At 72.6% G+C, this 55,019-nt stretch carries 55 protein-coding genes and 1 tRNA gene (1 of these 56 only partly in view); 14 read left to right on the top strand and 42 right to left on the bottom strand.

Translation table 11 applies throughout. From position 1 onward, the window contains the following. Window positions 1-923, bottom strand: the beginning of a protein-coding gene (gene mfd, locus LIV55_RS13565; RefSeq protein ID WP_229300580.1) for a transcription-repair coupling factor. It extends 2,710 nt beyond the left edge of the window; only the first 923 of its 3,633 coding nucleotides appear in the window; it begins with the start codon at window positions 921-923; its stop codon lies off the left edge, out of view. Window positions 924-987: 64 nt separating this feature from the next. Between mfd and LIV55_RS17015 the strand changes: the two genes are divergently transcribed. Together LIV55_RS17015 and LIV55_RS13550 are read left to right on the top strand one after the other, a co-directional pair. Continuing rightward, on the top strand, window positions 988-3,030 hold the full coding sequence (locus LIV55_RS17015; RefSeq protein WP_267493010.1) for a TPM domain-containing protein: 2,043 nt from the start codon (window positions 988-990) through the stop codon (window positions 3,028-3,030). A gap of 130 nt (window positions 3,031-3,160) precedes the next feature. Further along, window positions 3,161-3,877: a PspA/IM30 family protein gene (locus tag LIV55_RS13550; RefSeq protein ID WP_229300578.1), complete on the top strand. Its 717-nt coding sequence runs from the start codon at window positions 3,161-3,163 to the stop codon at window positions 3,875-3,877. A 36-nt stretch (window positions 3,878-3,913) separates the two neighbouring features. Here the strand turns inward: LIV55_RS13550 and pth are convergent, their stop codons facing one another. From pth to LIV55_RS17265, 3 genes are all read right to left on the bottom strand, one after another. Continuing rightward, window positions 3,914-4,534, bottom strand: a complete 621-nt coding sequence (gene pth, locus LIV55_RS13545) for an aminoacyl-tRNA hydrolase (protein WP_191565153.1) — start codon at window positions 4,532-4,534, stop codon at window positions 3,914-3,916. A 64-nt stretch (window positions 4,535-4,598) separates the two neighbouring features. Beyond that, on the bottom strand, window positions 4,599-5,303 hold the full coding sequence (locus LIV55_RS13540) for a 50S ribosomal protein L25/general stress protein Ctc (RefSeq protein ID WP_123091240.1): 705 nt from the start codon (window positions 5,301-5,303) through the stop codon (window positions 4,599-4,601). Window positions 5,304-5,473: 170 nt separating this feature from the next. Then, on the bottom strand, window positions 5,474-6,496 hold the full coding sequence (locus LIV55_RS17265; protein ID WP_229300577.1) for an EamA family transporter: 1,023 nt from the start codon (window positions 6,494-6,496) through the stop codon (window positions 5,474-5,476). An 80-nt stretch (window positions 6,497-6,576) separates the two neighbouring features. On the opposite strand from LIV55_RS17265, the gene LIV55_RS13530 reads away from it, so the two are divergent. Then, window positions 6,577-7,134 carry a CGNR zinc finger domain-containing protein gene (locus LIV55_RS13530; protein WP_123091242.1) on the top strand — a complete coding sequence of 186 codons (558 nt, stop codon included), beginning with the start codon at window positions 6,577-6,579 and terminating at the stop codon, window positions 7,132-7,134. 89 nt (window positions 7,135-7,223) lie between these two features. Here LIV55_RS13530 and LIV55_RS13525 read toward each other — a convergent pair whose 3' ends face one another. The 3 genes from LIV55_RS13525 to LIV55_RS13515 form a co-directional block, all read right to left on the bottom strand. After that, a complete protein-coding gene (locus tag LIV55_RS13525) occupies window positions 7,224-8,204 on the bottom strand; it encodes a ribose-phosphate diphosphokinase (RefSeq protein ID WP_123091244.1) in 981 nt (326 codons plus the stop codon). Between the two features lie 46 nt (window positions 8,205-8,250). Beyond that, window positions 8,251-9,705: a bifunctional UDP-N-acetylglucosamine diphosphorylase/glucosamine-1-phosphate N-acetyltransferase GlmU gene (gene glmU / locus LIV55_RS13520; RefSeq protein WP_191564980.1), complete on the bottom strand. Its 1,455-nt coding sequence runs from the start codon at window positions 9,703-9,705 to the stop codon at window positions 8,251-8,253. Window positions 9,706-9,815: 110 nt separating this feature from the next. Further along, on the bottom strand, window positions 9,816-10,385 hold the full coding sequence (locus LIV55_RS13515) for a dienelactone hydrolase family protein (RefSeq protein ID WP_229300575.1): 570 nt from the start codon (window positions 10,383-10,385) through the stop codon (window positions 9,816-9,818). A gap of 65 nt (window positions 10,386-10,450) precedes the next feature. On the opposite strand from LIV55_RS13515, the gene LIV55_RS13510 reads away from it, so the two are divergent. Beyond that, entirely contained in the window at window positions 10,451-11,011 is a 561-nt protein-coding gene (locus tag LIV55_RS13510) for an ArsR/SmtB family transcription factor (RefSeq protein WP_123091247.1), read from the top strand. 54 nt (window positions 11,012-11,065) lie between these two features. Here LIV55_RS13510 and LIV55_RS13505 read toward each other — a convergent pair. The 3 genes from LIV55_RS13505 to LIV55_RS13495 form a co-directional block, all read right to left on the bottom strand. Further along, a tRNA-Gln gene (locus tag LIV55_RS13505) sits at window positions 11,066-11,144 on the bottom strand. Window positions 11,145-11,194: 50 nt separating this feature from the next. Continuing rightward, on the bottom strand, window positions 11,195-11,554 hold the full coding sequence (locus LIV55_RS13500; protein WP_068273171.1) for a VOC family protein: 360 nt from the start codon (window positions 11,552-11,554) through the stop codon (window positions 11,195-11,197). Continuing rightward, window positions 11,554-12,354: a methyltransferase domain-containing protein gene (locus tag LIV55_RS13495; RefSeq protein WP_229300574.1), complete on the bottom strand. Its 801-nt coding sequence runs from the start codon at window positions 12,352-12,354 to the stop codon at window positions 11,554-11,556. The genes LIV55_RS13500 and LIV55_RS13495 overlap by 1 nt, the downstream gene beginning before the upstream one ends. Before the next feature lie 84 nt (window positions 12,355-12,438). Between LIV55_RS13495 and LIV55_RS13490 the strand changes: the two genes are divergently transcribed. After that, window positions 12,439-12,945: a MarR family winged helix-turn-helix transcriptional regulator gene (locus LIV55_RS13490; RefSeq protein ID WP_275898487.1), complete on the top strand. Its 507-nt coding sequence runs from the start codon at window positions 12,439-12,441 to the stop codon at window positions 12,943-12,945. A 12-nt stretch (window positions 12,946-12,957) separates the two neighbouring features. Here LIV55_RS13490 and LIV55_RS13485 read toward each other — a convergent pair whose 3' ends face one another. The 6 genes from LIV55_RS13485 to metG all read right to left on the bottom strand — a co-directional run bounded on the left by LIV55_RS13485 (window position 12,958) and on the right by metG (window position 20,809). Beyond that, a complete protein-coding gene (locus LIV55_RS13485; RefSeq protein WP_229300573.1) occupies window positions 12,958-14,775 on the bottom strand; it encodes an ABC-F family ATP-binding cassette domain-containing protein in 1,818 nt (605 codons plus the stop codon). Next, window positions 14,775-15,710 carry a 4-(cytidine 5'-diphospho)-2-C-methyl-D-erythritol kinase gene (locus LIV55_RS13480; RefSeq protein ID WP_229300572.1) on the bottom strand — a complete coding sequence of 312 codons (936 nt, stop codon included), beginning with the start codon at window positions 15,708-15,710 and terminating at the stop codon, window positions 14,775-14,777. Before LIV55_RS13480 ends, LIV55_RS13485 begins: the two co-directional genes overlap by 1 nt. After that, entirely contained in the window at window positions 15,707-16,573 is an 867-nt protein-coding gene (gene rsmA, locus LIV55_RS13475; protein WP_123091252.1) for a 16S rRNA (adenine(1518)-N(6)/adenine(1519)-N(6))-dimethyltransferase RsmA, read from the bottom strand. Before rsmA ends, LIV55_RS13480 begins: the two co-directional genes overlap by 4 nt. A 141-nt stretch (window positions 16,574-16,714) precedes the next feature. After that, window positions 16,715-17,920 carry a resuscitation-promoting factor gene (locus LIV55_RS17260; RefSeq protein ID WP_275898486.1) on the bottom strand — a complete coding sequence of 402 codons (1,206 nt, stop codon included), beginning with the start codon at window positions 17,918-17,920 and terminating at the stop codon, window positions 16,715-16,717. A gap of 196 nt (window positions 17,921-18,116) precedes the next feature. Further along, window positions 18,117-18,989 (bottom strand): TatD family hydrolase, encoded by an 873-nt coding sequence (locus tag LIV55_RS13460; protein ID WP_201465597.1) that lies wholly within the window; start codon window positions 18,987-18,989, stop codon window positions 18,117-18,119. A 5-nt stretch (window positions 18,990-18,994) separates the two neighbouring features. Next, a complete protein-coding gene (metG, locus tag LIV55_RS13455) occupies window positions 18,995-20,809 on the bottom strand; it encodes a methionine--tRNA ligase (protein WP_201465595.1) in 1,815 nt (604 codons plus the stop codon). A gap of 109 nt (window positions 20,810-20,918) precedes the next feature. Here metG and LIV55_RS13450 point away from each other — a divergent pair, with 109 nt between their 5' ends. Continuing rightward, window positions 20,919-21,518, top strand: a complete 600-nt coding sequence (locus LIV55_RS13450) for a DUF4126 domain-containing protein (protein ID WP_068273149.1) — start codon at window positions 20,919-20,921, stop codon at window positions 21,516-21,518. Window positions 21,519-21,533: 15 nt separating this feature from the next. On the opposite strand, the gene LIV55_RS13445 is transcribed toward LIV55_RS13450, so the two are convergent. From LIV55_RS13445 to LIV55_RS13355, 19 genes are all read right to left on the bottom strand, one after another. Beyond that, window positions 21,534-22,160 carry a TetR/AcrR family transcriptional regulator gene (locus LIV55_RS13445; RefSeq protein WP_191563132.1) on the bottom strand — a complete coding sequence of 209 codons (627 nt, stop codon included), beginning with the start codon at window positions 22,158-22,160 and terminating at the stop codon, window positions 21,534-21,536. A gap of 104 nt (window positions 22,161-22,264) precedes the next feature. After that, window positions 22,265-23,107 carry a hypothetical protein gene (locus LIV55_RS13440; RefSeq protein ID WP_229300571.1) on the bottom strand — a complete coding sequence of 281 codons (843 nt, stop codon included), beginning with the start codon at window positions 23,105-23,107 and terminating at the stop codon, window positions 22,265-22,267. Window positions 23,108-23,112: 5 nt separating this feature from the next. Then, a complete protein-coding gene (locus LIV55_RS13435; protein WP_229300570.1) occupies window positions 23,113-23,856 on the bottom strand; it encodes a succinate dehydrogenase/fumarate reductase iron-sulfur subunit in 744 nt (247 codons plus the stop codon). Further along, window positions 23,856-25,862 (bottom strand): fumarate reductase/succinate dehydrogenase flavoprotein subunit, encoded by a 2,007-nt coding sequence (locus LIV55_RS13430; protein WP_191563135.1) that lies wholly within the window; start codon window positions 25,860-25,862, stop codon window positions 23,856-23,858. Before LIV55_RS13430 ends, LIV55_RS13435 begins: the two co-directional genes overlap by 1 nt. Before the next feature lie 22 nt (window positions 25,863-25,884). Beyond that, a complete protein-coding gene (locus LIV55_RS13425; RefSeq protein WP_308012916.1) occupies window positions 25,885-26,562 on the bottom strand; it encodes a succinate dehydrogenase cytochrome b subunit in 678 nt (225 codons plus the stop codon). A 157-nt stretch (window positions 26,563-26,719) separates the two neighbouring features. Then, the gene (gene hemL, locus LIV55_RS13420; protein ID WP_123091260.1) at window positions 26,720-28,048 is read right to left on the bottom strand and encodes a glutamate-1-semialdehyde 2,1-aminomutase; all 1,329 of its coding nucleotides are present in this window, start codon (window positions 28,046-28,048) and stop codon (window positions 26,720-26,722) included. A gap of 52 nt (window positions 28,049-28,100) precedes the next feature. Next, the gene (locus LIV55_RS13415; RefSeq protein WP_123091261.1) at window positions 28,101-28,583 is read right to left on the bottom strand and encodes a MarR family winged helix-turn-helix transcriptional regulator; all 483 of its coding nucleotides are present in this window, start codon (window positions 28,581-28,583) and stop codon (window positions 28,101-28,103) included. Window positions 28,584-28,590: 7 nt separating this feature from the next. After that, window positions 28,591-29,610, bottom strand: coding sequence for a porphobilinogen synthase (hemB, locus tag LIV55_RS13410; RefSeq protein WP_229300569.1), 1,020 nt, complete (start codon window positions 29,608-29,610; stop codon window positions 28,591-28,593). After that, window positions 29,607-31,256 (bottom strand): bifunctional uroporphyrinogen-III C-methyltransferase/uroporphyrinogen-III synthase, encoded by a 1,650-nt coding sequence (locus tag LIV55_RS13405; protein ID WP_229300568.1) that lies wholly within the window; start codon window positions 31,254-31,256, stop codon window positions 29,607-29,609. Before LIV55_RS13405 ends, hemB begins: the two co-directional genes overlap by 4 nt. After that, the gene (gene hemC, locus LIV55_RS13400) at window positions 31,253-32,218 is read right to left on the bottom strand and encodes a hydroxymethylbilane synthase (RefSeq protein WP_229300567.1); all 966 of its coding nucleotides are present in this window, start codon (window positions 32,216-32,218) and stop codon (window positions 31,253-31,255) included. Before hemC ends, LIV55_RS13405 begins: the two co-directional genes overlap by 4 nt. Continuing rightward, the gene (locus LIV55_RS13395) at window positions 32,215-33,486 is read right to left on the bottom strand and encodes a glutamyl-tRNA reductase (RefSeq protein ID WP_123091265.1); all 1,272 of its coding nucleotides are present in this window, start codon (window positions 33,484-33,486) and stop codon (window positions 32,215-32,217) included. The genes hemC and LIV55_RS13395 overlap by 4 nt, the downstream gene beginning before the upstream one ends. Continuing rightward, window positions 33,483-34,157 carry a redox-sensing transcriptional repressor Rex gene (locus tag LIV55_RS13390; RefSeq protein ID WP_123091266.1) on the bottom strand — a complete coding sequence of 225 codons (675 nt, stop codon included), beginning with the start codon at window positions 34,155-34,157 and terminating at the stop codon, window positions 33,483-33,485. The genes LIV55_RS13395 and LIV55_RS13390 overlap by 4 nt, the downstream gene beginning before the upstream one ends. A 152-nt stretch (window positions 34,158-34,309) precedes the next feature. Further along, window positions 34,310-34,564 carry a glutaredoxin family protein gene (locus LIV55_RS13385; protein WP_068273119.1) on the bottom strand — a complete coding sequence of 85 codons (255 nt, stop codon included), beginning with the start codon at window positions 34,562-34,564 and terminating at the stop codon, window positions 34,310-34,312. Continuing rightward, window positions 34,564-36,120, bottom strand: a complete 1,557-nt coding sequence (locus tag LIV55_RS13380) for a lysophospholipid acyltransferase family protein (protein ID WP_229300566.1) — start codon at window positions 36,118-36,120, stop codon at window positions 34,564-34,566. The genes LIV55_RS13385 and LIV55_RS13380 overlap by 1 nt, the downstream gene beginning before the upstream one ends. Continuing rightward, complete coding sequence (locus tag LIV55_RS13375) at window positions 36,120-37,169, bottom strand: NAD-dependent epimerase/dehydratase family protein (protein WP_123091269.1); 1,050 nt, start codon at window positions 37,167-37,169, stop codon at window positions 36,120-36,122. Before LIV55_RS13375 ends, LIV55_RS13380 begins: the two co-directional genes overlap by 1 nt. Window positions 37,170-37,314: 145 nt before the next feature. Then, window positions 37,315-37,413, bottom strand: a complete 99-nt coding sequence (locus LIV55_RS13370; protein WP_003792170.1) for a 30S ribosomal protein bS22 — start codon at window positions 37,411-37,413, stop codon at window positions 37,315-37,317. 186 nt (window positions 37,414-37,599) lie between these two features. Beyond that, window positions 37,600-37,797, bottom strand: a complete 198-nt coding sequence (locus LIV55_RS13365; RefSeq protein ID WP_068273117.1) for a helix-turn-helix domain-containing protein — start codon at window positions 37,795-37,797, stop codon at window positions 37,600-37,602. A gap of 183 nt (window positions 37,798-37,980) precedes the next feature. Continuing rightward, entirely contained in the window at window positions 37,981-38,514 is a 534-nt protein-coding gene (locus tag LIV55_RS13360; protein ID WP_343893323.1) for a sugar phosphate isomerase/epimerase family protein, read from the bottom strand. A 29-nt stretch (window positions 38,515-38,543) separates the two neighbouring features. Further along, window positions 38,544-39,473 (bottom strand): Ppx/GppA family phosphatase, encoded by a 930-nt coding sequence (locus LIV55_RS13355; protein ID WP_068273097.1) that lies wholly within the window; start codon window positions 39,471-39,473, stop codon window positions 38,544-38,546. A gap of 35 nt (window positions 39,474-39,508) precedes the next feature. Between LIV55_RS13355 and LIV55_RS13350 the strand changes: the two genes are divergently transcribed. The 4 genes from LIV55_RS13350 to LIV55_RS13335 are packed head-to-tail and all read left to right on the top strand — an operon-like array spanning window position 39,509 to window position 43,774. Continuing rightward, window positions 39,509-40,330, top strand: a complete 822-nt coding sequence (locus tag LIV55_RS13350; RefSeq protein ID WP_229300565.1) for a DUF3109 family protein — start codon at window positions 39,509-39,511, stop codon at window positions 40,328-40,330. 57 nt (window positions 40,331-40,387) lie between these two features. Beyond that, on the top strand, window positions 40,388-41,773 hold the full coding sequence (gene radA / locus LIV55_RS13345) for a DNA repair protein RadA (RefSeq protein WP_123091280.1): 1,386 nt from the start codon (window positions 40,388-40,390) through the stop codon (window positions 41,771-41,773). Between the two features lie 10 nt (window positions 41,774-41,783). Further along, complete coding sequence (gene disA / locus LIV55_RS13340) at window positions 41,784-42,860, top strand: DNA integrity scanning diadenylate cyclase DisA (RefSeq protein ID WP_068273090.1); 1,077 nt, start codon at window positions 41,784-41,786, stop codon at window positions 42,858-42,860. Window positions 42,861-42,883: 23 nt separating this feature from the next. Continuing rightward, window positions 42,884-43,774, top strand: a complete 891-nt coding sequence (locus LIV55_RS13335) for an iron-sulfur binding domain-containing protein (RefSeq protein WP_229300564.1) — start codon at window positions 42,884-42,886, stop codon at window positions 43,772-43,774. On the opposite strand, the gene LIV55_RS13330 is transcribed toward LIV55_RS13335, so the two are convergent. The 3 genes from LIV55_RS13330 to LIV55_RS13320 all read right to left on the bottom strand — a co-directional run bounded on the left by LIV55_RS13330 (window position 43,756) and on the right by LIV55_RS13320 (window position 46,367). After that, a complete protein-coding gene (locus LIV55_RS13330) occupies window positions 43,756-44,304 on the bottom strand; it encodes a gluconokinase (RefSeq protein WP_229300563.1) in 549 nt (182 codons plus the stop codon). The genes LIV55_RS13335 and LIV55_RS13330 overlap by 19 nt on opposite strands. 21 nt (window positions 44,305-44,325) lie before the next feature. Next, entirely contained in the window at window positions 44,326-44,829 is a 504-nt protein-coding gene (locus tag LIV55_RS13325; protein WP_068273082.1) for an amino-acid N-acetyltransferase, read from the bottom strand. Between the two features lie 119 nt (window positions 44,830-44,948). Beyond that, window positions 44,949-46,367 carry an LVIVD repeat-containing protein gene (locus LIV55_RS13320; protein ID WP_191563150.1) on the bottom strand — a complete coding sequence of 473 codons (1,419 nt, stop codon included), beginning with the start codon at window positions 46,365-46,367 and terminating at the stop codon, window positions 44,949-44,951. A gap of 206 nt (window positions 46,368-46,573) precedes the next feature. Here LIV55_RS13320 and LIV55_RS13315 point away from each other — a divergent pair, with 206 nt between their 5' ends. Beyond that, on the top strand, window positions 46,574-47,248 hold the full coding sequence (locus tag LIV55_RS13315; RefSeq protein WP_123091285.1) for a DUF305 domain-containing protein: 675 nt from the start codon (window positions 46,574-46,576) through the stop codon (window positions 47,246-47,248). A 27-nt stretch (window positions 47,249-47,275) separates the two neighbouring features. Then, entirely contained in the window at window positions 47,276-47,842 is a 567-nt protein-coding gene (locus tag LIV55_RS13310) for a maleylpyruvate isomerase family mycothiol-dependent enzyme (protein ID WP_229300562.1), read from the top strand. A gap of 166 nt (window positions 47,843-48,008) precedes the next feature. On the opposite strand, the gene LIV55_RS13305 is transcribed toward LIV55_RS13310, so the two are convergent. Then, window positions 48,009-50,537 (bottom strand): ATP-dependent Clp protease ATP-binding subunit, encoded by a 2,529-nt coding sequence (locus LIV55_RS13305; protein ID WP_229300561.1) that lies wholly within the window; start codon window positions 50,535-50,537, stop codon window positions 48,009-48,011. 161 nt (window positions 50,538-50,698) lie between these two features. Beyond that, window positions 50,699-51,385 (bottom strand): DUF4328 domain-containing protein, encoded by a 687-nt coding sequence (locus tag LIV55_RS13300; protein ID WP_191563152.1) that lies wholly within the window; start codon window positions 51,383-51,385, stop codon window positions 50,699-50,701. A 70-nt stretch (window positions 51,386-51,455) separates the two neighbouring features. Between LIV55_RS13300 and LIV55_RS13295 the strand changes: the two genes are divergently transcribed. Continuing rightward, entirely contained in the window at window positions 51,456-52,043 is a 588-nt protein-coding gene (locus LIV55_RS13295; protein WP_191563153.1) for a flavin reductase family protein, read from the top strand. A gap of 6 nt (window positions 52,044-52,049) precedes the next feature. On the opposite strand, the gene LIV55_RS13290 is transcribed toward LIV55_RS13295, so the two are convergent. Further along, entirely contained in the window at window positions 52,050-52,889 is an 840-nt protein-coding gene (locus LIV55_RS13290; RefSeq protein WP_191563154.1) for an Fpg/Nei family DNA glycosylase, read from the bottom strand. A gap of 1 nt (window position 52,890) precedes the next feature. Beyond that, window positions 52,891-53,880 carry a non-homologous end joining protein Ku gene (ku, locus tag LIV55_RS13285; protein ID WP_229300560.1) on the bottom strand — a complete coding sequence of 330 codons (990 nt, stop codon included), beginning with the start codon at window positions 53,878-53,880 and terminating at the stop codon, window positions 52,891-52,893. 141 nt (window positions 53,881-54,021) lie between these two features. Here ku and LIV55_RS13280 point away from each other — a divergent pair, with 141 nt between their 5' ends. Beyond that, window positions 54,022-54,912, top strand: a complete 891-nt coding sequence (locus LIV55_RS13280) for a hypothetical protein (RefSeq protein WP_229300559.1) — start codon at window positions 54,022-54,024, stop codon at window positions 54,910-54,912. Window positions 54,913-55,019 lie beyond the last annotated feature (107 nt).

Genomic DNA, 55,019 nt, shown 5'->3' with positions numbered 1-55,019 from the left:
TCGCTGACGACGACCCGTGCGCCCTCGGGCAGCACGTCGAGGACGGACTCCATGCCCTCGACGAGAGCGGGCGCGAGGGACTCCATGCCCTCGACGGCGATACCCTCGGCGACCTTGTGGAGCATGTCGGCGACGCCGGGCAGCTGCTCGGCGAGCTCGGCCGCCCGGGCCCGCACGGCCGGCGTGAGCAGCAGCTCACGGCACGGCGGGGCCCACACGGCTGGGGCCTCGCCGAGGCTGCGCTGGTCGGCGACCTTGAAGTGGCGGATGGACTCGACCGTGTCGCCGAAGAGCTCGACCCGGACGGGGTGCTCCTCCGTCGGGGGGAAGAGGTCGAGGATCCCGCCCCGCACCGCGAAGTCGCCGCGCCGCTGCACGAGATCGGTCCGGGTGTAGGCCGCGGCGGCCAGGGCGTCGACGAGCTGGGCGAGGGGGCGCTCGTCGCCGACGGCGATGCGCACGGGCTCGAGGTCGCCGAGCCCCTTCGCGATCGGCTGCAGGACGGCTCGCACGGACGCGACGACGACCTGCACCGGGCCGTGCTCGGCGTCGTCCGGCGAGGGGTGGGCCAGCCGGCGCAGCACGGCGAGGCGGCGCCCCACCGTGTCGCTGCGGGGGCTGAGCCGCTCGTGCGGCAGCGTCTCCCAGCTGGGGAAGGTGAGGACGGAGGGCTCGTCGAGCAGGCAGCGCAGGGCGCTCGCGAGGTCGTCGGCCTCGCGCGCTGTGGCCGTGACGACGAGGAGGGGGGCCACCCCCGTCGCCCCGGGGTCGACCGGACGGCTCAGGAGGGACACGACCGGCGCCCGCAGGCCCGGGGGCACGGAGAGGTCGACCTCGTCGGTGCGGTGTGCGTGGGACAGCAGCTCGGTCACGACCGGGAGATCGGCGACAGCTGCGCGAAGGGGAGTCAGGGTCTCGCTCATACCGGGGTCCAGTCTGCCGCACGCCCGGCCCTGCAGCGCCCGTGCGGTGTGGCAGGGTCAGGGCATGGGGTGCCGGGCACGCACAGGGACGACCGAGCGCGGGGCGGGCGGCGTGCGCCGCTGGCCGGCCGCAGCCGCCGTGATGATCGCCCTCGGGGCAGGTCCGGCGTGCGCCGCAGCCGCCGCCGCTCCCCCACCCGTGAGCGCCGCACCCGCCGCCCCCACGACCGAGCCGATGGACCTGCGCGAGCAGGTCACCGACGAGGCCGGCGTCCTCGGGGACCTCGGCCAGTACGAAGAGGCCCTGCAGCGGGCCCGTGACGCGGGCATCCAGCTCTTCGTCGTCTACGTCGACTCCTTCGACGGCACCGAGGGCTCGGCCTGGGCTCAGCAGACCTACGAGCGCTCGGGCATGGGCGGCGACGACGTCCTGCTCGCCGTGGCCGTCGAGGACCGGCGCTACGGCACGTGGGCGAGCGAGGAGTCGGGCCTGTCCGAGAGCGACGACCAGCAGGTCCGCTCGCAGGACATCGAGCCGGCCCTCGGCCGGGACGACTGGGGTGGGGCGGTCGTCGCGGCCGCCGACGGGTATGCCGACGCCCTCACCGGCAGCAGCATCCCGGGCTGGCTGCCCTTCGCCGGGATCGCGGGCGCCGCGGGCGTGGGCGGGCTGCTGCTCAGCCGCCGCCGCTCGCGGACCGGCGCCACGGGCGGCCCGGGCGTCGGCGCGCCGCCGGAGCAGGCCGAGCCGCTCGAGTCGGTCCGGTCGCGGGCGGGGACCGCGCTCGTCGACCTCGACAACGCCCTGCGCGCCTCGGCCGAGGAGCTGACCTTCGCGCAGGCGCAGTTCGGCACCCAGGCCACCCTGCGCTTCGAGCAGACCCTCGCCGCGGCCCGGGCCCAGGCGAGCGAGGCCTTCGGCGTGCAGCGCGAGCTCGACGACGCGCAGCGTCAGGGCACGCTCGACCCCGCTCGCGCCCGCGCCGGCTACGAGCGCATCCTCGCCCTGGCCGCCGACGCGGACGCCCGGCTCGACGCCGAGGAGGAGGAGTTCGTCCGGCTGCGCGACCTGCAGTCGCGGGTGCCCGAGGTGCTCGCCGACCTCGACGTGCGCGCCGGCGAGGTCGAGCAGCGCATCCCCGTCGCAGAGCAAGAGCTCGCCGGGCTGCGCGCCACCCACCCGCCCGAGGCCCTCGTCTCGGTCGGGCACGACGTCGAGCAGGCCCGTGGCCTCGTCGCCTCGGCCCGCGAGCTCGTCGCCACCGGGCGGGAGCACCTCGCCGAGGGGGACAACCGACCCGCCGCCGTCGCTGCCGCCCGAGCGGCGGAGGACGCCCTCGGGCAGGCGGTGGCCGCCCTCGACGCCGTCTCCGGGGCGCAGGGCGTGCTCGCCGACGCGGCGGGGCACCTCGACCGGGCGCTCGCCTCGATCACCTCCGACGTCGCCGACGCCGAGCGCCTCGGCGCGCACGACCAGCTGACGACCACCGCGCTCGCCGCGGCCCGCACGGCGATCGACGACGGGGTGCGCGCCCGCTCCGGTGGCGACCCCCTCGCCGCCCTCAGCGCGCTGACGAGCGCCGAGCGCGACCTCGACGCCGCCCTCGCCCCGCACCGCGAGGCCGACGAGGTGCGCCGGCGCGCCGCGGACCTCGTCGCTCGCCGGGCGCAGACCGTGCGCGCGCGGCTCGACTCGATCCAGGCGACCATCTCGCGCACCCGGGGCGCGGTGTCCGTCGAGGCCCGAACCGACATCGACCAGGCCTACCAGCTCCTCGCGCAGGCAGAGCAGGCCACCACCACGGACGCCGACCGTGCGGACGACCTGCTCGGCCAGGCCGAGCGCCTCGGCGAGCGGGCCCTGTCCACCGCCCGGAGCGACGTCGACGACTGGCGCGGCGGCGGCCGGGGCGGCTACGGCGGGGGCTTCGGGGGCGGCAGCCGCGGGCTCGACCCCACCTCGATCATCCTCGGCGGCATCCTCTCCGGGGGCTTCGGCGGCGGCAGCCGCGGGGGCGGCTGGGGCGGCAGCTCCGGCGGCTTCGGAGGAGGTTTCGGCGGTGGGGGCGGCGGAGGCGGCGGCTTCGGCGGGGGTGGTCGCTTCTGACCCGCTCCCCCGGCGCGCTGGCGCGGCACCCCCTTCGCCGGACGCCCGCGACCACCCACCCCCTCGAGCGCACCACACCCATCCGCAGCACCACCACCGGCGCGTCCGCGCCGAGACAGGAAGGCCAACGATGACCCAGAAGCAGACCCTCCTCGGCCGCGTCGCCCAGCTGGCGAAGGCGAACATCAACTCGATGCTCGACCGGGCCGAGGACCCCGAGAAGATGCTCGACCAGCTCGTGCGCGACTACACGAACTCGATCGTCGAGGCCGAGGAGGCCGTCGCGCAGACCATCGCCGGGGTGCGCCTGGCCGAGGCCGACCTCGAGGAGGACCGCGCCGCGGCCACCGAGTGGGGCCGCAAGGCCGGCGCCGCGTCGAGCAAGGCCGACCAGCTGCGCGGGGCGGGCGACACCGCCGGCGCCGACAAGTTCGACGGGCTGGCCCGGGTGGCCCTGCAGCGCCAGATCCAGTTCGAGGGCGAGGTCACCGAGGCCGAGCCACGCATCCAGGCGCAGAACGCGACGGTCGAGCAGCTCAAGGGCGGGCTGACCCAGATGCGCACGAAGCTTGAGGACCTCAAGGGCCGTCGCGACCAGCTCGTCGCGCGGGCCCGCTCGGCCGAGGCCCAGGAGCGGGTGCAGGGCGCGATCCGCTCGATCGACGTCATGGACCCCACGAGCGAGCTGTCCCGCTTCGAGGACAAGATCAAGCACCAGGAGGCGATGGTCGCCGGCCGCGCCGAGGCCCAGTCGACGAGCATCGAGGACCAGTTCGCCGAGCTCGAGGACCACTCGCACGACGCCGAGATCGAGGCCCGCCTCCAGCAGCTCAAGGGCGGCGCCTGAGCCACCCCTGCTGCGGGCCTGCCGTCGCGGACGAGGTCAGGGGCGCGGGGCGTGGACGACCTGCTGGGCGTCGGTGAGCCCGCGGTGCACGAGCAGCTCGACCGCGTCGGCGGCGTCGTCGAGCAGGAAGGGCAGCTCGGGGCGCTCGGTGCTCGAGAAGTCCTTGAGGACGAAGCTCGCCGGGTCCATGCGGCCCGGCGGGCGGCCGATCCCCACCCGCACCCGCAGGTAGTCCTTCGTCCCGAAGGAGCTCGTGATCGAGCGCAGGCCGTTGTGGCCCCCTTCGCCGCCGCCCTGCTTGAGCCGCACCTCTCCGAAGGGGATGTCGAGCTCGTCGTGGACGACGACGAGGTGGTCGACGTCGACGGAGAAGAAGCTGGCGAGCGCCTTCGTCGGGCCGCCGGAGACGTTCATGTACGCGGTCGGCACGCCGAGCACGACGCGCGGCCCGAGACCGCCGCCGGGCGGCGCGAGGCGGGTGGACTCGGCGCGGGCCCCGGCCTTGTGGGCCCGCAGGCTCGTCCCCGCCCGCCGGGCCAGCTCCTCGACGACCATCGCGCCGACGTTGTGGCGGTTGCCCGCGTACTTCTCCCCGGGGTTGCCCAGGCCGACCACCAGCCACGTCTGCTCGCTCACGAGGCGCAAGCGTAGACACATGACGAAGGGGGAGCCGAACCCGCTCGGGCTCGGCTCCCCCGTCGTCGAGGTGCGTGTCGGAGGATCAGGCCTCCGGGTTGCCGTCCTCGGGGGACTCCATGGGGGCGTCGCCCTCGGCGAGCTGCTTGTCGCTCGGCGAGCCCTCGGTCTCGTCCTCGGACTCGTCGCGCTCGACACCGGCCTCGGCCTCGGCCTCGGCGAGCTCGGCCTCGAGGGCCTCGGCGGAGATCTGCTCGGTGATGTTGACGACGAGCGTCTCGGGGTCGGTGACGAGGGTGGAGCCCTTGGGGACCTCGACCTCGGAGGCGAGGACCTGGGTGCCGGCCTCGAGGCCCTCGACGGAGACGACGATCGACTCGGGGATGCTCGTGACGTCGGCCTCGACCTCGAGGGTCTGGGCGTCGACGGTGACGATGGTCTCCGGACCGGCCTCGCCCTCGACGTGCACGGGGACCTCGACGGTGACCTTCTCGCCCTTCTTGACGACGACGAGGTCGACGTGCTCGATCCACGGCTTGAGGACGTGGCGCTGCACGTCCTTGGCCAGGGCGTACTCCTGCTGGCCGTCGACGACGATCGTCAGCAGCGCGTTGGCGTTGTACTTCAGCGCCATCATCGTGTCGTGACCCGGGAGGGTGATGTGGCGGGGCTCCTCGCCGTGGCCGTACATGACGGCGGGGATCTTGTCGGCGCGGCGGATGCGGCGGGCCGCGCCCTTGCCGAACTCGGTGCGGATCTCGGCGTCGATGCGGATCTCGTCGCTGGACATGCGGGGCTCCTTCAGCTGGGGGACGACCCGTGTCAGCGGGTCGCGTCATATCGGGCGGTGGGCCTCGACGTGGGGCGCAGCACGGACGGCAGCAGGACACGGAGGTCCACCGCGTCGATCACGGATCGCTGCGACTGTGCAACGTCCCTCGCCGAGGCAACCCGGTGATCCTAGTGGACCTGCGCGGAGGGGCCAAAACCGGCCGGGTGGTCCTGCGCCGTCTCGTCGGCCTCGCTCAGGGCGACGTCGGTCGCACCGGCCTCGCTCGCGGGAGCCAGCGGCTCTCCCTCGCCGAGCTTGACCGCGGCGACCCCGACGAGGATGGCCAGACCGCCGAGGACCTGGATCGGCGCCATGGCCTGGCCGACGAGCACCCAGGCGAAGACGATGGCGAAGAGCACCTCGCTGAGGCCGACGAAGGAGGCGATCGTCGCCCCGAGCATCCGGGCGGCGGCGATGCCGCTGACGTAGGCGACCGCGCCGGCGACCACGGCGAGCTCGGCGATGGCGACCCACCACGGGGCCGACCAGCCGGCGAGATCGACCCGGCCGGTCGGGGCGGCGAGCGGCAGCACGCCGACGAGGGCCGCGGCCCCCAGGCTCAGCGCACCGATGAAGAGCCCGGCACCGGCGTAGGTCATCGGGGGCAGCGCGTCCTCCTCGTCGGAGGAGAGGAGGAAGAAGACGACGAGCCCGACGGCGGCGAGCAGGCCCCACATGACGCCGACGAGGTCGACCCGGGCCCCGGAGAAGACGTCGAGGACGAGCACGAGACCGAGTACCGCGGCGGCGACACCGACGACGGTCAGCCGGCTCGGGCGGCGGCCGTGGCGCAGCCACATCCAGCCGACGATGAGGACGGGCGCGAGGTACTCGAGCAGGAGCGCGACGCCGACCGACAGGTGGTCGACGGCGTTGAAGTAGGCGAGCTGGCAGCCGGCGACGGCGACGACGCCGTACGCGGCGACCTTGGGCAGGTTGCGGCGCAGCAGAGCCCAGCGGCCGCGCAGGGCCACGAGAGCCGGCACGAGCATGAGCAGCGCCGCGCCGGTGATGCGCGCGGTGACGATCGCCCCGGGCGTCCAGCCGGCCTGCATGAGCGAGGCGCCGAAGGTGCCCGACGAGCCGAAGGTCGCCGCCGAGAAGAGGGCCACCGCGAGACCGGCGACGAAGGGGGTGGAGCGCTGGGTCACGTGGACCTCCTCGAGTGGTCGTCATGAGTGACATAGACTGATGGTGATGACGATATGCGCCCCCGACGTCAGGAGTCAAGATGTCTTTTGGTCATGACACCAACGATGCGCTGCGCGGTACCGCGGCCCTGGTCAACACCGCTGTCGGGGCCTTCCCCGACGCCGACGGCGACACGCTCTCGAGCGTCGCGCAGCTCGAGGACTTCTTCGGGCACTGGGGCTGGACCGGGCGCCGGGTGGGCGACGAGGCCGAGCTCGAGCAGGTGCGGGCGCTGCGGCCCCGGCTGCGCGAGGTGTGGCTGGCCGCCGACGACCCGGAGCGCGTCGTCGACCTCGTCAACGCGCTGCTGCGCGACGGCCAGGCACTCCCCCAGCTCGTCGACCACGACGGCTACGGCTTCCACATCCACGCGACCTCGCCCGACGCGCCGCTCGCCCGCCGCATGCAGGTCGAGGCGGCGATGGCCTTCGTCGACGTCATCCGGGCCGACGAGCTCGGCCGGCTGCGCATCTGCGCGGCCGACGACTGCGACGACGTCGTCGTCGACCTCTCGCGCAACCGCTCGAAGCGCTACTGCGAGGGGGGCTGCGGCAACCGCCTCGCCGCCGCCGCCTACCGCTCCCGCCAGGGCGACTAGCTCCCCCTTCGTCAGTCGAAGACGCCCCGCACGTCACGACGTGCGGGGCGTCTTCGACCCGCCGGCGCAGGTCAGGGGGCGAAGGGAGGTCAGGCGCGGCCCTCGAAGAGGGAGGTCACCGACCCGTCCTCGAAGACCTCACGGATGGCGGCCGAGATGAGCGGCGCGATCGACAGGACGGTCAGCCCCTCGAAGTGCTGCTCGGGCGTCAGCGGGAGGGTGTTGGTCACGATGATCTCCTCGGCCGAGCACGCGGTCATCCGCTCGACGGCCGGCGGGGAGAAGATCGGGTGGGTCGCGGCGATGACGACGCCCGCGGCGCCCTCGGCCATGATCGCGTCGGCGGCCTTGGTGATCGTGCCGGCGGTGTCGATCATGTCGTCGACGAGCACGCACAGACGGCCCTCGACCTCGCCGACGACGCGGTTGGCGACGGTCTCGTTCGGGCGCGAGATGTCACGCGTCTTGTGGATGAAGGCCAGCGGTGCCCCGCCGAGCTGACGCGACCACTGCTCCGCGACCTTGATCCGGCCGGCGTCCGGGGAGACGACAGCGAGCTGGCGGTCGCCGTACTTCTCGCGGACGTGGCGGGCGAGGATCGGCATCGCCATGAGGTGGTCGACGGGGCCGTCGAAGAAGCCCTGGATCTGGTCGGTGTGCAGGTCGACCGAGATGAGCCGGTCGGCACCGGCGGTCTTGAAGAGGTCGGCCATGAGCCGGCCGCTGATCGGCTCGCGCCCCTTGTGCTTCTTGTCCTGGCGCCCGTAGCCGTAGAAGGGCTGCACCACGGTGATCCGCTTCGCGCTCGCACGCTTGAGGGCGTCGACCATGATGAGCTGCTCCATGATCGCCTCGTTGATCGGCGTCGCGTGGCTCTGGATGACGAAGGCGTCGCAGCCACGCACCGACTCCTCGTAGCGCACGTAGATCTCGCCGTTGGCGAACTCGTAGGCGCTCGTGGGCACGAGGTCGGTGCCCAGGGAGGCCGCGACCTCTTCTGCGAGCGCGGTGTGGGTGCGCCCGGAGAAGACCATGAGGTTCTTCTCGGGGGTCTTCTGGATGCCGGTCACGGTGCCTCGACTTTCGTGCGGTGCTGCAGGGGGTGTGCGGAGGGGGTCAGCTGGTGTGCGGGGCGGATTGCGCCGCCTGCGCCGCCTGGGCGGTCGCGGTGCCGGCGCGGCGACGCTCGACCCAGCCGTCGACGTTGCGCTGCTGGCCGCGGGCGATGGCGATCTGGCCGGGCTCGACGGCCCCGGTGATCGCGGACCCGGCGGCGACGTAGGCGCCGTCGGCGATGTCGAGCGGTGCGACGAGGACGGAGTTGCTGCCGACGAAGGAGTGGGCCCCGACGTTCGTGCGGCCCTTGCTCACCCCGTCGTAGTTGGCGAAGATCGTGCCGGCGCCGATGTTGGCCCCGTCGCCGATGACCGCGTCGCCGCAGTAGGTGAGGTGCGGGACCTTGGCCCCGTCGCCGATCTTCGCGTTCTTCGTCTCGACGAAGCCGCCGATCTTGCCCTTCGCACCGAGCTCGGTGCCGGGGCGCAGGTAGCTGTACGGGCCGACGGTCGCGCCGGCGCCGATGACGGCGAGGTGGGCCTCGGCACGCTTGACCTCTGCGCCGTCGTGGACCTCGGTGTCGACGAGTGTGACGTCGGGTCCGACGACGACGTCCTCGCCGATGCTCGTCGCGCCGAGCAGCTGGGTGCCCGGGCGGATCACGGTGTCGGCGCCGATCGTCACGTCGACGTCGATCCACGTCGTCGCGGGGTCGACGATCGTCACGCCGGCGCGCATGTGCCGCTCGCAGACGCGGTCGTTGAGGACCCGGCCGAGCTGGGCGAGCTGGGTGCGGTCGTTGACGCCCTCGGTCTGCCACAGGTCCTCGAGGACGTGGGCGATGACATGACCGCCCTCCTCGCGGGCGAGGGCGATGACGTCGGTGATGTACTTCTCGCCCTGCGCGTTGTCGGTGCCGACGCGCGGCAGCTGACGACGCAGCACCTCGAGGTCGAAGGCGTAGATGCCGGAGTTGATCTCGCGGACCGCGCGCTCGGGCTCCGTCGCGTCCTTGAACTCGACGATCCGCTCGACCGAGCCGTCGGCGCCGCGGATGATCCGGCCGTACATCTTCGCGTCCTCGAGGACGGAGGTCATGACGGTCGCGACGGCGCCGGCCTCGACGTGAGCGGCGGTGAGGGCGGAGATCGTCTCGGCGGTGAGCAGCGGGACGTCGCCCATCGTCACGACGACGGTGCCCGTGAGGTCCGCCGGGAGGGCGTCGAGACCGCACTCCGCGGCGCGGCCGGTGCCCTTGACCTCGTCCTGGTCCGCGACGATCACCGGCGTGCTCGACGAGGCGTTGCGCTCCTCGACGTAGGCCGCGACCCGGTCGCGCTGGTGGCGGATGACGACGACGGTCGAGTCGGCGCCAGCACCGCTGGCCGCCCGCATCGCGTGCCCGAGGAGGGTGTCGCCGCCGATCGGGTGGAGGACCTTCGGGGTCTTGCTCTTCATCCTCGTGCCCTCGCCGGCGGCGAGGATGATGACGGCGGACGGGCGGGCGTCACTCACGTGCTGCTCCCAGCTGCTCGGGTCAGGGATGTCCCGTCGGGACCTCGACACTCTACCCAGGGGCGAAGGGGGCGGCCGAACCGACGAGGTCAGGCGCCCCCCTTCGCCCCTCAGAGCGGGGCGAGGAAGGCGCGGACCCGCTCGAGCAGCAGCGCGGCCGCGTCGGGGTCGTAGGCGTCGAGCGAGGAGTCGGCGAAGAGGTGCTCGTCGCCGGGGTAGACGAAGAGCTCGGCCCGCTCGCTCGACGCGACGAGCTCGCGGGCGGCGGGCAGGTCCTCGTCGAAGAACTCGTCCCCCTCTTTGCCGTGCACCTGCACGGGTACGTCCTGCGGCCACCGCTCCCCGTACTCGGCCACGGGCATGCACGAGCAGAGCAGCAGGGCGCCGCGGGCGCCGGGTCGCGTCTGGGCCAGCTGCTGGGCGATCGTCACGCCGAAGGAGAACCCGGCGTAGACGAGCGCCTCCCCCAGCCCGTCGACGGCGTCGGCACCCCGCTGGCGCACGACGTCGAGCCCGACCTCGCGGGCGTACCCGAAGCCCTCCTCGATGCTCGCGAAGGTCCGTCCCTCGAAGAGGTCGGGCGTGTGCACGGCGTGCCCCGCCTCGCGCAGGGCGTCGGCGAAGGCGACGACGCCCGGCGTCAGCCCCTGGATGTGGTGGTAGAGCAGCACCTCGGCCATGTGACGTCCTCCTCGACGAATGATCCACTGATGCGGAACGTTCGACGACGGTAGTCTCGTGCGGCATGGAGGACAACCCCCCGGGCCACGAGCTCGCCGACCGGATGGCGCTCACCCAGCCCGCCCAGGTGCGTGCGCTCGCCCACCCCCTGCGCACGACGATCCTCCAGCTGCTCCTCGAGCGCGCGGCGTCGGTGACCGAGCTGGCGAGCGCCCTGGACCGCCCGAAGAGCACCGTCGCCCACCACGTCGCCGTCCTCGTGCGCGCCGACCTGCTCCGGGTCGTGAGCACCCGGCGCGTCCGGGCCGTCGAGGAGCGCCTCTACGGGCGGACAGCACGGCTCTTCTACGTCGCCCCCCAGGGCTCGTCGGGCGAGGAGATGCCGCGGGACTTCAACGACTTCGAGGTGGCGGCCGCCGAGTCGGGACCGGCCTTCGAGCGTGGCGAGCTGTGGGGCTTCGTCCGGCACGCGCGCATCGCGCCCGAGCAGGCATCGGCCTTCTGGCAGCGGATGAGCGAGCTCGTCGACGACTTCGACCGCCTCCCGCGCTCCGGCGAGACGACGTACGGCTTCGCGGTCGGGATCTACCCCACCGACCACCCGCGGCTGCCCCCGCCGACCTGACCGGGACCCCGGGCGAAGGGGGGACGCCCAGGGCGCGACGCGCCCGCACCTGCGCTCCCCGGGCAGGAGTCGAACCTGCGTCGCTTGTCCTGATTCAAAGTCAGGCGGGCCCTGCCGGCAGACCAACCGGGGAACGCCGCCGTGCGGCGGCGCCCCCAGGGTAGTTGACGGGTCGCCGACCCCTCAGACCTGCTGGATCTCGACGCGGTTGCCCACCGGGTCGTCGGTGTGGAAGCGCCGGACACCGGGGATCGCCTCGTCCCACCGCACGGGCCGGCCGGCGACCTCGACGGCCGCAGCCACCTCGTCGACGTCCTCGACGAGCAGGCACGGGTGCGCCTTGCGGGCGGGCGCGAAGCCCTCCTCGACACCGCAGTGCAGCTGCTGGTCGCCGACGGCGAACCAGACCCCTCCGCGGGCGGCGAGGACGGGCGGCTTGGGGACCTCGGGCAGACCGAGCACGGAGCCGTAGAAGGCGCGCAGGTCGTCCTCGCTGCCCCGCGGGCAGGCGATCTGCACGTGGTGGAGGCCGACGGCGACCATCAGGCGACCTTGTGGCCGACGGCGAAGACCCGTCGGAAAGGCAGGAGCACCCCGGCCGGGGTGCGGGGGTAGGCCTGGGCGACGCGCTCGCCGTACTCGGCGAGGAAGGCCGAGCGCTCCTCGTCGTCGGTGAGGACGTCGAGGATCGGGCGCAGCCCGGTCCCGCTCACCCAGTCCAGGACAGGGTTGTCCTGCTCACCGGCCGGGTCGAGGACGTGCGTGTACGTGGTCTCCCACGCGTCAACCTCGAGACCGCGCCCGGCGAGGATCTGCAGGTAGGTGCTCGGCTCCCCCGCACCGAAGCGCTTCGTCGCGGCCTCGAGCTCGGCCGCCCGTGAGTGCGCGACCGCCATCTCGCGCATGATCGCGTGCGTCGGCGAGGCGAAGTTACCCGGTACCTGCAGCGCGAGCCAGCCGTCGGGGGCGAGGGCGTCGGCCCAGCCCTCGACGACGCGCAGGTGGCCCGGCACCCACTGCAGCGTCGCGTTGCTCACGACGACGTCGGGCGCCTGGCCCAGCGACTCGAGCGTCCACGTCGACAGATCGCCCTCGACCCACTCGACGCGGCCGTCGAGGTCCTTCGCCCGGGCCGACTCGAGCATCGAGGTGCTGCTGTCGACCCCGACGACGCGGGCCCGGGGCCAGCGCTGCGCGAGGGTGAGGGTCGCGATCCCGTTGCCGCACCCGAGGTCGGCGACGAGCCGCGGCTCGCGCGCGCCCACCCGGGCGGTGAGATCGGCGAAGGGTCGTGTCCGCTCGCTCGCGAACTTCTCGTACAGCGTGGGGTCCCAGCTCGGCATCGTCGGCCTCCTGCGTCGTCTGCCCCGATCCTAGGAGAGATGTCTCTCGACGTGAAGATACTTGGCAGGCCGTATTCTTGACGGGTGCCCGAACGTCACCCCATCCACGACGACGTCGACGAGATCGTCGACGCCTGGCGTCGTGAGCGCCCCGACCTCGACCCCGAGCCGATGCACGTCATGTCGCGCATCTCGCGGCTGGCCCGCCGGCTCGACCTCGACCGGTCCAGCGCCTTCGCCCGCCACGGGATGGACGGCTGGGAGTTCGACGTCCTGTCGACGCTGCGCCGCGCCGGCCCGCCCTACGAGCTCTCCCCCGGTGACCTCGTGCGGGCCACGCTCGTCACGAGCGGCACGATGACCAACCGGATCGACCGGCTCACCGCCCGCGGCTGGGTCGAGCGCGCACCGTCCCCGCGGGACCGTCGCAGCGTCATCGTCCGGCTCACCGACGACGGGCGCACCGCCGTCGACGCCGCCCTGGCCGACCTGCTCGAGCGCGAGCGCGACATCCTCGCCGACCTCGGTCCGGGCGATCAAGCCGACCTCGTCGCGCAGCTGCGCCGCCTCCTCGCCCCCTTCGAGGGCTAGGACGACGGGGGGTCAGCCGACGACGTCGGCGGCCTCCAGCCACTCGAGCTCGAGGCTCTCGCGCTCCTGGGCAGCCGCTCGCAGGGTCTCATGCAGCTCGCGCAGGCGCTGGTGGTCCTCGGCCTGCTCGGCCATCTGCGCGTGGACCTTCGCCTCGCGCTCCTCGATCTTCGCCAGCTGCTTCTCGACCCGTGCCATGACCTTGCGCGCCTCGCGCACCTCGGCCGGGCTCGGCCCGTCGACCACCGGGGCCGACGCAGCGGCCGGGGCGGGTGCCGTGGACCCGCGCATCGCCGCGGCCGGTCCGGCGGCGCCGCGCAGCTGCAGGTACTCCTCGGCCCCGCCGGGCAGCTGACGCACCCGCCCGTCGCCGAGGAGCGCGACCTGGTGGTCGGCGACGCGCTCGAGGAGGTAACGATCGTGGCTGACGACGACGAGCGTGCCGGCCCAGCCGTCGAGCAGGTCCTCGAGCTGGGTGAGCGTCTCGATGTCGAGGTCGTTGGTCGGCTCGTCGAGGAGCAGGACGTTCGGCTCGGACATGAGCAGGCGCAGGATCTGCAGGCGGCGTCGTTCGCCGCCGGAGAGGTCGCCGACGCGGGTCTGCTGACGCCCGCCGCTGAAGCCCAGGCGCTTGGCGAGCTGAGAGGCCGAGACCTCCTTGCCGTCGAGCATCGTCACCTTGCGGATCTCCTCGACCGCCTCGATGACGCGGTGCTCGCGCAGGCGGTCGAGCTCGCGCACCTCCTGCGAGAGGTGGGCGACCTGCACGGTGACCCCCTCCTTGCGCTTGCCGGAGTCGAGCGGGATCTCGCCGCCGATGACGCGCAGCAGCGTCGACTTGCCCGCCCCGTTGACGCCGACGACGCCGACGCGCTCCCCCGGCGCGAGATGCCAGGTGACCCGGTCGAGCAGGGTGCGCTCGCCGACGGTGACGGTGACGTCGAGCAGGTCGACGACGTCCTTGCCCAGACGGGTCGACGCGAAGCGCACGAGCTCGACGTCGTCGCGCGGCGGCGGCTCGTCGGCGATGAGCGCGTTGGCGGCGTCGATGCGGAACTTCGGCTTCGAGGTGCGAGCGGGCGGGCCGCGGCGCAGCCAGGCGAGCTCCTTGCGCAGCAGGTTGTCGCGCCGCTCCGCGGTCACCGCGGCGATCCGCTGGCGCTCGGCCTTGGCGAGCACGTACGCGGCGTACCCGCCCTCGTACTGCTCGACCCGCCCGTCGATGACCTCCCACGTCCGGTCGGCGACGGCGTCGAGGAACCACCGGTCGTGGGTGATCGTCACGAGCGCCTTGCCGCGCGCCGTGCGCTGCCGGGTGAGGTGGTCGGCGAGCCAGGCGACCCCCTCGACGTCGAGGTGGTTGGTCGGCTCGTCGAGCATGAGGACGTCGGGGTCCTCGACGAGGGCGGCCGCGAGCGCGACGCGGCGGCGCTCGCCGCCGGACATCGGGCCGATCGTCGCGTCAAGACCGCCGACCCCTTCGCCCTCGTGACCACCGAGGAGGCCGTCGAGGACGTCACGCACCCGGGGGTCGCCCGCCCACTCGTGCTCCGCGAGACCGCCGAGGACGACCTCGCGCACCGTGGCGGAGGGCGAGAGGACGTCGGCCTGCGACAGCAGGCGGACCGTCGTCACCGAGTTGCGCGTCAGCCGGCCGTCGTCGAGCTCGAGCTCACCGGCGAGGACGCGCAGGAGGGTCGACTTGCCGCCGCCGTTGCGCCCGACGACGCCGATGCGGGCGCCCTCGTTGATGCCCAGCGTGATCCCGTCGAGCAGCTGCGCCGTCCCGAGCGCCAGACGGCCGCGCTCGAGGGAGAGGAGGTTGGCCATCAGGTGAGTCGGGGGGCGGGGATGACGTGAGCGCCGGCGACCGGGCCGATCGCCCGGATGACGTCGGCGGCCGCGCCCGAGGCGGTGAGCGAGACGGCGAGGTCGATCGCCCCCTCCTGCCCGGCGGCGAGCAGCGCGACGGTGGGGCCGGACCCGGAGACGATCGCGCCCAGGGCGCCGAAGGACATCGCGGCGTCGATGACGTCGCCGATCTGGGGCTGCAGGCGCACGGCGGCGGCCTGGAGGTCGTTGGACAGCACGGCGCCGAGCGCCTCGGGCTCGCCCTGGCGCAGCGCGGCCATCATCGCCGGGCTCGGCTCCGGCTCGGGCACGTCGTGACCGGCGGAGAGCTCGTCGAAGGCCGCGTAGACCTCGGGCGTGGACAGCCCCGAAGCCGGCGTCGGCACGAAGACCCAGTGGTAGCTGCCCCGCGCGAGCACGGGGGTGACGAGCTCGCCGCGGCCGGAGCCCACGGCCGTGCCGCCGTGCAGGAGGAAGGGGACGTCGCTGCCGAGCTCGGCGGCGATCGGGTCCAGGCCCGAGCGGCCGAGGCCGAGGTCCCACAGGGCGTCGCAGGCGACGAGGGTGGCGGCCGCGTCGGCGGAGCCGCCGGCCATCCCGCCCGCGACGGGGATGTCCTTGTGGATCGAAACATGCACCGGCTCGACGGCGGCGCGCTCGGCGAGGATCATCGCAGCGCGCAGCGCGAGATTGCTCTCGTCGGTGGGCACGAGCTCGGCGTCGCGACCGCGCACGCTCACGCCCCACTCGTCGGCGGTCGCGACCGTGACCTCCTCGAAGACGCCGACGGCCTGGTAGACGGTCGACAGGGTGTGGAAGCCGTCGGGGCGCAGCGCCCCCACGCCGAGCTCGAGGTTGACCTTCGCGGGCGCCCGAGCGGTGACGGCGGAGGCCGTCTCGAGCACCGAGGTCATGCGGTCACCCTAGTGCGGGCGGCGGCCAGGGCCGCGAACTGCTCGACGTCGAGCTGCTCGCCACGGGTCCGGGGGTCGATGCCCGCCTCGACGAGGGCGGCCTCGGCGGCGTCGGCCGAGCCGGCCCAGCCCTTGAGTGCCGCGCGCAGGGTCTTGCGGCGCTGGGCGAAGGCGGCGTCGACGCACGCGAAGACCTCGGCGCGGCTCACCTCGACCGCCGGTGGCTCGCGCCGGTCGATGCGCACGAGACCGGAGTCGACGTTGGGCACCGGCCAGAAGATGCTCCGCGAGACGGTGCCGGCCAGCCGCACGTCGCCGTACCAGGCGGCCTTGACGCTCGGCACGCCGTACGTGCGCGACCCGGGCCGGGCGGCCAGCCGCTCGGCGACCTCGAGCTGGACCATGACGAGCACCCGCTCGATGCTCGGGAAGGTCGCGAGCAGGTGGAGCACGACGGGCACGGAGACGTTGTAGGGCAGGTTCGCCACGAGAGCGGTCGGCGCCGGTCCGGGCAGCTCGGCGACCCTCAGGGCGTCGCCGTGGACGACCTCGAGGTCGTCGGCCCGCGACGGTGCCATCGCCGCGACGGTCTCGGGCAGGGCCCGGGCCAGGCGGGGGTCGATCTCGATGGCGACGACCCGGCGCGCCTGCTCGAGCAGGGCGAGGGTCAGGGAGCCCAGACCGGGCCCGACCTCGACGACGACGTCCTGCGCGCCGACGTCACCGGCCCGCACGATGCGGCGCACGGTGTTGGCGTCGACGACGAAGTTCTGCCCCCACTGCTTGGTGGGGGCCACCCCGAGCCGCCCGGCGAGCTCGCGGATCGCCGCGGCGCCGAGGAGCTGCACGTCCGAGCCGGTCATGCCCCGAACCCTACGGCCTGCGCGGGCGTGGGCCGTCCTGCGTGGTCCGAGGGCCGCTGCGTCGCGCCCGGAGCGGCGGCGGGGACGCGGCGACCCCCGCCGACCGGGTGGTCGACGGGGGTCGCTGCGGTGGTGCTGCGGTCAGGCCGCGTGGGCGCAGCCCCAGGGCTGCAGGCCACGGTCGGCGTAGACGCGGTTGGCCACGGTGATCTGCTGCTCGCGGCTGGCGAGGTCGGCGCGCTGGGCGAAGTCGCCACCACCGGCACCGAGCCAGGTCTGAATGTCGAACTGCAGGCCGCCGTAGTAGCCGTTGCCCGAGTTGATCGACCAGTTGCCGGTCGACTCGCACTGGGCGATCCGGTCCCACATCGCGGCGTTCGAGGTGTCGAGACCCGCGCCGCTGCTCTTCGTCGTCGTCGGCGCCGGGCTCGGCGTCGAGGGCTTCGGGGCGGGGGTGCTCGGGGCCGAGGGCTCCGGCGCGGACTCGGGGGCCGGGGCCGGCTTGGGCTGCGGCTTGGGCTTGGTGCCCTGGAGCACGACGCGGTCGACGGGGTTCGCGGTGACCGTGCTGCCCGTGCGCTTGGTGAAGACGGGCTTGCCGTTCTTGTAGGTCACCGTGTAGCGGTTGGTGCGCGACCCGGCGCTGCCCTCGGTCTTCACCTTCGTCGTGCCGACCGTGAGCGAGGAGTCCTTCTGGACGACCGTGTCGAAGGGGATGGCCACGGTGCGGCTCGTGCCCTTGCGGTCGACCTTGTCGACGCGGATGGTCATGCCGTCGGTGACGTCGGTCCACTTGCCGGGCTTGATCTGGTCGTTGCCGTCGACCGTGACCTCCATGCCGCGCAGCGCCTGGCTGACGTTCTGGCCGGTCGTCGTCTTGGCGGACTTCTTGCCGCCGACGACGAGGGTGACGTCCTTCGGGGTGGCCATGGAGAAGGCGAGGCCGTCACGGCCGACGCTCTTGCTGCGCGAGGCGGACAGGATCGCGCCCTCGCCGCGCAGACCGAGCTGGTCCATCGCCTCGCCGACGGTGCTCGCCGTCGTCCAGTAGGTCTTCTTCTCGCCGTCGACGGTGATCGTCAGCTGGCGGGCGTACCGCACGACAATCTCCTGGCCGTCCGCGACGGGGGTGTCGAGCGACGGGGTGACCTGGTCGCGCTCGCCGAGGTCGACGCCCTGCTTGTCCAGGACGTCGGCGACCGTGCCGCCGAAGGCGTGGGCCGAGCTCTGCTGGCCGTCGACGTCGAGCGCGACGGACTTGTCCATGACGGCGACTCCGGAGACGCCGAGCACGAGCGCGCCGACGACGCCGGCCTGGGTGATACGGCGAACCGCGGTTGAAGACAAGAGTGATCCTTCGTCGTGCGTCCCGGGCACCGGTGCAGCGCCTCCCGCACGAGCACGCCCGTGCTGAGCACGGGCGTGGACCGACGGTGGTCGAGGCGCTGTCAGGGGAACCGGCCCCGGCCATCAGTCATCTACGGTGCACTGCGAGCCGGTCGAAGGTCAAGTTTTGATAACGGGCGCGCGACGAACGGCCACCTCACCAGGGTCCGTAGACCGTCTCCGAGGTGTCCGAGAGGGTCGCGCAGAGGGTCGCGACGTCCACCGAGAGCAGGTCGGCCATCCGCCGCACGGTGTGCGGCACGAGATAGCTGGCGTTGGCCGACCCGCGGTAGGGCGACGGGGTGAGATAAGGCGCGTCGGTCTCGACGAGGAGCCGGTCGAGCGGGGTGATCGCGACCGCGTCGCGCAGGCCCCGGGCGTTCTTGAAGGTCACGGTCCCGGCGACGGAGAGGTAGTAGCCCCGCTCCGCGCACTCGCGGGCCATCGCGACGTCACCGCTGAAGCAGTGCAGGACGGTGCGCTCGGGCGCGCCCTCCTCGGCGAGGATGCGCAGGACGTCGTCGTGGCTGTCGCGGTCGTGGATCTGCAGGGCCTTGCCGGTGCGCTTGGCCAGGTCGATGTGCCAGCGGAAGGAGTCGTGCTGCGCGGCCACCCCGTCCTCGCCGGTGCGGAAGTAGTCGAGCCCGGTCTCGCCGATCGCCCGGACGCGGGGGTGGGCGGCGAGCGCCTCGATCTCGGCCTGGGCCTCGCCTAGCGCGCCCTGGGCCGCGAGGCGAGGAGCCTCGTTGGGGTGCAGGGCGACGGCGCCGAGCATCGCCGGGTGGTCGTCGAGGACCGACACCGTCCAGCGGGCGCTCTCGAGGTCGCACCCCACCTGCACGACGCGGTCCACGCCGACGCTCGCCGCGAGCGCGAGCGCCCCGGCGACGCGCTCGTGCCCGTCGGCCACGAGCGGCTCCGGCAGGTCGTCGCGGACGATGTCGAGGTGCGTGTGGTTGTCGACGACGGGCACCGGGAGCGGGTCGGGGACGGGCGCGGGCTCGCCGTGCGAGCGGTCGTGAGGGGCCATCGGGCTCAGGCGCCCTCGACCTCGGCGAGCTCCTCGCTGACCACCGACTCGTCGAGCTTGGTGAAGACCGGGGTCGGCTTGGCGACCGGGGCTCCCACGCGCACCGGCCGGGACCCCCACGCGGGGGTCGAGCTGTACTCACCCGTGATCACCGGGTAGGTGCGACCCTCGTCGCCGGCGTCGAGACCCGTGACCTCGCGCAGCTCGGGCATCGGCATGAAGGCGCCCTCGCCGCCGATGACGCCGTGGACGACGTTCGACGAGTGCGGCAGGACCGGCGCGAGCATCGTGTTGAGGTCGCTCACGCACTGCACGAGCGTGTGCAGCACCGTCGCGAGCCGCTCGCGCTGGTCCTCGCCCTTGAGCCGGAAGGGCTCGGTGTCCGTGACGTACTTGTTGACCTCGCCGACGGCGCGCATCGCGGCGGCGACCGCGGCCTTGATCCGCTGGCGCTCGAGCAGCGAGCCGACCTCGTCGAAGGCGGCGAGCGTGCGCTCGCGGATCGCCTCGTCGACCGGCTCGAGGGTGCCCGGCGCAGGGATCTCGCCGAAGCTCTTGGCGATCATCGACGCGGTGCGGTTGACGAGGTTGCCCCAGCCGGCGACGAGCTCGGAGTTGTTGCGCTGGACGAAGTCGGCCCAGGTGAAGTTCGCGTCCTGGCTCTCCGGGCCGGCCGCGCAGATGTAGTACCGGATCGCGTCCGGGCCGTACTTCTCGAGGACGTCGCGGATGTAGATGACGTACCCGCGCGAGGTGGAGAACTGCTTGCCCTCCATCGTCAGGTACTCGCTCGAGACGACCTCCGTCGGCAGGTTGAGCACGCCGAAGTCGCCGGGCTCTCCCCCCTTCGTCCCCCGGCCGGCGTACGCGAGGAGCTCGGCGGGCCAGATCTGGGAGTGGAAGGTGATGTTGTCCTTGCCCATGAAGTAGTACGACTCCTGGGCGTCGGGGACGGCGCCGTCGACCCACCACTCGCGCCACCGCTCGGGCTCGCCGATGCGGCGCGCCCACTCCACCGACGCCGAGAGGTAGCCGACGACCGCGTCGAACCACACGTAGAGCCGCTTGCTCGGGTTGTCGCGCCAGCCGTCGAGCGGCACCGGGATGCCCCAGTCGATGTCGCGGGTCATCGCGCGCGGACGGATGTCCTCGAGGATGTTGAGGCTGAACTTGATGACGTTCGGGCGCCACGTGCCCGACGCCTCGCGCTCCTCGAGCCAGGCCCGCAGGGAGTCGGCGAGCGCGGGGAGGTCGAGGAAGAAGTGCTGCGTCTCGACGAACTGCGGGGTCTCGCCGTCGATCTTGCTGCGCGGCGAGATGAGGTCCTCGGGCTCGAGCTGGTTGCCGCAGTTGTCGCACTGGTCGCCGCGGGCGTCCTCGTAGCCGCAGATCGGGCAGGTGCCCTCGATGTAGCGGTCGGGCAGGGTGCGCCCGGTCGACGGCGAGATCGCCCCCTTCTGGGTCTGCTCGACCATGTAGCCGTTCTCCCAGCAGCGCTCGAAGAGCTCCTGGGCGACCGCCGTGTGGTTGGCCGTCGTCGTGCGGGTGTACAGGTCGTAGGAGCAGCCGAGGTCGGTGAGCTCGCCGGCGATGATCGCGTGGTTGCGGTCGACGAGGTCGCGGGCCGTCGTGCCCTCCTTGTCGGCGAGGACGAGGATCGGGGTGCCGTGCTCGTCGGAGCCGCTCACCATGAGCACGTCGTGCCCCGCCATGCGCATGTACCTGCTGAAGACGTCGGACGGGACGGCGAAACCGGCGACGTGGCCGAGGTGCCGGGGGCCGTTCGCGTAGGGCCAGGCGACAGCGGAGAGGACCTTCATGACGGCAATCCTAGGCGGCGCCCCTCCCCCGGGATGACGCCGTCTGCGCGTAGCGTTCTGGCACCAGACGCGGGACCGCACCGGTGCCGCCCGACCTCGAGGTGACCTCGTGATCGCTGCTCTCACCGGCATGGGGCTGTCCGCGGCCGCCGGGCTCAACGCCTACGTCCCCTTCCTCGTCATGGCCCTGCTCGCGCGCTTCACCGACGTCGTCGCCCTCCCGGCGGGCTGGGAGTGGATGCAGTCGTGGTGGGCGATCGGCATCGGCGCGGTGCTCCTGCTCACCGAGATGACACTCGACAAGATCCCTGCGGTGGACTCGCTCAACGACGCCGTCCAGACCGCCATCCGCCCCGGGATGGGCGGGCTCATGGGTGCCGCGGCCGCGAGCGCCCAGGATCTCGACGGCTCGGCCTTCATGCAGGAGAACCCCTGGGTCGGCGTCGTCCTGGGCATCGTCGTCGCCGCCGTCGTGCACGGCACGAAGGCGGCCGCCCGCCCCGTCGTCAACGCCGGCACCGCGGGCCTGGGAGCCCCGGTGGTCTCGACCGCCGAGGACGGCGCCGCGATCACCGTGAGCCTGCTCGCGGTCTTCGCGCCGGTGCTCGTCGTCGTCGTGCTCGTCGTGCTCGCCGTGATGGTCTGGTGGGTCGCCCGGGCCTGGCTGCGGCTGCGCCGCCGGCGGGCCGGGCGGCGGGTGGCCGTCTAGGCGAAGGGGGGCGGCTCAGACCGCGCGCAGCGAGCGCTCGGTCGTCGCGAAGGCCTCGACGATCGTGCGCATGACGGTGCGGGCGTAGTCGCCGCGGATGTCCTCGGGGTAGGACATCGCCGCGCTGAGCACCCCTTCGCCCGCGGCCAGGACGGCCCGCGCGCGGACCTCGGGCTGCGGGGCGCCGAGCCGCTCGAGCATGACGGCGATGAGCTCTTCGGTCGTGTCCCGCGCCGGGCACACGACTCGGGCTACCTCGGGGTGCCGGTTGGCCTCGGCGGCGAGCTCCTGGCGGGCGAGAAGGAGCGCGGGATGGGCCAGCCAGCTGGCGAAGAGCTCGATGACCTCGCCGACGACCTGCTCGTCGGTGAGAGGACGCGCGTCGAGACGGTGGGCCAGGCCGGTGACGCTCTCGTCGAAGATCGCCATGACCCGCTCGGTGACCGCCACGGTGAGGGCGAGCCGGGTGCGCAGGTAGCTCGACGTACTGCCCGGTGGCAGGCCCGCCTCCGCGTCGACGGCTCGGTGCGTCAGGCCGCGCAGACCACCGCGCGCGGTGACCTCGATCCCGGCGTCGACGATCTCGCGCATGCGCGGTGACAGCGCCGCGCGGCGCGCGGAGGAGATGTCTGTCGGGGTCACGGGGCCGCCCTCCTGCCTCAGGTGCTCGACCTCGTGACGATACGTGGACCTCTCGCCCCACGTCCCGGGTTTGTCCAGACTCACCCCTGAGGGTGGTCGGGATCTCACAGGTCGGAGAAGTCGACCTTCTTGGCGCCCTTGGGACGCTGCGAGGGCAGCGGGGTCGTGCCCCACTTCGAGAAGGCGATGCTCGTACGCGTCTGCACGTCTCCGGTCTCGTAGCGCAGGAAGCGGTAGGGGGCGTCCTTCGTCACCCACACCGTGCGGACGACGTCCTTGGTCTCGTCGGTCGCCGGGCGGACGAGCACGCCGTACACCTGCTCGCCGTCGAGCTCGCGCTGGTCGAGGATGGCGTAGCGCATGTCCTGCTTCTCGAGCTCGCCGGCGAGGAAGCTGTCCCGGATGACGCGGTTCGGGGTGTACGCCTCGACGTATCGCTTCTGGCTGTACGTCCGCACCCACCGGCCCTCGTTGCGCACGAGCTGCGACTGCAGGTCGATGTCGAAGGGCTTGCGGACGTCGCCGTCCTCGAGGCGCAGGTAGAGCTCGCCGTTGCCGAGGTCGCGCTGCTCGAGCGAGGAGCCGTCGGGCATCGAGATCGTCAGCTCGCTCCTGTTGCCGCCCGTGCTCCCGCTGCTGCGGACCGTCATCGGTCCCTCGACGCCGAGGTCCTCCGCGAGAGGGTAGACGGCGGAGATCGTCACCGACCTCGCCCCTCCCTCCTGGGCGTTGCTCTTCGCGCTCTCGAGGACCTGGCTGGCCAGGGGCAGGGTCGCGGGCTGCTGGCCGACCGGCGCCGTGTCCGCGCTCGGGGCCGTCGTCGTCGTCGACGGGGCGACGTAGGTCGGCTCGGCCTGGGGGCCCCCGCCGCCGAGGACGGAGCACGCGGAGAGCACGACGGTGGTGACGCCCGCCGCAGCGAGCACCACCACCGTGCGTCGGCTCATCGTCGTCAGCGACGCGCGCGCGACGCGACCCGCAGGTCCTTGTTGAGCTGCGAGATGACGTCGAGCGGGATCTCCTTGGGGCAGGAGGCCGCGCACTCGCCGATGTTCGTGCACCCGCCGAAGCCCTCGCGGTCGTGCTGGGCGACCATGTCGACGACGCGCGCGCTGCGCTCGGCCTGGCCCTGCGGCAGCTCGCCGAGGTGGGTGATCTTCGAGCCGAGGAAGAGCATCCCCGACGCGTTGGGGCAGGCGGCGACGCAGGCGCCGCAGCCGATGCAGGTCGCGGAGTCGAAGGCCCGGTCGGCCTGGACCTTCGGGACCTGGGTCGCGGCGGCGTCGGGAGCCGCGCCGGTGTCGACGGAGATGAAGCCGCCGGCCTGGATGATGCGGTCGAAGGCCCCGCGGTCGACGACGAGGTCGCGGATCACCGGGAAGGCCGAGGCCCGCCACGGCTCGACGGTGATCTCCTCGCCGTCGCTGAAGCTGCGCATGTGCAGCTGGCAGGTCGTCGTGACCTCCGGCCCGTGCGCCTGGCCCGAGATCATCAGGCCGCACATGCCGCAGATGCCCTCACGGCAGTCGCTGTCGAAGGCCACCGGCTCCTGACCGGCGTCCTGCAGCTGCTCGTTGAGCTCGTCGAGCATCTCGAGGAAGCTCATGTCCTCGGAGATCTCGTCGACCGTGTAGGTCTCGAAGCCGCCCTTGTCCTGCGGGCCGGCCTGGCGCCAGATCTTCAGTGTCAGTCGCATTACTTGTAGCTCCGCTGCTTCATCTCGATGAACTCGTAGACGAGGTCCTCCTTGTGCAGGACCGGCTCGAGATCGGTGTCGTCGCCCCGGGTGGCGTACTCCCACGCCGCCACGTAGGCGTACTCGTCGTCGTGACGCAGGGCCTCGCCGTCCTCCGTCTGCGACTCGGCGCGGAAGTGACCGCCGCAGGACTCGCGGCGGTGCAGCGCGTCGATGCACATGAGCTCGCCGAGCTCGAGGAAGTCGGCCACGCGGCCGGCCTTCTCGAGGCTCTGGTTGAGCTGCTCGTTGGTGCCCAGGACCTTGACGTTGGTCCAGAACTGGTGCTTGAGGTCCCGGATGAGGCCGATCGCCTTCTTCAGGCCCTCCTCCGTGCGCTCCATGCCGCAGTACTCCCACATGATCGCGCCGAGCTCGCGGTGGATCGAGTCCACGGTGCGCTCGCCGTCGCAGCTGAGGAAGTGCTGGATGCGTCGCTCGACGTCGGCCCGGGCCTCGACGACCTCCGGGGAGTCCTCGGTGATCGGCTGGTAGGGCCCGTCGGCGAGGTAGTTGCGGATGGTGTTCGGCAGGACGAAGTAGCCGTCGGCCAGCCCCTGCATGAGCGCGGAGGCGCCGAGACGGTTCGCACCGTGGTCGGAGAAGTTGGCCTCGCCGGTGACGAAGAGACCGGGGATCGTCGACTCGAGGTCGTAGTCGACCCACAGCCCGCCCATGACGTAGTGGACGGCCGGGTAGATCCGCATCGGGGTCTCATACGGGTCCTCGCCGGTGATCCGGGCGTACATGTCGAAGAGGTTGCCGTACTTGCTCTCGACCGCGTCACGGCCCAGCCGCGAGATGGCCTCGGCGAAGTCGAGGTAGACGCCGCGGCGGACCTCGCGCTCCTCGCCGTCGGGGCCGACCTCGGTGACCGACGGGCCGACGCCCCGACCCTCGTCGCACATGTTCTTGGCCTGGCGCGAGGCGATGTCACGGGGCACGAGGTTGCCGAAGGAGGGGTAGATCCGCTCGAGGTAGTAGTCGCGGTCCTCCTCGGGGATGTCGCGGGGGTCCTTGTCGCAGTCCGCCGCGTCCTTGGGCACCCAGATCCGGCCGTCGTTGCGCAGCGACTCCGACATGAGGGTCAGCTTCGACTGCTTCGTGCCGTGCTGCGGGATGCACGTCGGGTGGATCTGCGTGTAGCAGGGGTTGGCCATGTGGGCGCCCTTGCGGTGGGCTCGCCACGCGGCGGTGACGTTGGAGCCCATCGCGTTGGTCGAGAGGTAGAAGACGTTGCCGTAGCCGCCGCTGGCGAGGACGACCGCGTCGGCGAGGTGGGTCTCGATCTCGCCGGTGACCATGTCGCGCGCGATGATGCCGCGGGCCTTGCCGTCGACGACGACGAGCTCGAGCATCTCGTGGCGGTTGTACATCTCCACGGTGCCCTTGGCGATCTGGCGCTCGAGGGCCTGGTAGGCCCCGATGAGCAGCTGCTGACCGGTCTGGCCGCGGGCGTAGAAGGTGCGGGAGACCTGGACGCCGCCGAAGGAGCGGTTGTCGAGCAGGCCGCCGTACTCGCGGGCGAAGGGGACACCCTGGGCGACGCACTGGTCGATGATGTTCGGGCTGACCTCGGCCAGGCGGTAGACGTTGTTCTCGCGGGCGCGGTAGTCACCGCCCTTGACCGTGTCGTAGAAGAGCCGGTAGACGGAGTCGCCGTCGCCCTTGTAGTTCTTCGCCGCGTTGATCCCGCCCTGGGCCGCGATCGAGTGCGCACGGCGCGGGGAGTCCTGGTAGCAGAAGGACTTCACGTGGTAGCCGGCCTCGCCGAGGGTCGCCCCGGCGGACGCGCCGGCCAGACCGGTGCCGACGATGATGACGGAGAGCTTGCGGCGGTTGGCCGGGTTGACGAGCTTGTTGCTGAACTGGTGACGCTCCCAGCGGGTCTCGATGGGACCGTCGGGGGCCTTCGTGTCGGCGATGGGCTCGCCGGTGCGGTACAGGCCGTCGATGAGGTCAGTCATGGTGTGTGGGTCTCTCCCCCGGTCAGAGGTTCGTGAAGTAGAGGTAGAAGGGCGGGATGAGGAACCCGACGACGACGAGCGCGGCCAGCACGGCGGCGATCGTCTTGGCCCGGGCCCGCGCCGCGACGCTGCTCGTGAGGCCGAGGGTCTGCTGGGCGCTCCACACGCCGTGGAAGAGGTGCATCCCGAGCGCGATCATCGCCAGCGTGTAGATCGCGACGACCCACAGCAGCGAGAAGCTCGCGGACACCATGACGAAGGGGCTGTCCTTGATCGCCGCCGCGTCGGCCGAGCTGTTGAAGTTCGGCTTGACGAGCGTGAAGTGGATGAGGTGGAAGACGACGAAGAGCAGCAGCGCCACCCCACCCCAGCGCATCGTGCGGCTGGCCAGCGAGGAGCTGACGGCCTTTCGCACCGCGTAGCGCTGCGGTCGCGCGGCGCTCGCGCGCTTCCACAGCGCGAAGGCGGAGTAGGCGTGGGCGACGAGGGCGACGATCAGCACGACGCGCACGAGCCACAGCAGACCGCCGTAGGGGAGCATCGGCTCGCCGAAGGTGCGCAGGTGGTGCGCGTACTCGTCGAAGGCCTGCTGCCCGGCGAGCACCTTGAGGTTGCCGTACATGTGCAGGAGGACGTACAGCACGAAGACGATCCCCGAGACCGCCATCATGATCTTCAGGCCGATGGTGGAGCGAGTCACCCCCCGCTGCGCCGGCGCGTGCGTTGTCGAAGAAGCCACGGCGTCAAGATACCCCGACGTGAGCGGGCTCACGGACCCGGTGACGCCCGTCGCGGTGTGACAAATCCCCGGTTACCGGCGTGTAATGAGCAACGCCGGTGGCGCGTAATTCGCCGACTCAGCCCGCTGCCGCGGCCCGTGCCGCCCCGGGGAGGGCGGCGAGGACGGTCTCGACGGCCTCGTCGTCGTGGGCGCCGCTGACGAACCACGACTCGTAGGCGCTCGGGGGCAGGTGCACCCCGGCGTCGAGCATCGCGTGGAAGAAGCGTCCGAAGGCGGCCGTGTCCTGGCCCTGCGCGTCGGAGTACCGCTCGACCGGGCCGTCGGTGAAGAAGATCGAGAACATCGACGAGGCCCGCTGGAGGGTGTGGGGCACGCCCGCCTGCGTCAGCGCGTCGGACGCGGCCGCCCCGATCGTCTGCGACACCTCGGCGAGGTGCTCGTAGAGCGACGGGGTGCACCCGCGCAGGGTCGCCAGGCCGGCGGCCGTCGCGACGGGGTTCCCCGACAAGGTGCCCGCCTGGTAGACCGGCCCGTCGGGCGCGAGCTGGGCCATGAGGTCGGCCCGGCCGCCGAAGGCCGCTGCGGGGAAGCCGCCGCCCATGACCTTGCCGAAGGTGAAGAGGTCGGGGGCGCCGGACGGGTAGCCGCCGGGGTGCTCTCCCCCGGCGCGGGTCTCGTGGCCGTACCAGCCCGACGGGCTGCAGCGGAAGCCGGTCATCACCTCGTCGCTGATGAGCAGCGCGCCGTGCGCGGCGGTGATCCGACGCAGGCCCTCGGTGAAGCCGGGAGCGGGCGGCACGACCCCCATGTTGCCGGCGGCGGCCTCGGTGATGACCGCCGCGATCTCCTCGCCGCGCTCGGCGAAGGCGGCCTCGACGGCGGCGAGGTCGTTGTACGGCAGGACGATGGTCTCCCCCGCCGCGCTCGCCGGCACCCCGGCGGAGTCCGGCAGGGCGAAGGTGGCCACCCCCGAGCCCGCGTGGGCGAGGAGGGCGTCGACGTGCCCGTGGTAGCAGCCGGCGAACTTCACGACCGCGCTGCGACCGGTGGCCCCGCGCGCGAGGCGCAGCGCCGACATCGTCGCCTCGGTGCCGCTGCTCACGAGACGCACCTGCTCCAGCGGCTCGACCCGCGCGACGATCTCCTCGGCGAGGGCGACCTCGTTCTCGCTCGGCGTGCCGAAGGAAAAACCACGGGACGCGGTCTGCGCGACGGCGTCGAGGACGTCCGGGTGCGCGTGACCGAGGATCATCGGCCCCCAGCTGCTGATGAGGTCGACGTAGCGCGTGCCGTCGACGTCGGTGAGCCAGGCCCCCTTCGCCGAGGCGACGAAGCGCGGGGTGCCGCCGACGCCGCGGAAGGCGCGCACGGGAGAGTTGACCCCGCCCGGCGTCACCGCCCGGGCGCGCTCGAAGAGTGCGGCGGACTGGCTCGTGTCGCTCATGCCCCCAGTCTTGCCCACGGACGACGACGCACGGCTGCGGGGTGCCGCTCGCTCAGTCGTCGATGCCGATCTCGTGGTGGTCCGGCGCGAGGTGGTCACGGATCGCGGCCATCGCCTCGCCGAGCACCATGAGCTGCTCGTGGTCGAGGACGTCGACGAGCCGCGCGCGCACCGAGGCGGCATGCCTCGGGGCGAGCTCGAGGAGGGCACGCATGCCCGCATCGGTGAGCATGATGTCGACACCGCGGCCGTCGTCGTGCGAGCGCTCGCGCCGCACCCACCCTCGGCGCTCGAGACGGCTGGCGGTGTGGGTGACGCGGCTGCGCGACTGGATGATCGTGTCGGCGAGCTCGGACATCCGCATCCGGCGCCCGGGCGCCTCGGAGAGCATGGAGATGAGCTCGTACTCGGTGAGCTGACAGGTGCCGCCGAGGTCGTCGTCGAGCGCCTCCTCGAGCAGCCGCGACCCGCGCAGGTAGGCCCGCCACGCCAGCTGCTCGTCGTGGCGCAGCCAGGGGTCTCGGGCCGGGCTCATCTGCGCATCATGCCAAGTCGCGACGCAGCACGTCCGCCACCTCGAGGGCGAAGTACGTGAGCACGATGCCCGCGCCCGCCCGTCGGATGTGCATGACGGACTCCATGATGCTGCGCTCGCGCTCGATCCAGCCGCGCTCGGCGGCGGCGACGAGCTGGCTGTACTCGCCGGAGATCTGGTAGGCGGCGACGGGCACGGGCGACATCGCCGCGGCGGCGGCGATGACGTCGAGGTGTGGGCCGGCCGGCTTGACCATGACGATGTCGGCCCCCTCGGCGATGTCGAGCTCGAGCTCGCGCACCGACTCGGTCGCGTTGGCCGGGTCCTGCTGGTAGGTCGCCCGGTCGCCGGTGAGCGAGGACTGCACGGCCTCGCGGAAGGGCCCGTAGAGCGCGGAGGTGTACTTCGCCGAGTACGCGAGGATCGACACGGAGGTCAGGCCCTCGCGGTCGAGGACCCCGCGCACGAAGCCGACCTGGCCGTCCATCATCCCGGACATGCCGAGGACGTGGCTGCCGGCGCGGGCCTGGGCGAGGGCCATGTCGGCGTAGCGCTCGAGGGTCGCGTCGTTGTCGACGACGACGGAGCCGTCCGGGCCCTGGGCGAGCACCCCGCAGTGGCCGTGGTCGGTGAACTCGTCGAGGCAGAGGTCGGTCATGACGACGAGGGAGTCGCCGACCGCGTCGACGACCGCGCGGGTCGCGACGTTGAGGATGCCCTCGGGGTCGTCGGCGCCCGAGCCCCGGGCGTCCTTGTGCTCGGGCACGCCGAAGAGCATGATCCCGCCGATGCCGGCGGCGACGCACTCACGGGCGAGCTCGACGAGGCTGTCGAGCGTGTGCTGCTGCACCCCGGGCATGCTCGAGATCTCGACCGGGGCGTCGATGCCCTCGCGCACGAAGGCGGGCAGGACGAGGTCGGCCGGGTGCAGCCGGTGCTCGGCGACGAGGCGGCGCATCGGGGACGAGACGCGCAGCCGGCGCGGCCGCACGAGGATCGGGTCGACCTCCCCGGAGGGGGCGCTCATCCCTTCGCCTTGGCCCGGCGCCGCGACGTGGACTGCACGCGCTCGCTCGGACGGCGCACGGGCTCGCCGTCGGCGACAGCCGTCGCGATGAGGCCGCGGGCGTGCTCGGCGAGGTCGTCGACGAGGGTGATGGCGCTGGCCTCGCTCGCGACGACGTCGACGCGCAGCCCGAGCTCCTCGGCGGTCTTCGCGGTCGCGGGGCCGATGCACGCGACGACCGTGCTCGGGTGCGGCTTGCCGGCGATGCCGATGAGGTTGCGCACCGTCGACGACGACGTGAAGGCGACGGCGTCGAAGGCTCCGGCCTTGATCGCGTCGCGGATCGGCGCGGGCGGCGGGGCGGCGCGCACGGTGCGGTAGGCCGTGACGTCGTCGACCTCCCAGCCCATGTCCTGCAGCCCGGCGACGAGCGTGTCGGTCGCGATGTCGGCGCGGGGCAGGAAGACCCGGTTGATCGGGTCGAGCACCTCGTCGTACGGCGGCCACTCGGCGAGCAGACCGGCCGCGGACATCTCGCCCTCGGGGACGAGGTCGGCGACGAGCCCCCAGTCGAGCAGGGCCTGGGCGGTCGTGCCGCCGACGGCCGCGATCTTCAGACCGGAGAAGGCACGGGCGTCGAGCCCGATCTCCTCGAACTTCTCGCGCACGGCGCGCACGGCGTTGACCGAGGTGAAGCCGACCCACTCGTAGCGGCCGGTGACCATGCCGCGCACGGCGCGCTCCATGGCCTGCGGGGTGCGCGGCGGCTCGACGGAGATCGTCGGCACGACCTCGCTCGTCGCGCCGTAGTCGCACAGGCGCTCCTGCATCGAGCCGGACTGCTCCTTCGTGCGCGGCACGAGCACCTGCCAGCCGAAGAGCGGCTTGGTCTCGAACCACGACAGCTGCTCGCGCAGGTCGACGGGCGGGCCGACGATCGCCAGCGCCGGGACCTCGAGACCGGCGAGCAGACCGGGCGCGTCGGCAAGGGTGCCGGTGACGGTGGCCTGACGGGTCGTCGTGCCACGCTCGGTGACGGCGACCGACGTCGTCTCGGGGCGACCGCTCTCGCGCAGCGCGACGAGGGCGGCGCCGAGGTTGTCGGGGGTGCCGAGCAGCACGACGGTGACGTCGGGCGCGACGGAGCCGGACAGGTCGGGGACCCGGCCGCTCGTCACCGAGACGACGTGGATGCTCGTCGCCGCGCCGGTGGTGAGGGGGACGCCGGCGTAGGTGGGCACGGCGCTGACCGCGGAGACGCCCGGCACGACCTCGTAGTCGATGCCGGCCTTGGCCAGGGCCTTGGCCTCCTCGGCGAGGCCGTTGAAGGTCGCGGGGTCGCCGTCCATGAGCCGCACGACGTGGCCGCCCTTGTGGGCCTTCGCGGTCCGCACGACGAGCTTGGCGCGGGAGGCGTGGGTCAGCTGCTGACCGTGCTCGCCGTGACCGGCGTCGACGACCTCGACGCCCTCGGGCAGGTGCGCGGCGACGAGGTCGTCGCGGGCGGAGGTGTCGATGATCACCGCGTCGGCCCGACCGAGGTGACGCACCGCGGCGAGGGTGAGCAGCGAGGGGTCGCCGGGCCCGGCCCCGACGAAGGTGACGCTCGCGGGGCGTCGCGAGGCGGCGCTGGCGGGGTCGGGCGGCTGGGTTGCGCGGGGGCTCACTGTGCACTCTCCGTGGAGCTGGTGGGGTGGTCGGTGGACGAAGGGGTGGTCGGCCCGACGTCGGCGACGTCGCCGGCGCCGTCCGCCAGGAAGATCTCGGCGAGCTCGCGCCCGATGCGATCGGCCTCGTGGGCCGGGCCGGTCAGCGAGCGCCGCAGGTCGTGCTCGCCGTCGAGCGAGGCGACGACGGCGCGCATGGAGATCACCGCGCCGTCGACGTCATCGACGACCTCGGCCAGGGCCCCGACCGGCGCTGCGCAGCCGGCCTCGAGACGGGCGAGGAGGGCGCGCTCGGCGGTGACGGCCGCGCGGGTGTCCGGGTCGTCGAGCGGCGCGAGGGCCGCGATCGTCGCCTCGTCGTCCTCGCGGCACTCGACGGCGAGGGCGCCCTGGCCCGGCGCGGGGAGCATCTGGATGGGGTCGAGGTGCTCGGTGACGACGTCGGTCATGCCCAGACGGGTGAGCCCGGCGGCGGCGAGGACGACCGCGTCGACCTCGCGCCCGACCATGTCCAGGCGGCGCCCGACGTTGCCCCGGATGTCGCGGAAGTCGAGACCGAGGCCGAGGGCCGCGAGCTGGGCCCGGCGACGGGGCGAGCCGGTGCCGACGACCGAGCCCTCCGGCAGCTCGCCGAGGGTGAGCCCGTCGCGGGCGACGAGGCTGTCGCGGGGGTCGACCCGGGGCGGGATCGCGGCGATGGTCAGGCCCTGCTCGGGTGCGGTCGGCAGGTCCTTGAGGGAGTGCACGGCGACGTCGACCCGGCCGTCGCGCAGGGCGTGGCGCAGCGCGGAGGCGAAGACCCCGGTGCCGCCGAGCAGGCTCAGCGGAGCGCTCGTGACGTCACCCTCCGTCGTGATCTCGACGATCTCGACGTCGTGCCCGGCCGCGCGCAGCGCGTCGGCGACGTGGCCGGTCTGCGTCGTCGCGAGGGCACTGCGACGGGTCCCGATCCGCAAGGTCACGACAGCTCGCTCCCGTGCAGGTCGAAGAGGGCCCGGATCGCGTCCTCGTACTCGACGATGCGCCCGTCGATGGCCATCTCCTTGACCCGCACCGTCGGGCGGTGGAGGAGCTTCTCGACGACCCGGTGGATGGCGAGGTGGACCTCGGCGCGCTCGGCGTCGGTGAGGTCGGGCGTGCGCTGGTCGACCCGCTCGAGCTCACGGGTGACGACCTCGGCGGCCGCGGCGCGGATCGCGGTGACCGTCGGGGCGGCGACCTGCGCGGCGCGGTCGCTGAGGTGGCGGTGCACGGCGTCGGCGACGACACCGCGCGCGGCGCTCACCTCGGGCAGCTCGGTGCCGCGGCCGAGGGCCTGGCCGAGCTCGGCGAGCCCGAGACGGGTGACACCGCGCAGCCCGCCGACCTCGGCGGCCACGTCGTGGGGCATCGCGAGGTCGAGGTAGACCTGCGCGCGACCGGAGCGGGCGACCTGCGCGTCGGCGGCGGCGGCGAGGTCGACGACGAGACCGGTCGAGCCGGTGCACGAGATGACGACGTCGGCCTGGGCGAGGGCGGCCTCGATCTCGGCGATCGGGCGGGCCTGCGCGTCGAGCCGGGCGGCGAGCGAGACGGCCCGCTCGTGCGTGCGGTTGACGACGGTGATCGAGCCGGCGCCGAGGCGCGAGGCGGTCGTCGCGGCGAGCGAGCTCATCGAGCCCGCCCCGACGACGAGCACGTCGAGCCCCTCGACCGCGCCGAGCAGGTCACGGGCGAGCTCGAGACCGACCTCGACGAGGGAGCGCGAGACGCGGTCCAGGCCGGTCTCGGTGCGCACGCGCTTGCCCGTGCGCAGGGCCTGCTGGAGCAGGTGGTTCAGGGCCGGGCCGGCCGCGCCGCTGTCCTGCCCGACGGCGAGCGCGTCGCGCAGCTGCGCGACGATCTGGGCCTCGCCGACGGCCATGGAGTCCAGCCCGGCGGCGACGTTGAAGACGTGGGCGACGGCGGCCTCGCCGTACTGGAGCTCGAGGTGCTCGACGAGGTCGTCCTGGGTGACCCCGGTGACACCGGTGAGGGCGGTGGTGAGATCGGCGACGGCGCCGTGGAAGGCGCTGACCTCCGCGTAGACCTCGGTGCGGTTGCACGTCGAGACGACGACGACCTCGCTGATGTCCGGGCTCTCGAGGGCCGACTCCGTGAGCCGGGCCGCGACGTCCTGGCCGAGCGAGACCCGCTCGAGCAGCTGGATGGGCGTGCGGTGGTGGTTGAGACCGAAGACGACGGTGCTCATCGGGCGACCTCCAGGTCGGCACCGGGGCTGGTGCGGCGCTGCTCGTGGTAGGCGAGGATCTGCAGCTCGGTCGCGAGGTCGACCTTGCGGACCTGCACGTGGTCGGGCACCGAGATCACGCCGGGGGCGAAGTTGAGGATCGAGGAGAAGCCGGCGGCGACGAGCTGGTCGGCAACGTCCTGCGAGGAGGCGGCGGGGGCGGCGATGACGCCGATCGCGGCCTGGCCGCCCTCGGTGAGGCTCGGCAGCACCTCCATCGGCTGCACGACGAGGTCGCCCACCCGCTGGCCGACGAGCGCGGGGTCGCGGTCGAGGACGGCGACGACGGTGAAGCCCTGGGGCGCGAAGCCGCCGTACGAGGCGAGCGCGCGGCCGAGGTTGCCCATGCCGATGATGGCGACCGGCCAGTCCTGGGTGAGGCCGAGGGCCCGCGAGATCTGGTAGCGCAGGTGGCCGACGTCGTAGCCGACGCCGCGCACGCCGTAGGAGCCGAGGTGGCTGAGGTCCTTGCGCAGCTTCGCGCTGCTCACCCCCGAGCTCGTCGCGAGCTCCTCCGAGGAGACCGAGCCGACGCCCTGCGCCACGAGCCCGTCGAGTGCCCTGAGGTACCCGGGCAGGCGCGCCACGGTCGCGTCGGGGATCCCGCGCTTGGCTGCGCTGGTGGCGGTCACGATCGACTCGCTGCTCCTCTCTGCGCCGCGAGCACAGGTGGCGCGAGCGGCGACCAACTCAGGCTAACGGCTTGTGAACATTTGCACAAAGTCACGACGACCCGTGGTCGTGGCCACGCCCGAAGGGGTGGGCGGGCTCCCCCTTCGGCCCGTCAGGACCGCTCGAGGGCCGCCCGGAGGCGGGTCTCGTCGACCCGCCAGTAGTCGTGCTGCGCCCCGTCGACGAAGGTCACGGGGACCTCCTCCGAGTACCGGGCGAGCAGCTCGGGGTCGCGGTCGACGTCGACGACCTCGACGTCGAGGTCGTGCTCGGCGGCGACCCGGCGCACGGTCTCGAGCGCGACGACGCACAGGTGGCACCCCTCACGGGTGACGACGGCCAGGCGACCGGCAGGAGCCCAGGCCATCAGAAGAAGACCGAGCGACGGGTCATGAGCACCGAGTACAGCGTCTGCTGGATCGTCTCGCGCACCTGGTCGGTGAGGTCGAAGACGAGCGCGGGGTCGTCGGCGGCCGCGGGACCGAGGCTCGCGGTGTCGACGGGCGGGCTGAACTCGATGATCCACTTGCTCGGCAGCGGCACGAGGCCGAGCGGGCCGAGCAGCGGGAAGGTCGGCGTGATCGGTGCGTACGGCGCGCCGAGCAGCCGGGCGAGGGTCTTGGCGTTGCCGACCATCGGGTAGATCTCCTCGGCCCCGACGACCGAGCACGGGATGATCGGCACCTCGCTGCGGATCGCCGCCGCGACGAAGCCGCCCCGGCCGAAGCGCTGCAGCTTGTAGCGCTCGCGGAAGGGCTTGCCGACGCCCTTGAAGCCCTCGGGCCACACCCCGACGAGCTCGCCAGAGGTCATGAGGCGCTCCGCGTCCGGGTTCGTCGCGAGCGTCGCGCCGGTCTTGCGCGCGAAGTCGCCGACGACGGGCAGCGCGAAGACGAGGTCGGCCCCGAGCATGCGCAGGAAGCGGTGCTGCGGGTGCGCGTCGTGGATCGCCAGCTGGGTCATCACCGAGTCGAGGGCGATGGTGCCAGAGTGGTTGGAGACGACGAGCGCGCCGCCCGTGGCCGGGATGTTCTCGATGCCGCGGACCTCGACGCGGAACCACCGGTCCTTGAGCAGGCGCAGCACCGGGAAGGCGGTGTGCAGGGTGAAGTCCTCGTCGAAGCCGAAGTCGTCGACGCTGTAGTCGCCCTGGACCCGGCGGCGCAGGAAGGACAGGACCTCGCCGAGTCGGCGCTCCCACTCCTCGCCCGCCGCGTTGCTCACCGCCCCGCCGATGGTGCGCGACGCGACCTGGCCGGCCGAGAGCGCGACGGAGAGCAGCTCGGCGACGCCCGGGGCGAGCGCGGTGCCGCTGCTCGGGGTGCCCTCGGCGGGTGCCGACGCGGGCGAAGGGGTCGTCGGCGCGGTGGCCACGCGCGGCCTCGGGGTGGTCGTGCGCCGGGGGCGACGGGTGCCCGTGCCCTCGCCGTCGACGACGCGCAGGGCCGGGGCGCCCGCGGCGCGGGTGGTGCTGCGCGTCGTGCGGGCCGGTCGCGACGCCCCCTTCGTCGTCCCTGACGTCGGGGCGGAGCCGCCGACCGGGGCGGCCGGGCGGCTCGCCCGGCGGGAGGCGGTCGGGCGCGAGGCCGACGACGCGGTGGTCTTCTTCGTCGGGGGCGCCGTCGTCTCGCTGCCGGCGAGCAGGGGGGTCGAGCGGCGTCGGGCCCGCTCGCCGCCGGCGCGCTCGGCCGCCGCGGCGACCGCGGAGCGCGGGGCGGCGGTCTTCGTGGTCGACGTCTTCTTCGCGGTGGCCTTCTTCGCGGTGGTGGTCTTCTCCGCGCTGGCCTTCTTCGCGGTGGTCTTCTTCGCGGCGGCGGTCTTCCGCGTGCCGGCCTTCGTCGCCGCCGTCTTCGTCGCGCTCCTCGCGGGCGTCGCAGCCCGCGCGGACTTCTTCGTCGTGCTCGACGGTGTGCGCTGCGCCATCAGTCCTTCTTCCCGGGGCGGTCGATCACGGACATGGCGCGCTCGGCGGCCTCGGCGGCCCGCCAGCTCGAGCGGGTGCCCCCGCCGGGCAGCACCATCCGGTGCCGCAGGGTCTGCGCGAAGGACTCGAAGGCCTCTCGCGTCGTGTACCGCGGCTCGAAGTGCAGCTCGCGGCGCATCTTCGTCGTGTCGAGACCGCGCCCGAAGGCGAGCAGGTCGAGCTGGTCGACGCTCGCGTCGACGACCCCGGCGCGCTGGAGCGCCCCCGCGACGAGACCGGTGCCGATGCGGGGCACGGGGACGAAGGGGCGACCGGCGATGTTCGCGGCCTGGCTGGCGGTGATGATCCCGTCGCCGGCGATGTTGACGCTGCCGACGGCGGGTGCGGTCACGGCGTGCGCGAGGGCGTCGGTGACGTCGTCCTCGTGGACGAACTGCAGACGCGCGTCGTAGCCCAGCGGCAGCGGGACGACCGGCAGCGAGAAGTGGTCGGTCATCGCCGTGCGCACCCGGGGCCCGATGACGTTGGCGAAGCGCAGCATGGTGATCTCGACGTCGGGGCGGCGGCGGGCGAAGCCCCGCACGTAGCCCTCGACCTCGACCGAGTCACGGCCCCAGCCCCCGGAGGGCAGCCGGCGTGCCGAGTACTCCTCGCGGAACATCGCGGGGTCCTTCGGGCTCGACCCGTAGATCGCCGCCGTCGACTTCACGACGAGACGACGCAGCGCGGGCGCCTTCTGGCAGGCCGCGAGGAGCTGCATCGTCCCGATGACGTTGATCTCCTTCTGCGTCGTGCGCCCGCCGCTCGCCGCCGGGGTGGCGATGACCGCCATGTGCACGACCGTGTCGACGTCGTGGTCGGCGATGATCCGCGCGATGAGGGGGCTGCGGATGTCGGCCCGGACGAACTCGGCCCGGCCGATGCCGTGGCGCGGGGGCACGACGTCCACGCCGATGATCCGCCCGACGGACTCCTCCGCGCTCAGCCGGCGGGCGTAGGCGCCTCCGAGGTGGCGGGACACCCCGGTGATGAGCACGGTGCTCGCCACGGATCACTCCTTCTGGTCGACGACGCGTCGAGCGTAACCAGCGGCACGCCACGATGTGCGCCGCGCACGGGCCCGGGCTGCGTGAGTCGTCCCACGACGGGTGCGCGAAGGGGCCCCGACCGGCGGTCGGGGCCCCTTCGGGCGCTCACTTCTTGTTGCGGCGCTGGTGACGCGTCTTGCGCAGCAGCTTGCGGTGCTTCTTCTTCGCCATCCGCTTGCGGCGCTTCTTGATGACAGAACCCATGCAACGTCCTTCGTGGTCGGTCGGCCGCCGTGAGGCGACCTCTGGTGCTCCTCGGCCGGCGGCGGTGCAGGCGCGCGATGTGCTGCAGCACGCCGTGCCGACCGGTAGTCGTGAGAGTCGGTCGCCAAGCCTATCCGGCCCCGCTCCGTGCCCCAAACGTGGGGCCGCGACCGGTCCCCCCTTCGCTCAGGCGGTCTCGACGAAGGAGGAGTCGAGGTAGTCGTTGACCGCGTCCTGCGGGACGCGGAAGGAACGACCGACGCGCACGGCGGGCAGCTCGCCGTTGTGGACCATCCGGTAGACGGTCATCTTCGAGACCCGCATGATCGAGGCCACCTCGGCAACAGTGAGGAATCGGACCTCACTGAGTCGGTCGTCGGACATCTGGCCACCTCGGTCTCTGCACGGTCGTAGCGTTGGCGCACGTCACCAACGGACGGCTACGTCCTGTGCAGGGTAACCATAGGGGCACATGTGACGGCTGGGAAGTGGGTGTGAGAAATCGGTGGGCCCACGTCCACCCGACACGCCGTGGAGCGCCGAGAAAGTCCCGGTGGGATCGGGCGGTCAGTCGACCCAGACGTCGAGACCGTGCGCGGGGAAGACCGCCTCACGGGTCGCCATGATCGCCCGGTCGACGTCGCTGTGCGGGTGGGGCAGGTAGGCCTCGACCTGACGGCCTCGCGCCGTCCATGGGTACATGTTCTCGACGGCGAGGACGATGTCGCGGTCGTGCTCCCGCTCGGCGACCCCGTCGGCGAAGGCGCGCGCGTACTCCTTCTGCCACCGGAAGGGCGGGTGGAGCACGACGACGGGCGCCCCGACGTCGTGCGCGAGGTCGATGGAGCGGTCGACCTTCGTCCACGCGTCCGGCCCCCACACCCGCTGCGTGAGGAGCAGGGTCGGTGCGTGGACCGACACGACGGGCATCTCGTGGTGCTCGGACAGACCGCGCAGCGCGGCCGCCTGCTGGCTCACCGGGTCGGTCCACACCATGACCTCGACCCCGTCGTAGCCCAGCCGCGCTGCGGTCTCGAAGGCCGAGGACGTCGTCTGCGGGTACACGGACGCCGAGGACAGCGCCACGGGGATGCGCGGCATCTGCCGAGCGTAGACCGGCAGCCCCCGGCTCAGGTGTCGAGGTGGTCGAGGTAACGCAGGATGACCCCTTCGCGCAGGGCCCACGGGCAGATCTGCAGGCTGTCCACGCCGAGCAGCCCCATGGCGGCCTCGGCGACGACCGCACCACCGAGGAGCTGGTGGGCCCGAGACGCCGAGACGCCGGGCAGCCCGGTGCGCTCGGCCGAGGTCATCGGCGTGATCGTCGCGATCGTCCGGGTGACGTCCTCGAGGGTGAGGACGCGGCTGACGTAGGGGCCCTCGGCCGAGGGTGCGGCGCCGGCGATGCGCGCCAGGGAGCGCATCGTCTTGCTCGTGCCGACGACCCGGTCGGGGGCGCCCGCCTTGGCGAGCGGGCGGATGTGGCGGGCCAGCTCGGCCCGGACCGCCTTGCGCGCGGCACGCACCTCGGCGGGCGAAGGGGGGTCCCCCCCGAGCAGCTCTCGGGTCACCCGACCGGCGCCGAGGAGGAAGGACAGGGCGACGTCGGGGTCCTCGTCGGTGCCGACCGCGACCTCGAGCGAGCCGCCGCCGATGTCGAGGACGAGGAGCTTGCCCGCGGACCAGCCGGCCCACCGCCGCGCGGCGAGGAAGGTCAGGCGCGACTCGTCCTCCCCGGACAGGACCCGCAGCTCGACCCCGGTGCGCTCGCGCACGTGGGCGAGGACCTCCTCGCCGTTGGGGGCCTCACGGATCGCGCTCGTGGCGAAGGCGAGGGTCTCCTCGACGCCCTGCTCGTCGGCCACCTCGAGGCACTCGGCGACGAAGCGGGTGAGGCGCTCGGTGCCCGAGTCGCGCACCCGGCCGTCGTCGAGGACGTGCTCGGCTAGCCGGAGCTCGATCTTGTGCGACGTCGCCGGCAGCGGTTGCGCGCCGCGGTGCGCGTCGACCACGAGCAGGTGGACCGTGTTGGATCCGACGTCGATGACCCCGAGGCGCATGGGTCGACACACTACGGGCCGTAGGGTGACCCGCGATGAGCGAGCACGCTGGCGAGACGCCGCTGGGCACCCCGCGCACCTGGGTCGAGTTCGACGACCCCGGGCAGGAGGGCCAGCGCATGCGCTGCGACCTCACCTGGCTGACCTCGCGGTGGACCTGCATCTTCGGGCAGGGCTGCTGCGGGATCGACGCCGATCACCCCGACAACGGCTGCTGCACCCTCGGCGCGCACCTCACCGACGACGACGACGTCGAGCGGGTCCGTGCGGTCGCGAAGCGGCTCGGCGAGGACGAGTGGCAGCTGCACCCCGGCTCGACCCGGCTCACGGCGTGGACCGAGCGCGAGGACGGCGCCCGCAAGACCAAGGTCGTCGACGGCGGCTGCATCTTCCTGAACCGCCCGGGCTTCCCCGCCGGGGCGGGCTGCGCCCTGCACCAGCACGCGGTGCTCGAGGGCGTGCCGCCGCACACCGTCAAGCCCGACGTGTGCTGGCAGCTGCCGATCCGGCGCACCTACCGCACCGTCGAGCTGCCCGACGAGACGAGCTATCTCGAGGTGAGCATCGGCGAGTACGACCGGCGCGGCTGGGGCCCCGGCGGGCACGACCTCGACTGGTACTGCTCGGGCAGCCCCGACGCGCACGTCGCGGCCGACCCCGTGTACGTCACCGAGCGCGACGGTCTCGTCGAGCTCATGGGAGCCCCTGCCTACGCGGCCCTCGTCGAGCACTGCGAGGCCCACCTCGCGCTCGTCGACGCGGTGCGCGCCCCCTCCGGGCGCACCTCGCCGCAGGGCCGAGCCCTGCTCCCCCTCCTCGTCCACCCGGCGACGCTGGCGGCCGACGCGAAGGGGTGAGCCCCCCTTCGCCCGGGGCCGCCGGGGCTGTCGGGCCGCCCACGTAGGTTGACCGGCATGGCAGCGACGAAGTCTCCCGGGTACCGGTGCTCCGAGTGCGGGTGGACCACCGTGAAGTGGGTCGGCCGCTGCGGCGAGTGCCAGGCCTGGGGCACGCTCGTCGAGATCGGCGCGGCCACCGTGCGCACAACCGCGGCCCGGCGGGTCGAGCGGTCCGCGCAGCCGATCGCGCAGGTCGCCGCCGAGGACGCGCAGTCGTGGAGCACCGGGGTCGGCGAGTTCGACCGGGTGCTCGGCGGGGGCATCGTGCCCGGCTCGGTCGTCCTCGTCGCCGGCGAGCCGGGCATCGGCAAGTCGACGCTGCTGCTCGACGTCGCCGCGCGTGCAGCGGCCCACCGGCCCGTCCTCTACGTGAGCGGCGAGGAGTCAGCGGCGCAGGTGAGGGCCCGGGCCCAGCGCATCGGCGCCCTCGCCGACGAGCTCTACCTCACGAGCGAGACCGACCTGGGCACCGTCCTGGCGCACCTCGACGAGCGCGCCCCGGCGCTGGCCGTCGTCGACTCCGTGCAGACCCTCGCCTCGGGCGAGGTCGACGGCGCGGCGGGCAACGTCAGCCAGGTGCGCGAGGTCGCCGGAGCCCTCATCCAGCGGGCGAAGGCCGCGGGCATCGCGATGCTGCTCGTCGGCCACGTGACGAAGGACGGCTCGATCGCCGGGCCGCGGATGCTCGAGCACCTCGTCGACGTCGTCGTGCAGTTCGACGGCGACCGCCACTCGCGGCTGCGGCTCGTGCGGGCGGTGAAGAACAGGTACGGCCCGACCGACGAGGTCGGGTGCTTCGACCTCACCGACACCGGCATCCACGGGCTCGAGGACCCGAGCGGGCTCTTCCTGTCCTCGCGGCACGTCACCGTGCCGGGCACCTGCGCGACCGTCACCCTCGAGGGGCGCCGTCCGCTCGTCACCGAGATCCAGGCCCTCGTCGCCCCCTCCGAGATCCCCACCCCGCGCCGGGCGAGCGTGGGGCTGGACTCCTCGCGGGTGGCGATGATCATGGCGGTGCTCGACCGCCGCGCCGGGGCCCCCGTCGGGCGTGCCGACACCTACGTGAGCACCGTCGGCGGGGTGCGCATCACCGAGCCGTCGAGCGACCTCGCCGTCGCCCTGGCCATCGCGAGCGCCGTCCAGGACCGGCCTCTGCCGCACACCCTGCTCGCGCTCGGCGAGGTCGGGCTGTCGGGCGAGGTGCGACCCGCCGTCGGGGTGTCCCGTCGCCTCCTCGAGGCCTCGCGCCTGGGCTTCACGACGGCGCTCGTGCCGGTGGGGGCGCTCGCCGACAGCACGCCCCCGCCCCGGATGGAGGTCGTCGAGGTGAGCGACCTCTCGAGCGCCATCGAGCAGGCCCGCTCGCGCTCGTCGGCGAGCGCACCCGCGGGGACCTAGACTCACGCTCGTGTCCGACCACGACGACGACCTGCTCCGGGCGACCCTGGCCGCGGTCGCGCCCGGCACCGAGCTGCGCGACGGCCTCGAGCGCATCCTGCGCGGCAACACCGGGGCCCTCGTCGTCCTCGGCCACGACCGGGTCGTCGAGCAGATCGCGACCGGCGGCTTCCCCCTCGACATCGAGTTCTCCTCGACGCGTCTGCGCGAGCTGGCCAAGATGGACGGCGCGATCGTCCTCGACCGCGGCTCCAACCGCATCCTGCGGGCCGGCACCCAGCTCCTGCCCGACCCGAGCATCGAGACCCAGGAGTCCGGCACCCGGCACCGCACCGCAGAGCGGGTCGCCCGCCAGACCGGTCACCCCGTCGTCTCGGTGAGCCAGTCGATGCGCATCATCGCGCTCTACGTCGGCGGACGTCGCCACGTCGTCAAGCCCGCCTCCGAGCTCGTGTCGTACGCCAACCAGGCCCTGCAGACCCTCGAGCGCTACAAGGCCCGGCTCGACGAGGTGACGAGCACCCTCTCGGCGCTCGAGATCGAGGACCTCGTCACGGTCCGCGACGTCGCCTCGGTGCTGCAGCGCCTCGAGATGGTGCGCCGCATCAGCGAGGAGATCGAGAGCTACGTCGTCGAGCTGGGCACCGAGGGTCGTCTGCTCACCCTCCAGCTCGAGGAGCTCACCGCCGGCCTGCAGGACGACCTCATGTGGGTCGCGCGCGACTACGCGCCGAGCGCCTCGAACCCGCCGACGGTCGAGGAGATGATGGCCTCGCTCGCCGCGCTCGACCCGACGGCGCTGCTCGACCTCGGCGCGTGCGCGAAGACCCTCGGCTTCTCCATCGTCGGCGAGAACCTCGACGCGACGGTCAGCCCGCTCGGCTTCCGCATCCTGTCGAAGGTCCCCCGTCTGCCGGGCCTGATCATCGAGCGCCTCGTCAACCAGTTCGGCGGGCTGCAGCGCCTGCTCGCCGCCGGCATCGACGACCTCATGACCGTCGAGGGCGTCGGCGAGGGCCGCGCCCGCCTCGTGCGCGAGGGGCTGTCTCGCCTGGCCGAGACCTCCATCCTCGAGCGCTACGTCTGACCCGGTCGAGGCCGAGGTCCGTCGTGAGCACCGCTGAGACCGAGCTGGCGCACGTCCACCGACGGGTGCTGAGCTGGTTCGACGAGCACGCCCGCGACCTGCCGTGGCGGGCAGCCGGCACGACGCCCTGGGAGGTCTTCGTCTCCGAGGTGATGTCGCAGCAGACCCCGGTCGCCCGGGTGGTGCCGATCTGGCAGGAGTGGATGCGTCGGTGGCCGACGCCCGCCGACCTGGCATCCGCTGCTCCCGGTGACGCGGTACGGCTGTGGGGGCGGCTGGGCTACCCGCGCCGCGCGCTGCGGCTGCGCGAGGCGGCGGTCGCCATGGTCGAGCGGCACGACGGCGAGGTGCCGACGAGCCCGCAGGACCTCCTCGCCCTGCCCGGTGTCGGCGCCTACACCGCGGCCGCCGTGGCGTCCTTCGCGCACGGCCTGCCCGAGGTCGTCGTCGACACGAACGTGCGCCGGGTCCTCGCCCGGGCGCTCGAGGGGCGTGCCCAGGCCGCCCCCGCTCTCACCGCGCACGAGGCCCGGCTCGCCGCGGGCGCGATGCCGCCCGAGACGGACGACGCCAACGCGTGGAACGCCGCGGTCATGGAGCTCGGGGCGCTCGTGTGCACGGCCCGCTCCCCGCGCTGCGAGGAGTGCCCGGTGAGCGACCTGTGCGCGTGGCGCCGGGCGGGGTCACCGGCCCATGACGGACCCGTGCGGCGCGGTCAGGCATGGCACGGCACGGACCGGCAGGTGCGCGGCCGGGTCGTGCAGCTGCTGCGGGAGAGCGTCGGCTCGGTGAGCCGCGAGCAGGTCGCGCAGGTGTGGCCGCAGGACCCGGCGAAGGTGGACCGCTGCCTGGCCGGTCTCGTCGAGGACGGGCTCGTCGAGCCCGACGGCGAGGGCTACCGGCTGCCCGTGTGAGCCGGCTGCTCGGGCAGCCCGAGCAGCTCGAGGGTCTCGCGCAGAGCCTCGTCCTCGTCGCCGTCGGAGCGCAGGGTGCGCGCGGGCTCGTCCGCCCCGAAGGGCTCGAGGGTGTCGAGCTGGGAGCGCAGCATCGACGCCTTCATGTAGTGGCCCTCGCGGGTCTCCAGCCGCCGGTACAGCTCCTCCTCGGGGACGTCGAGGAGGAAGAACTCGACGTGCTCGCGCCCCTCGCGCAGGAGGTCGCGGTAGGAGCGCTTGAGCGCCGAGCACGCGATGACCGCGCTCTCCCCCTTCGCCTCGCGGTCGCTGATCCACTCCCCGATCGCCCGCAGCCACGGCCAGCGGTCCTCGTCGGTCAGCGGGTGGCCGTCAGCCATCTTCGCGATGTTGGCCTCGGGGTGCAGCCGGTCGCCCTCGAGGAAGGCCCAGCCGGTCGCGGCGACGACCCCCTCGGCGAGGGTCGTCTTGCCGGCGCCGGACACCCCCATGACGACGACGTGACGGATCGGCTGCGCGTCGGTGCTCATCGCGCCAACCTACCCAGGACCTCAGAGCTGACGGAGCATCCGGGTGTTGCCCAGGGTGTTCGGCTTGACCCGCTCGAGGTCGAGGAACTCGGCGACGCCCTCGTCGTAGGAGCGCAGCAGCTCCGCGTAGACCTCCGGGTCGACCGCGCGGCCCTCGATCTCGGTGAAGCCGTGCCGGGTGAAGAAGTCGGTCTCGAAGGTGAGGCAGAAGATCCGCTCGACCCCGATCTCGCGGGCGTCCTCGAGCAGCGCGCGCAGCAGCGCCCCGCCGACGCCGTGCCCGAGGTGGTCGCGCGAGACGGCGAGCGTGCGGATCTCGGCGAGGTCCTCCCACATGACGTGCAGCGCCCCGCAGCCGACGACGACGCCGTCGATCTCGGCGACGCGGAACTCCTGGATGCCCTCGAAGTAGGCGACGGCGTCCTTGCTCACGAGCACCCGGCTCTCGGCGAGCGGGGCGACGAGGTCGCGGATGGCGCGGACGTCGGGGGTTCGGGCGCGACGGATCTCGGGCTGGCTGGGCACCGGCCCAATGTACGCGCGGCCGGGGCCGTCCTCGGCGCCGCAGGGCGCGACGAAGGGGGCGCCCCGGCACCTGGCCGGGACGCCCCCTTCGCGTCAGTGATCGTCTCGTCGAGCGGGGCTCAGCGGACCTTGTACTTCGGCTGGCTCTGGACGTTGAGCTCGTCCATGATCTGCTTGTCGATCTTCTTGGTCGACGGGTCGACCCACTTGAGGACGTCGAAGCCACGGGCGATGTCCGAGGAGTACATGTGGCCGTTGTAGTAGTACGTCGACCACGTGCCGCCGGTGCCGGCGCCCTCGGGGAGCGGACCGCGCTCGAAGTAGCCCAGCTCCTCGGGGTTCTCGGAGTCCGTGAAGTCCCAGATGCTCACGCCGCCCTGGTACCAGGACTGGACCATGAGGTCACGCCCGGCGACGGGGATGATCGAGCCGTTGTGCGCGACGCAGTTCTCCGTCGGGCCCTGGTGGCGGTCGATCTTGTAGTACGACTTGAAGTCGAGACGGCCGTACTTCGAGATGTCGTAGATCGCGTTCGCGCCACGGTTCGGGCCAATGGCCGCGTTGCAGGTGGCGGCGCCGCCACCACCGAGCTCGTCGGTGAAGATCACCTTGGAGGCGTCGGCGTTGAAGGTGGCCGAGTGCCAGAAGGCGAAGTTCTCGTCGTCACGGACGCGTTCGATGACCCGCGGCTTCTCGGGGTTCTCGATGTCCATGATGATGCCGTCGCCCATGCACGCACCGGCCGCGAGGTCCTTGTGCGGCAGCGCGGTGATGTCGTGGCAGCCGGTCGTGGCCGAGCGGCTCGCGATCGGGGTCGGGCCGGGGCCACCGGGGTTGCCGCCGTCGGGGAAGAGGTTCGGCGTGGCGATGACCGCGGCCGAGGTGGGGTTCTTCGTGTCGACCTTGACGATGGAGATGAGGTCGTGCGGCGTCTTGCAGTCCGGGAAGGTGTCACGCGGCGAGTAGCTCGACACGTAGAGGTAGTCGGTCTTGTTGTTCTTGCCCTTGCCCGGGACGAGCGTGTGCGTGTGCGACCCGCAGGCGGTCTCGACGGACTTGATGTACTTCGGGTTCTTCACGTCGGAGATGTCGAAGATCTTGATGCCCTCCCAGCTCTCCTTGATCGTCGCGGACTGCGACGTCGAGGCGCAGGAGTCGTCGCTGCGCGAGGAGTCGGTCGAGAGGTAGAGCAGGTCGCCGGAGACGGAGATGTCGTTCTGGCTGCCGGGGCAGCTGACCTGGACGATCGTCTTGGGCTTCTTGGGGTTTCGGATGTCGATGATCGAGAAGCCGTCGTAGTTGCCGACGAAGGCCTTGTCGTCCTGGAAGGCCAGGTCGGTCCCGACCCCCTGCGCCAGCACGCCCGACGGGGCGATGTTGGCGAGGTGCTTGACGTTGGCGCTGCGCCCGATCTCATCGGTCTTGAGGTCGGTGCCGGACACGCCGACCCGGTCATCGGGTCCGACGGCTAGTGCGGCGCCGGCGCCCGAGGTGACCAGGGCTGCTGCCGCAGCGATGGCCAGTAGTGGCTTACGCATGTTTCCTCCGCTCGGTGGCTCCCGAACGAGGGTGGCGGCCCTTGGACGGGTCTTCAAGGTTCGCTCAGCCTCTCCTGACCTGTGAGTCGGCCGAAAGGTGACGAAGGTCAGGGATGGGTCAGCGTTGGGTCAAGACCCCCGGTCGCGCGGCGTGAAGATGCCGCCACCCCTTCGCAGAGCACCCCCGCCCCGGTTACCGTCGGCTCGTGCGCAGCCTCCGAACGACCGCGATCGCGTCCGCCCTCGCCCTGGCTCTCGCCGGCTGCTCGGGCGGCGACACCGAGCCCGTGCCGACGGCGTCGGCGACCTCCCCCGACGCGCCCGTCCTCGAGCCGGGCTCCCCCGGTCAGCCGAACTCGACGCTCACCGGCAGCGACGCGATCGCCACCCCGTCGGTCTCGCACAACGACGCCGACGTCACCTTCCTCACCGACATGATCAGCCACCACGCGCAGGCCATCGTCATGAGCGACATCGTCAAGGGGCGGCTCACCGACAGCAAGGTCAAGGGCATCGCCAGCCGCATCGCCGACGAGCAGAAGCCGGAGATGGAGGGCATGGCGACGACCCTGCGCTCGTGGGGCGAGGAGGTGCCGCCCGAGGCGAAGAACCCCAAGCTCGTCACCCAGCACGGCTCCCACCACTCGATGCCCGGCATGGCGACGCAGCAGCAGCTCACCGCGCTGGAGAACGCGAGCGGCACCGAGCTCGACCGTCAGTACCTCGACCTCATGGTCGCCCACCACAAGGGCGCGCTGACGATGTGCGACACCCACGGGGAGAAGGGCATGGACGAGCGCACCGGCGAGCTCGCCGACGACATCAACGTCACGCAGACCAAGCAGATCGAGCAGATGCAGCAGATGCGCAAGCGGCTCTGAGCCGGCGCACCCGCAGACGAGGACGACATGAGCGACACCGCTGCCGACCGTTTCCGCACCGCCGCCGAGCGCTTCTCGGCACTCGTGGGCGGCACCACCGACTGGTCGGCGCCGACGCCCGTGGACCAGTGGCGGGCGCGCGACGTCGTCGAGCACCTGACGACCTGGCTGCCGGGCATGCTCGCCGGCTGCGGGGTCGCCCTCGACCCGGGGCCGTCGGCGCAGGACGACCCCACCGCCGCGTGGGAGCACGTGCGGGGGCAGGTGCAGGGCCTCCTCGACGACCCGGGGCGGGCCGGGCAGGAGGTCACCCAGGAGCACCTGGGCACCCTGCCGCTCGAGCGCCTCGTCGACACGTACTACACGCCCGACGTCGTCATGCACTCCTGGGACCTCGCGCGCTCGAGCGGTCAGGACGACACCATCGACCCGGACTTCGTGCGCGAGGCGCACGCGGGGATGCTCTCCATGGAGCCGATGATCCGGGGCTCGGGGCAGTACGGCGAGCAGCAGCCCGAGCCGGAGGGCGCGAGCGAGCAGGAGCGCTTCCTCGCCTTCATCGGCCGCGACCCCCGCTGGTCTTCCCCGACCTGACCCTGAGTGGTCTCGAGGCTCCTCCGTCGCACCTCGACCAGCGAAGGGTCGGCGGGTGGTCTCGAGGCTCCTTCGTCGCACCTCGACCGGCGAGGGGTCCCGGGGACGGCGAAGGGGGCGACGCACCGTGGTGCGTCGCCCCCTTCGTCATGGGGTCAGGCGGGGGTCACTCCGAGCGAGGGTCGCTCTCTCCGCCGACCGTGATCGGCAGGTCGATGGCGGGGGCCTTCGGCGCACCGGCGAAGGTGAACCGCGCCTCCTTGCCCTCTCCCTCGACGTCGACACCGACGATCTCGCCGGCACCGATCTCGCCGTAGAGGATCTTCTCGGACAGCACGTCCTCGATCTCGCGCTGGATCGTCCGCTTGAGCGGGCGGGCGCCGAGCACCGGGTCGTAGCCGCGCTTGGCGAGCAGGGCCTTGGCCGCGGGCGTGAGCTCGATGCCCATGTCCTTGTCCTTGAGCCGCACGTCGAGCTTGGCGATCTCCAGGTCGACGATCTCGACGATCTCGTCCTGGCTCAGCTGCGGGAAGACGATGGTGTCGTCGACGCGGTTGAGGAACTCCGGACGGAAGTGCTGCTTGAGCTCGTCGGTGACCTTGGCCTTCATCCGCTCGTAGTCGGTCCGGCCGTCGTTGCCGGGGGCGAAGCCCATGGTGCCCTTGGAGATGTCCCGGGTGCCGAGGTTGGTCGTCATGATGATGACGGTGTTCTTGAAGTCGACCATGCGGCCCTGGCTGTCGGTCAGACGGCCGTCCTCGAGCACCTGCAGCAGGCTGTTGAAGATCTCCGGGTGCGCCTTCTCGACCTCGTCGAAGAGGACCACCGAGAAGGGCTTGCGGCGCACCTTCTCCGTGAGCTGACCGCCCTCGTCGTAGCCGACGTACCCGGGCGGGCTGCCGAAGAGACGGCTGACCGTGTGCTTCTCGGAGTACTCCGACATGTCGAGGGTGATGAGGCTGTCCTCGTCGCCGAAGAGGAACTCGGCGAGCGCCTTGGCGAGCTCGGTCTTGCCGACGCCCGTGGGGCCGGCGAAGATGAACGAGCCACCGGGGCGACGCGGGTCCTTCAGACCGGCGCGGGTGCGACGGATCGCCTGCGAGAGACCCTTGATCGCCTCGTCGTTGCCGACGACGCGCTTGTGGAGCTCGCCCTCCATGTTGAGCAGCCGCGAGGACTCCTCCTCGGAGAGCTTGAAGACGGGGATGCCGGTCGAGGCGGCGAGCACCTCGGCGATGAGCTCCTCGTCGACCTCGGCGACGACGTCCATGTCGCCGGCCTTCCACTCCTCCTCGCGCTTGGCCTTCTCGCGCAGCAGGGTCTTCTCGTCGTCCCGCAGACGGGCGGCGAGCTCGAAGTCCTGGCCGTCGATGGCCGACTCCTTCTCCATCCGCACGCCGGCGATCTTCTCGTCGAACTCCTTGAGGTCCGGCGGCGCGGTCATCCGACGGATGCGCAACCGCGCGCCCGCCTCGTCGATGAGGTCGATCGCCTTGTCCGGCAGGAAGCGGTCGTTGACGTACCGGTCGGCCATCGTCACGGCGCCGACGATCGCGGCGTCGGTGATGGTCACCTTGTGGTGCGCCTCGTACCGGTCGCGCAGGCCCTTGAGCATCTCGATGGCGTGCGCCAGCGAGGGCTCGGCGACCTGGATCGGCTGGAAGCGGCGCTCCAGTGCCGAGTCCTTCTCGATGTGCTTGCGGTACTCCTCGAGCGTCGTCGCGCCGATGGTCTGCAGCTCGCCGCGGGCGAGCATCGGCTTGAGGATGCTCGCGGCGTCGATCGCGCCCTCGGCGGCACCCGCACCGACGAGGGTGTGGATCTCGTCGATGAAGAGGATGATGTCGCCGCGGGTCTTGATCTCCTTGAGCACCTTCTTCAGGCGCTCCTCGAAGTCACCGCGGTACCGGCTGCCCGCGACGAGCGAGCCGAGGTCGAGGGTGTAGAGCTGCTTGTCCTTGAGCGGCTCGGGCACGTCGCCGCGCACGATGTCCTGGGCCAGGCCCTCGACGACGGCGGACTTGCCGACGCCGGGCTCGCCGATGAGGACGGGGTTGTTCTTCGTGCGGCGCGAGAGCACCTGCATGACCCGCTCGATCTCCTTCTCACGCCCGATGACCGGGTCGAGACCGCCGTCGCGGGCGGCCTGCGTGAGGTTGCGACCGAACTGGTCGAGCACGAGCGAGCCCGCGGGCTGACCCTCGGCGGGACCTGCGCCGACACCGGCACCGGCCGCGGCGCCCTCCTTCGAGCCACCCTGGTAGCCCGAGATGAGCTGGATGACCGTCTGGCGGACGCGACCGAGGTCGGCACCGAGCTTGACGAGGACCTGGGCGGCGACCCCTTCGCCCTCACGGATGAGGCCGAGGAGGATGTGCTCCGTGCCGATGTAGTTGTGACCCAGCTGGAGCGCCTCGCGCAGCGAGAGCTCGAGGACCTTCTTGGCCCGCGGGGTGAAGGGGATGTGGCCGCTGGGGGCCTGCTGACCCGGGCCGATGATGTCCTGCACCTGCTCGCGGACCTGCTCGAGCGAGATGCCGAGGGACTCGAGCGCCTTGCTGGCGACTCCCTCGCCCTCGTGGATGAGTCCGAGGAGGATGTGCTCGGTCCCGATGTAGTTGTGGTTGAGGAGGCGGGCCTCCTCCTGGGCGAGCACGACCACGCGCCGGGCTCGGTCTGTGAACCGTTCGAACATGGGGACACCCCTTCTGGCTTGGCTGCCTGAAATGCTAACTGGCTCTGCCCCAGATCCCTGGTGCGTCCGCACCCAGGAGGGGGTCGAGTCGATCTGCTCTGCACAACGTCACCGGGCGCTCCCCTGTTCCGCCGGGGGACGGCGGGTCCGCGTGTTCGCTGTCAGCGGACAGGACCGGCGAGCCGGGAGGCCGCCAGACGCCCGGTCCCGGAGGCCACCCGGCGCACGAGGACGAGCCACGGCACGAGAGCGACGGCGAGCGCGAGGCCGGCGACGAGGTCGAGCCGGGCCGCGAGGACCAGCGACTCGACGGTGGGCTGCTCGTCGACGAGCCACAGGCCCGCGGTGTCGACGACGACGACCACGAGCCAGGCGGCCCACCACCAGGCGAGGAGCCGGCGCGGCCGCTCGCCGACCGCCCGGAGCACGTCACGGACGTACCGGAAGGGGAACCACCAGCAGACGACGGGCGTCACCCATGCCCACCAGGCCCATCGCCGGGACAGCGAGTGCGTCGTCGGCGCCATCGCGTCGCAGACGCGTCGTGAGCGCGCGAGCCACACCGAGGTGCACGCCCACAGGACGACCAGCAGGCACGCCTCGACGGCAGCGGGCACCCAGCTGTCGACCGTCGTCACCGCCACCATCGGCTCGCCCCCGTCGTCGACGACCCACCGCTCGATCGCGCGGAGCGAGACGAGGCGGGCGACGGCCGCGCCCACCCGGACAGCGGTCCACAGGACCGCGAGCGACACCACGGCGGCGAGGAGGACCCGACCCGGAGGGCGGACCGTGAGGCCGGGCAGAGGTCGCGCGAGCGGCACCCCGAGCGGCGGCGTGGTCGACATGGCGCGAAACCTAGCGGCTGAGCGGGCATCCCGCGCGAGATCCTCCACAGCCCCGTCGTAGCGTCTGACCATGCGCACCGTCTTCGACGTCAGCGACCCGGCGACCGACGCCTACGACCTGCTCACCTCGGTCGTCGTGCCCCGCCCGATCGCGTGGATCAGCACCGTGGGCGCGGACGGGGTCGGCAACCTCGCACCGCACTCCTTCTTCTCCGTCGCGTGCGCGCGACCGCCGATCATCAGCTTCACCTCCGTGGGGCGCAAGGACACGCTGCGCAACGTGCTCGCGACCGGCCACTTCGTCGTCAGCGTCGTCGGCGAGGACCAGCGCGACCTGGCGAACGCGAGCAGCGCCCCCTTCGACCCCGAGGCCGACGAGGCGCAGGAGCTCGGCATCGCCCTCGAGCCGAGCGACCTCGTGCCCGTGCCCCGCGTCGCCGGGTCCGCGGCCTCGGTGGAGTGCCGGCTGCACTCGAGCATCAAGCTCGGCGACAGCCATCTCGTGCTCGGCAGCGTCGTCGCCGTCACCGTGCGCACCGACGCCCTCGAGGACGGGCGCCCGACGATGGAGGCGCTGCGGCCGATGTCGCGCCTGGGCCGCGACGAGTGGGGCCTGCCGCCCGAGGTCATCCGGCTCGAGCGTCCCGGCAGCGCCTGAGCCCGCTCAGGTGCCGGTCTGGCAGACCGTGCACCAGTAGAGCTTGCGACCGGCGAGGTCGCGCATGCTCACCGGTGTGCCGCACACCCGGCAGGGCTCGCCGGTGCGCCGGTAGACGTACGAGGTGCGCTCGGTGAGATGAGGGGTCTCCCCCTTCGCCATCGCCTCCTCGACGACCTCGACCTGGTCCTCGCGGGTGACGATCCGCCCGGTGACGACGCCGAGCGGCATGAGGCGGCGCAGGTCCGCCCAGATCCCGTCCCACGTCTCGCGAGCCAGAGCGCGACCGGGCGTCGCCGGGTCGACGCGGCGACGGAAGAGGACCTCGCAGCGGTAGACGTTGCCGATCCCCGCGACGACGGACTGGTCCATGAGCAGTGCGGCGACCTCCTTGCGCGAGCGGGTGACCCGCTCCCACCCGCGCTCGCCCGACTCCTCGCGAAGGGGGTCCGGCCCGAGCCGGTCGCGGATGCCCGCCTCCTCCTCCGGCGTGATGACGGCGCACACCATCGGGCCGCGCAGGTCGGCCACGTGGCCCTCGCCCTCGATGCGGCAGCGCACCTGCCCGACGACCGGCTTCTCGCCGACGAAGGCGACCTCGTCGATGGTGAAGGTGCCGATGAGACCGAGGTGCACGTGGAGCACCCGCGGCTCGGGCGACCCCGGGGGCTCGACCTCGACGAAGAGCTGCTTGCCGTGCGAGCGGGCCTCGCGCACCACTCCCCCGTCGAGCAGCTCGGCGCCCGCGGCGAAGCGGCCCTGCGGCGAGCTGACCTGGACCTCGCTGCCCGCGAAGGCGGCGTCGAGCGCGCCGGCGATGCGCGCCAGGGTGTGACCCTCGGGCACCTCAGCCGGCCTTCTTCTTCGGGGCCGACTTCTTCGCGGTGCTCTTGCTCGTGGTGCTCTTCGCCGCGGTCTTCTTCGCCGGGGCCTTCTTCGCGGCACTCTTCTTCGCGGTCGTCTTCTTCGCCGTGGTCTTCTTCGCGCCCGAGCCCTTCGCGCCCGACTCGCTGCTGTCCTTCGACCCGCCGTCGGAGCCCGTGGCCGAGGACTCGCCCCGTCGGCTCTTGGCCCGCTCGACCGACTTCGCGAGCGCCGCGAGCAGGTCGACGACCTCGCCCCCTTCGTCCTCCTCCTCGGGGGCGGCCTTGACCTCACCGCCCTCGACCTTGGCCCGGACGAGCTCCTTGACGGCGAGCGCGTAGTCGTCCTCGTAGTCGTCGGGCTCGAAGTCGTCGGCGAGCTGGTCGATGAGGACCTGCGCCATCGACATCTCCTTCTCGGTGGCCTTCTCGTCCGCGCCGAGGTCGCCGAAGGCGCCGGCGTCGCGGACCTCGTCGGGCCACAGCATCGTCTGCATGACGATCATGCCCTCGCGCACGCGGAGCACGGCGAGGGTCATCCGGGTGCGGATCGCGACCGTCGCGACGGCCATGCGGTCCTCGCCCTCGAGCGCGTCGCGCAGCAGGACGTAGGGCTTGACCGCGGACTTGTCGGGCTCGAGGTAGTACGTCTTGTCGAAGTAGATGGGGTCGATCTGGTCGCTCGGCACGAACTTCTCGACGCTGATCTCCTTGCTGCTGCGCGTCGGCAGGTCGGCGAAGTCCTCGTCGGTGAGGACGACCATCTCGCCGTCCTCGGTCTCGTACCCCTTCGCGATGTCGTCGTAGGCGACCTCGTCGCCGTCGATGCTGCAGACGCGCTTGTAGCGGATGCGCCCGCCGTCGGCGACGTGCACCTGACGGAACTGCACGTCGTGGTTCTCGGTCGCGGAGTACAGCCGCACGGGGACGTTGACCAGCCCGAAGGAGACCGCACCCTTCCAGATCGCTCGCATGGGTCCAGCATGCCCTCCCGGGCCGCCTCGAGGTCACGATCGCGTCACCGCGATGGCGAAGGGGAAGCCACGCACCCTGTCGTCCGCCTAGCATCCGGCGAGCCCTCGTCGGCCCTCCCCTCCACACGAAACGGACGCCCCATGCCCCGCCACCTCCGCAGCGCCGCCGCCGGCCTGCTCGCCGCCGCCGCCGCTCTCGCCACCGCGGGCAGCGCGACCGCGGCCCCTGTCGTCCCCGGTGCACCCCGCGTGGCTGGGGGCTCTGCGTCGGCCTCGATCGCCGGGATCCCCTCGAGCTGCTGGGCCTTCGCGTCCTACCTCCAGCCGAACCGCATCTACTCGGAGATGGGCCTGAGCGGCAGCCGGATCACCTTCGCCTACCCCACGTCGGAGACGGGCAAGCTGACCTACACCCCCATCGCCCAGGTCACGCGGTGGTCCGAGGAGACCCGGACGGGCATCCGCCTCGACGGCTACGCGGTGAGCCCCGGCGGCACCGTCCAGCACGTCGTGCGCGACTGGTCCGACGGCAACGTCATGCGCACGACCCGCCGCACGGTGCAGAGCGGCTGGACCAGGGCCCGGGCCCTGTCGGCCGGCCAGGGCGTCGTCTACGCCGTCATCGGCGACAAGCTGCGCCGCTACGACGTCTCGAGCACCGGCTCGCTCGTCGACGGCACGACCTTGTCGACGGACTTCGCCGACGTGCAGACGCTCGCTCTCGCGTCGTGGTCGAGCTACGGCGACACCCTCGTCGCGACGACGAAGGGGGGCAGCCTGCTGCGCATCAAGACCTCGTTCGCCAAGGACACCGCGACCCGCACGGTGATGCGCTCCTCCGGTTTCCTCGGCTTCAAGGCGCTGTCCGCAGGTGGCTGCGACGGTTCCAGCGCTGCCGCCCTCATCGGAGTCTCGGGCGCCGGCAAGATCTACGCCTACTACGACCGTGACGGTTACACCAAGGACGCCTACCAGCCGAGCGGGCGCCTCGCGAGCACGCAGATCGCCGACCTGCCGACCTACAGCAACTGACGCGATCAGGCGGCACGAACGGGTCGAGGGGTTCCGCGGCGACGGGGGCGGGGCGGGGCACCCCGCCCCCGGCGGCGGCAGCAGCGCCCGCGCGGCGGCGGGGGGCG

Source organism: Janibacter melonis (assembly GCF_020567375.1).
GTDB classification, from domain to species: Bacteria; Actinomycetota; Actinomycetes; order Actinomycetales; family Dermatophilaceae; genus Marihabitans; species Marihabitans melonis.
This window is presented reverse-complemented; position numbering and strand designations above follow the sequence as displayed.

What these genes read in the sequence shown, in the direction of transcription:
- ku (WP_229300560.1), bottom strand. Translation starts at nt 53,880, where the DNA reads ATGCGAGCGATCTGGAAGGGTGCGGTCTCCTTCGGGCTGGTCAACGTC.
- LIV55_RS13310 (WP_229300562.1), top strand. Translation starts at nt 47,276, where the DNA reads ATGAGCGACACCGCTGCCGACCGTTTCCGCACCGCCGCCGAGCGCTTC.
- LIV55_RS13510 (WP_123091247.1), top strand. Translation starts at nt 10,451, where the DNA reads ATGGAGGACAACCCCCCGGGCCACGAGCTCGCCGACCGGATGGCGCTC.
- metG (WP_201465595.1), bottom strand. Translation starts at nt 20,809, where the DNA reads ATGAAGGTCCTCTCCGCTGTCGCCTGGCCCTACGCGAACGGCCCCCGG.
- LIV55_RS13360 (WP_343893323.1), bottom strand. Translation starts at nt 38,514, where the DNA reads ATGCCGCGCATCCCCGTGGCGCTGTCCTCGGCGTCCGTGTACCCGCAG.
- LIV55_RS13355 (WP_068273097.1), bottom strand. Translation starts at nt 39,473, where the DNA reads ATGCGCCTCGGGGTCATCGACGTCGGATCCAACACGGTCCACCTGCTC.
- hemL (WP_123091260.1), bottom strand. Translation starts at nt 28,048, where the DNA reads ATGAGCGACACGAGCCAGTCCGCCGCACTCTTCGAGCGCGCCCGGGCG.
- LIV55_RS13280 (WP_229300559.1), top strand. Translation starts at nt 54,022, where the DNA reads ATGCCCCGCCACCTCCGCAGCGCCGCCGCCGGCCTGCTCGCCGCCGCC.
- LIV55_RS13460 (WP_201465597.1), bottom strand. Translation starts at nt 18,989, where the DNA reads ATGGCCCCTCACGACCGCTCGCACGGCGAGCCCGCGCCCGTCCCCGAC.
- LIV55_RS13550 (WP_229300578.1), top strand. Translation starts at nt 3,161, where the DNA reads ATGACCCAGAAGCAGACCCTCCTCGGCCGCGTCGCCCAGCTGGCGAAG.
- LIV55_RS13385 (WP_068273119.1), bottom strand. Translation starts at nt 34,564, where the DNA reads ATGGCCTGGGCTCCTGCCGGTCGCCTGGCCGTCGTCACCCGTGAGGGG.
- LIV55_RS13515 (WP_229300575.1), bottom strand. Translation starts at nt 10,385, where the DNA reads ATGGCCGAGGTGCTGCTCTACCACCACATCCAGGGGCTGACGCCGGGC.
- LIV55_RS13440 (WP_229300571.1), bottom strand. Translation starts at nt 23,107, where the DNA reads ATGAGCCGACGCACGGTGGTGGTGCTCGCTGCGGCGGGCGTCACCACC.
- LIV55_RS13330 (WP_229300563.1), bottom strand. Translation starts at nt 44,304, where the DNA reads ATGAGCACCGACGCGCAGCCGATCCGTCACGTCGTCGTCATGGGGGTG.
- LIV55_RS13530 (WP_123091242.1), top strand. Translation starts at nt 6,577, where the DNA reads ATGTCTTTTGGTCATGACACCAACGATGCGCTGCGCGGTACCGCGGCC.
- hemB (WP_229300569.1), bottom strand. Translation starts at nt 29,610, where the DNA reads ATGAGCGCCCCCTCCGGGGAGGTCGACCCGATCCTCGTGCGGCCGCGC.
- LIV55_RS13500 (WP_068273171.1), bottom strand. Translation starts at nt 11,554, where the DNA reads ATGGTCGCCGTCGGCCTCCACCACGTGCAGATCGCCTGCCCGCGGGGC.
- LIV55_RS13320 (WP_191563150.1), bottom strand. Translation starts at nt 46,367, where the DNA reads ATGCGTAAGCCACTACTGGCCATCGCTGCGGCAGCAGCCCTGGTCACC.
- LIV55_RS13435 (WP_229300570.1), bottom strand. Translation starts at nt 23,856, where the DNA reads ATGCGACTGACACTGAAGATCTGGCGCCAGGCCGGCCCGCAGGACAAG.
- LIV55_RS13430 (WP_191563135.1), bottom strand. Translation starts at nt 25,862, where the DNA reads ATGACTGACCTCATCGACGGCCTGTACCGCACCGGCGAGCCCATCGCC.
- LIV55_RS13300 (WP_191563152.1), bottom strand. Translation starts at nt 51,385, where the DNA reads ATGTCGACCACGCCGCCGCTCGGGGTGCCGCTCGCGCGACCTCTGCCC.
- LIV55_RS13295 (WP_191563153.1), top strand. Translation starts at nt 51,456, where the DNA reads ATGCGCACCGTCTTCGACGTCAGCGACCCGGCGACCGACGCCTACGAC.
- LIV55_RS17015 (WP_267493010.1), top strand. Translation starts at nt 988, where the DNA reads ATGGGGTGCCGGGCACGCACAGGGACGACCGAGCGCGGGGCGGGCGGC.
- LIV55_RS13485 (WP_229300573.1), bottom strand. Translation starts at nt 14,775, where the DNA reads ATGGCCAACCTCCTCTCCCTCGAGCGCGGCCGTCTGGCGCTCGGGACG.
- rsmA (WP_123091252.1), bottom strand. Translation starts at nt 16,573, where the DNA reads ATGACCGGCTCGGACGTGCAGCTCCTCGGCGCCGCGGCGATCCGCGAG.
- LIV55_RS13480 (WP_229300572.1), bottom strand. Translation starts at nt 15,710, where the DNA reads ATGACCTCGGTGCTCGAGACGGCCTCCGCCGTCACCGCTCGGGCGCCC.
- LIV55_RS13540 (WP_123091240.1), bottom strand. Translation starts at nt 5,303, where the DNA reads ATGTCCAGCGACGAGATCCGCATCGACGCCGAGATCCGCACCGAGTTC.
- LIV55_RS13365 (WP_068273117.1), bottom strand. Translation starts at nt 37,797, where the DNA reads ATGTCCGACGACCGACTCAGTGAGGTCCGATTCCTCACTGTTGCCGAG.
- LIV55_RS13380 (WP_229300566.1), bottom strand. Translation starts at nt 36,120, where the DNA reads ATGGCGCAGCGCACACCGTCGAGCACGACGAAGAAGTCCGCGCGGGCT.
- LIV55_RS13305 (WP_229300561.1), bottom strand. Translation starts at nt 50,537, where the DNA reads ATGTTCGAACGGTTCACAGACCGAGCCCGGCGCGTGGTCGTGCTCGCC.
- pth (WP_191565153.1), bottom strand. Translation starts at nt 4,534, where the DNA reads ATGTGTCTACGCTTGCGCCTCGTGAGCGAGCAGACGTGGCTGGTGGTC.
- LIV55_RS13350 (WP_229300565.1), top strand. Translation starts at nt 39,509, where the DNA reads ATGAGCGAGCACGCTGGCGAGACGCCGCTGGGCACCCCGCGCACCTGG.
- LIV55_RS13395 (WP_123091265.1), bottom strand. Translation starts at nt 33,486, where the DNA reads ATGAGCACCGTCGTCTTCGGTCTCAACCACCACCGCACGCCCATCCAG.
- LIV55_RS13370 (WP_003792170.1), bottom strand. Translation starts at nt 37,413, where the DNA reads ATGGGTTCTGTCATCAAGAAGCGCCGCAAGCGGATGGCGAAGAAGAAG.
- LIV55_RS13415 (WP_123091261.1), bottom strand. Translation starts at nt 28,583, where the DNA reads ATGAGCCCGGCCCGAGACCCCTGGCTGCGCCACGACGAGCAGCTGGCG.
- radA (WP_123091280.1), top strand. Translation starts at nt 40,388, where the DNA reads ATGGCAGCGACGAAGTCTCCCGGGTACCGGTGCTCCGAGTGCGGGTGG.
- LIV55_RS13495 (WP_229300574.1), bottom strand. Translation starts at nt 12,354, where the DNA reads ATGCCGAGCTGGGACCCCACGCTGTACGAGAAGTTCGCGAGCGAGCGG.